The sequence below is a fragment of the Pseudomonas sp. JQ170C genome (assembly GCF_035581345.1).
Classification (GTDB): domain Bacteria; phylum Pseudomonadota; class Gammaproteobacteria; order Pseudomonadales; family Pseudomonadaceae; genus Aquipseudomonas.
Genome location: NZ_CP141608.1, coordinates 569793 through 624971 on the forward strand (window position 1 = coordinate 569793; position 55179 = coordinate 624971).

Annotated in this window: 54 protein-coding genes (2 of these 54 running past the window's edge); 17 read left to right on the forward strand and 37 right to left on the reverse strand. The window is 63.9% G+C overall.

The window, feature by feature from the left end; all coding sequences use genetic code 11:
* The 4 genes from livM to U9R80_RS02485 all read left to right on the forward strand — a co-directional run.
* Nucleotides 1–602 carry the final stretch of a high-affinity branched-chain amino acid ABC transporter permease LivM gene (livM, locus tag U9R80_RS02470; protein ID WP_028945701.1) on the forward strand. 682 nt of this gene lie to the left of the window's left edge, so only the last 602 of its 1284 coding nucleotides appear in the window; its start codon lies beyond the left edge, outside the window; it ends in the stop codon at nucleotides 600–602.
* Nucleotides 599–1474, forward strand: a complete 876-nt coding sequence (locus tag U9R80_RS02475; protein ID WP_301838241.1) for an ABC transporter ATP-binding protein — start codon at nucleotides 599–601, stop codon at nucleotides 1472–1474. Before livM ends, U9R80_RS02475 begins: the two co-directional genes overlap by 4 nt.
* Nucleotides 1471–2187 (forward strand): ABC transporter ATP-binding protein, encoded by a 717-nt coding sequence (locus tag U9R80_RS02480; RefSeq protein ID WP_028945703.1) that lies wholly within the window; start codon nucleotides 1471–1473, stop codon nucleotides 2185–2187. Before U9R80_RS02475 ends, U9R80_RS02480 begins: the two co-directional genes overlap by 4 nt.
* 673 nt (nucleotides 2188–2860) lie before the next feature.
* On the forward strand, nucleotides 2861–3628 hold the full coding sequence (locus U9R80_RS02485) for an SDR family oxidoreductase (RefSeq protein ID WP_301838238.1): 768 nt from the start codon (nucleotides 2861–2863) through the stop codon (nucleotides 3626–3628).
* 202 nt (nucleotides 3629–3830) lie between these two features.
* On the opposite strand, the gene U9R80_RS02490 is transcribed toward U9R80_RS02485, so the two are convergent.
* From U9R80_RS02490 to U9R80_RS02500, 3 genes are all read right to left on the reverse strand, one after another.
* Nucleotides 3831–4952: an AGE family epimerase/isomerase gene (locus tag U9R80_RS02490; protein WP_301838237.1), complete on the reverse strand. Its 1122-nt coding sequence runs from the start codon at nucleotides 4950–4952 to the stop codon at nucleotides 3831–3833.
* A gap of 120 nt (nucleotides 4953–5072) precedes the next feature.
* Nucleotides 5073–5702, reverse strand: coding sequence for a TetR family transcriptional regulator (locus U9R80_RS02495; RefSeq protein WP_301838236.1), 630 nt, complete (start codon nucleotides 5700–5702; stop codon nucleotides 5073–5075).
* Nucleotides 5703–5835: 133 nt separating this feature from the next.
* Nucleotides 5836–6234, reverse strand: coding sequence for a hypothetical protein (locus U9R80_RS02500; RefSeq protein WP_301838235.1), 399 nt, complete (start codon nucleotides 6232–6234; stop codon nucleotides 5836–5838).
* A gap of 295 nt (nucleotides 6235–6529) precedes the next feature.
* Between U9R80_RS02500 and U9R80_RS02505 the strand changes: the two genes are divergently transcribed.
* Nucleotides 6530–8590: an AsmA family protein gene (locus U9R80_RS02505; RefSeq protein ID WP_301838233.1), complete on the forward strand. Its 2061-nt coding sequence runs from the start codon at nucleotides 6530–6532 to the stop codon at nucleotides 8588–8590.
* Nucleotides 8591–8650: 60 nt separating this feature from the next.
* On the opposite strand, the gene U9R80_RS02510 is transcribed toward U9R80_RS02505, so the two are convergent.
* Both U9R80_RS02510 and osmE read right to left on the reverse strand, forming a co-directional pair.
* Nucleotides 8651–9181, reverse strand: coding sequence for a ferritin-like domain-containing protein (locus U9R80_RS02510; protein ID WP_301838231.1), 531 nt, complete (start codon nucleotides 9179–9181; stop codon nucleotides 8651–8653).
* A gap of 36 nt (nucleotides 9182–9217) precedes the next feature.
* Nucleotides 9218–9577, reverse strand: a complete 360-nt coding sequence (gene osmE, locus U9R80_RS02515) for an osmotically-inducible lipoprotein OsmE (protein ID WP_301838230.1) — start codon at nucleotides 9575–9577, stop codon at nucleotides 9218–9220.
* Nucleotides 9578–9701: 124 nt separating this feature from the next.
* Between osmE and U9R80_RS02520 the strand changes: the two genes are divergently transcribed.
* Nucleotides 9702–10592, forward strand: a complete 891-nt coding sequence (locus U9R80_RS02520) for a lipase family alpha/beta hydrolase (RefSeq protein ID WP_301838229.1) — start codon at nucleotides 9702–9704, stop codon at nucleotides 10590–10592.
* Here U9R80_RS02520 and U9R80_RS02525 read toward each other — a convergent pair.
* Complete coding sequence (locus U9R80_RS02525) at nucleotides 10573–11469, reverse strand: DMT family transporter (RefSeq protein WP_301838228.1); 897 nt, start codon at nucleotides 11467–11469, stop codon at nucleotides 10573–10575. The two genes, U9R80_RS02520 and U9R80_RS02525, sit on opposite strands and share 20 nt — an antisense overlap.
* A gap of 98 nt (nucleotides 11470–11567) precedes the next feature.
* On the opposite strand from U9R80_RS02525, the gene U9R80_RS02530 reads away from it, so the two are divergent.
* From U9R80_RS02530 to U9R80_RS02540, 3 genes are all read left to right on the forward strand, one after another.
* Entirely contained in the window at nucleotides 11568–12359 is a 792-nt protein-coding gene (locus tag U9R80_RS02530) for an AraC family transcriptional regulator (RefSeq protein WP_301838227.1), read from the forward strand.
* A 61-nt stretch (nucleotides 12360–12420) separates the two neighbouring features.
* Nucleotides 12421–12702: a PsiF family protein gene (locus U9R80_RS02535; protein ID WP_301838225.1), complete on the forward strand. Its 282-nt coding sequence runs from the start codon at nucleotides 12421–12423 to the stop codon at nucleotides 12700–12702.
* 114 nt (nucleotides 12703–12816) lie between these two features.
* Nucleotides 12817–13824 carry an AI-2E family transporter gene (locus U9R80_RS02540; RefSeq protein WP_301838224.1) on the forward strand — a complete coding sequence of 336 codons (1008 nt, stop codon included), beginning with the start codon at nucleotides 12817–12819 and terminating at the stop codon, nucleotides 13822–13824.
* Nucleotides 13825–13882: 58 nt separating this feature from the next.
* On the opposite strand, the gene U9R80_RS02545 is transcribed toward U9R80_RS02540, so the two are convergent.
* Nucleotides 13883–15148, reverse strand: coding sequence for an Hsp70 family protein (locus U9R80_RS02545; protein WP_301838222.1), 1266 nt, complete (start codon nucleotides 15146–15148; stop codon nucleotides 13883–13885).
* A gap of 162 nt (nucleotides 15149–15310) precedes the next feature.
* On the opposite strand from U9R80_RS02545, the gene cbpA reads away from it, so the two are divergent.
* A complete protein-coding gene (gene cbpA, locus U9R80_RS02550) occupies nucleotides 15311–16267 on the forward strand; it encodes a curved DNA-binding protein (protein WP_301838220.1) in 957 nt (318 codons plus the stop codon).
* A 2-nt stretch (nucleotides 16268–16269) separates the two neighbouring features.
* A complete protein-coding gene (locus U9R80_RS02555; protein ID WP_301838657.1) occupies nucleotides 16270–16575 on the forward strand; it encodes a chaperone modulator CbpM in 306 nt (101 codons plus the stop codon).
* A 54-nt stretch (nucleotides 16576–16629) separates the two neighbouring features.
* On the opposite strand, the gene U9R80_RS02560 is transcribed toward U9R80_RS02555, so the two are convergent.
* The 21 genes from U9R80_RS02560 to cbiE form a co-directional block, all read right to left on the reverse strand.
* The gene (locus U9R80_RS02560; protein WP_301838218.1) at nucleotides 16630–17151 is read right to left on the reverse strand and encodes a GNAT family N-acetyltransferase; all 522 of its coding nucleotides are present in this window, start codon (nucleotides 17149–17151) and stop codon (nucleotides 16630–16632) included.
* A gap of 6 nt (nucleotides 17152–17157) precedes the next feature.
* Nucleotides 17158–17685 carry a GNAT family N-acetyltransferase gene (locus U9R80_RS02565; RefSeq protein ID WP_301838217.1) on the reverse strand — a complete coding sequence of 176 codons (528 nt, stop codon included), beginning with the start codon at nucleotides 17683–17685 and terminating at the stop codon, nucleotides 17158–17160.
* Nucleotides 17686–17721: 36 nt separating this feature from the next.
* The gene (urtE, locus tag U9R80_RS02570; RefSeq protein WP_301838216.1) at nucleotides 17722–18420 is read right to left on the reverse strand and encodes an urea ABC transporter ATP-binding subunit UrtE; all 699 of its coding nucleotides are present in this window, start codon (nucleotides 18418–18420) and stop codon (nucleotides 17722–17724) included.
* A gap of 63 nt (nucleotides 18421–18483) precedes the next feature.
* Nucleotides 18484–19305, reverse strand: a complete 822-nt coding sequence (urtD, locus tag U9R80_RS02575; protein WP_301838655.1) for an urea ABC transporter ATP-binding protein UrtD — start codon at nucleotides 19303–19305, stop codon at nucleotides 18484–18486.
* A 35-nt stretch (nucleotides 19306–19340) separates the two neighbouring features.
* A complete protein-coding gene (gene urtC / locus U9R80_RS02580; protein WP_301838215.1) occupies nucleotides 19341–20420 on the reverse strand; it encodes an urea ABC transporter permease subunit UrtC in 1080 nt (359 codons plus the stop codon).
* On the reverse strand, nucleotides 20420–21919 hold the full coding sequence (gene urtB, locus U9R80_RS02585) for an urea ABC transporter permease subunit UrtB (protein WP_301838214.1): 1500 nt from the start codon (nucleotides 21917–21919) through the stop codon (nucleotides 20420–20422). Before urtB ends, urtC begins: the two co-directional genes overlap by 1 nt.
* 103 nt (nucleotides 21920–22022) lie before the next feature.
* Nucleotides 22023–23288, reverse strand: coding sequence for an urea ABC transporter substrate-binding protein (gene urtA / locus U9R80_RS02590; RefSeq protein WP_301838213.1), 1266 nt, complete (start codon nucleotides 23286–23288; stop codon nucleotides 22023–22025).
* A 204-nt stretch (nucleotides 23289–23492) separates the two neighbouring features.
* On the reverse strand, nucleotides 23493–24908 hold the full coding sequence (gene cycA, locus U9R80_RS02595; RefSeq protein WP_301838212.1) for a D-serine/D-alanine/glycine transporter: 1416 nt from the start codon (nucleotides 24906–24908) through the stop codon (nucleotides 23493–23495).
* 110 nt (nucleotides 24909–25018) lie between these two features.
* Nucleotides 25019–26029: a FecCD family ABC transporter permease gene (locus U9R80_RS02600; RefSeq protein WP_301838211.1), complete on the reverse strand. Its 1011-nt coding sequence runs from the start codon at nucleotides 26027–26029 to the stop codon at nucleotides 25019–25021.
* Nucleotides 26026–26973, reverse strand: a complete 948-nt coding sequence (locus tag U9R80_RS02605; RefSeq protein WP_301838210.1) for an ABC transporter substrate-binding protein — start codon at nucleotides 26971–26973, stop codon at nucleotides 26026–26028. Before U9R80_RS02605 ends, U9R80_RS02600 begins: the two co-directional genes overlap by 4 nt.
* Entirely contained in the window at nucleotides 26970–27758 is a 789-nt protein-coding gene (locus U9R80_RS02610; RefSeq protein ID WP_301838208.1) for an ABC transporter ATP-binding protein, read from the reverse strand. The genes U9R80_RS02605 and U9R80_RS02610 overlap by 4 nt, the downstream gene beginning before the upstream one ends.
* Before the next feature lie 131 nt (nucleotides 27759–27889).
* Nucleotides 27890–29263, reverse strand: coding sequence for a PepSY-associated TM helix domain-containing protein (locus U9R80_RS02615; RefSeq protein ID WP_301838207.1), 1374 nt, complete (start codon nucleotides 29261–29263; stop codon nucleotides 27890–27892).
* 61 nt (nucleotides 29264–29324) lie between these two features.
* Nucleotides 29325–31391: a TonB-dependent copper receptor gene (locus U9R80_RS02620; protein ID WP_301838206.1), complete on the reverse strand. Its 2067-nt coding sequence runs from the start codon at nucleotides 31389–31391 to the stop codon at nucleotides 29325–29327.
* Nucleotides 31392–31469: 78 nt separating this feature from the next.
* Entirely contained in the window at nucleotides 31470–31898 is a 429-nt protein-coding gene (locus tag U9R80_RS02625; protein WP_301838204.1) for a DUF2946 domain-containing protein, read from the reverse strand.
* Nucleotides 31899–31917: 19 nt separating this feature from the next.
* The gene (locus U9R80_RS02630; protein WP_301838203.1) at nucleotides 31918–32388 is read right to left on the reverse strand and encodes a copper chaperone PCu(A)C; all 471 of its coding nucleotides are present in this window, start codon (nucleotides 32386–32388) and stop codon (nucleotides 31918–31920) included.
* A 47-nt stretch (nucleotides 32389–32435) separates the two neighbouring features.
* On the reverse strand, nucleotides 32436–32828 hold the full coding sequence (locus U9R80_RS02635; protein WP_301838202.1) for a DUF2946 domain-containing protein: 393 nt from the start codon (nucleotides 32826–32828) through the stop codon (nucleotides 32436–32438).
* Between the two features lie 101 nt (nucleotides 32829–32929).
* Nucleotides 32930–33787, reverse strand: coding sequence for an SPFH domain-containing protein (locus U9R80_RS02640; RefSeq protein WP_301838201.1), 858 nt, complete (start codon nucleotides 33785–33787; stop codon nucleotides 32930–32932).
* Between the two features lie 20 nt (nucleotides 33788–33807).
* Nucleotides 33808–34242 (reverse strand): NfeD family protein, encoded by a 435-nt coding sequence (locus U9R80_RS02645; protein ID WP_301838200.1) that lies wholly within the window; start codon nucleotides 34240–34242, stop codon nucleotides 33808–33810.
* 147 nt (nucleotides 34243–34389) lie between these two features.
* On the reverse strand, nucleotides 34390–35106 hold the full coding sequence (locus tag U9R80_RS02650; RefSeq protein WP_301838199.1) for a cobalt-precorrin-6A reductase: 717 nt from the start codon (nucleotides 35104–35106) through the stop codon (nucleotides 34390–34392).
* Nucleotides 35103–36200, reverse strand: a complete 1098-nt coding sequence (locus tag U9R80_RS02655) for a cobalt-precorrin-5B (C(1))-methyltransferase (protein ID WP_301838198.1) — start codon at nucleotides 36198–36200, stop codon at nucleotides 35103–35105. The genes U9R80_RS02650 and U9R80_RS02655 overlap by 4 nt, the downstream gene beginning before the upstream one ends.
* A complete protein-coding gene (cbiE, locus tag U9R80_RS02660) occupies nucleotides 36193–37404 on the reverse strand; it encodes a precorrin-6y C5,15-methyltransferase (decarboxylating) subunit CbiE (RefSeq protein ID WP_301838197.1) in 1212 nt (403 codons plus the stop codon). The genes U9R80_RS02655 and cbiE overlap by 8 nt, the downstream gene beginning before the upstream one ends.
* A gap of 116 nt (nucleotides 37405–37520) precedes the next feature.
* On the opposite strand from cbiE, the gene cobG reads away from it, so the two are divergent.
* From cobG to U9R80_RS02690, 6 genes are all read left to right on the forward strand, one after another.
* Nucleotides 37521–38855 carry a precorrin-3B synthase gene (cobG, locus tag U9R80_RS02665; RefSeq protein ID WP_301838195.1) on the forward strand — a complete coding sequence of 445 codons (1335 nt, stop codon included), beginning with the start codon at nucleotides 37521–37523 and terminating at the stop codon, nucleotides 38853–38855.
* Complete coding sequence (locus tag U9R80_RS02670) at nucleotides 38848–39474, forward strand: precorrin-8X methylmutase (RefSeq protein ID WP_301838193.1); 627 nt, start codon at nucleotides 38848–38850, stop codon at nucleotides 39472–39474. Before cobG ends, U9R80_RS02670 begins: the two co-directional genes overlap by 8 nt.
* Nucleotides 39471–40205 carry a precorrin-2 C(20)-methyltransferase gene (locus U9R80_RS02675; protein WP_442964930.1) on the forward strand — a complete coding sequence of 245 codons (735 nt, stop codon included), beginning with the start codon at nucleotides 39471–39473 and terminating at the stop codon, nucleotides 40203–40205. The genes U9R80_RS02670 and U9R80_RS02675 overlap by 4 nt, the downstream gene beginning before the upstream one ends.
* Nucleotides 40205–41905, forward strand: a complete 1701-nt coding sequence (cobJ, locus tag U9R80_RS02680; RefSeq protein ID WP_301838191.1) for a precorrin-3B C(17)-methyltransferase — start codon at nucleotides 40205–40207, stop codon at nucleotides 41903–41905. Before U9R80_RS02675 ends, cobJ begins: the two co-directional genes overlap by 1 nt.
* Before the next feature lie 101 nt (nucleotides 41906–42006).
* Nucleotides 42007–42696, forward strand: a complete 690-nt coding sequence (locus tag U9R80_RS02685; RefSeq protein WP_301838189.1) for a hypothetical protein — start codon at nucleotides 42007–42009, stop codon at nucleotides 42694–42696.
* A gap of 85 nt (nucleotides 42697–42781) precedes the next feature.
* Complete coding sequence (locus U9R80_RS02690) at nucleotides 42782–43405, forward strand: hypothetical protein (RefSeq protein ID WP_301838188.1); 624 nt, start codon at nucleotides 42782–42784, stop codon at nucleotides 43403–43405.
* On the opposite strand, the gene U9R80_RS02695 is transcribed toward U9R80_RS02690, so the two are convergent.
* From U9R80_RS02695 to accC, 9 genes are all read right to left on the reverse strand, one after another.
* Entirely contained in the window at nucleotides 43402–43998 is a 597-nt protein-coding gene (locus tag U9R80_RS02695; protein WP_301838187.1) for a MarC family protein, read from the reverse strand. The genes U9R80_RS02690 and U9R80_RS02695 overlap by 4 nt on opposite strands.
* 57 nt (nucleotides 43999–44055) lie before the next feature.
* Nucleotides 44056–46827: a hybrid sensor histidine kinase/response regulator gene (locus U9R80_RS02700; protein WP_301838184.1), complete on the reverse strand. Its 2772-nt coding sequence runs from the start codon at nucleotides 46825–46827 to the stop codon at nucleotides 44056–44058.
* A gap of 135 nt (nucleotides 46828–46962) precedes the next feature.
* Complete coding sequence (gene purD, locus U9R80_RS02705) at nucleotides 46963–48258, reverse strand: phosphoribosylamine--glycine ligase (RefSeq protein ID WP_301838182.1); 1296 nt, start codon at nucleotides 48256–48258, stop codon at nucleotides 46963–46965.
* A gap of 125 nt (nucleotides 48259–48383) precedes the next feature.
* On the reverse strand, nucleotides 48384–49991 hold the full coding sequence (gene purH, locus U9R80_RS02710; RefSeq protein WP_301838180.1) for a bifunctional phosphoribosylaminoimidazolecarboxamide formyltransferase/IMP cyclohydrolase: 1608 nt from the start codon (nucleotides 49989–49991) through the stop codon (nucleotides 48384–48386).
* A gap of 82 nt (nucleotides 49992–50073) precedes the next feature.
* Nucleotides 50074–50394 (reverse strand): DNA-binding transcriptional regulator Fis, encoded by a 321-nt coding sequence (gene fis / locus U9R80_RS02715; RefSeq protein WP_003186237.1) that lies wholly within the window; start codon nucleotides 50392–50394, stop codon nucleotides 50074–50076.
* On the reverse strand, nucleotides 50391–51404 hold the full coding sequence (gene dusB, locus U9R80_RS02720; RefSeq protein WP_301838152.1) for a tRNA dihydrouridine synthase DusB: 1014 nt from the start codon (nucleotides 51402–51404) through the stop codon (nucleotides 50391–50393). Before dusB ends, fis begins: the two co-directional genes overlap by 4 nt.
* A 156-nt stretch (nucleotides 51405–51560) precedes the next feature.
* The gene (locus tag U9R80_RS02725) at nucleotides 51561–52826 is read right to left on the reverse strand and encodes a DUF3426 domain-containing protein (protein WP_301838150.1); all 1266 of its coding nucleotides are present in this window, start codon (nucleotides 52824–52826) and stop codon (nucleotides 51561–51563) included.
* 40 nt (nucleotides 52827–52866) lie between these two features.
* Nucleotides 52867–53745, reverse strand: coding sequence for a 50S ribosomal protein L11 methyltransferase (gene prmA / locus U9R80_RS02730; RefSeq protein ID WP_301838149.1), 879 nt, complete (start codon nucleotides 53743–53745; stop codon nucleotides 52867–52869).
* Nucleotides 53746–53927: 182 nt separating this feature from the next.
* Nucleotides 53928–55179: the 3' portion of an acetyl-CoA carboxylase biotin carboxylase subunit gene (gene accC, locus U9R80_RS02735; RefSeq protein WP_301838148.1), read on the reverse strand. It continues 104 nt past the right edge of the window; the window shows 1252 of its 1356 coding nt (coding positions 105–1356); its start codon lies beyond the right edge, outside the window; its stop codon occupies nucleotides 53928–53930.

Below are 55179 nucleotides of genomic sequence, written 5' to 3' on the forward strand. Positions count from 1 at the left end.
ACGGCATGCCAGTGCCGTCGCCGACCTTCATGGGCCTGGAGTTCGGGCGCCGGGCCAAGGACGGCGGGGTGCCGTTCCACGAGTTTTTCGGCATCGACTACAACCCCAACGTGAAATTCCTGTTCATCTACATCGTCCTGTTCCTGGTGGTGCTGGCGGTGCTGTACATCAAGCACCGGCTGACGCGCATGCCCGTGGGCCGCGCCTGGGAAGCACTGCGTGAAGACGAAATCGCCTGCCGCTCCATGGGCCTGAACCATGTGCTGGTCAAACTCTCGGCGTTCACCCTGGGTGCCTCCACGGCGGGCCTGGCGGGGGTGTTTTTCGCCAGTTACCAGGGCTTCGTCAACCCGTCCTCGTTCACCTTCTTCGAGTCGGCATTGATCCTGGCGATCGTGGTGCTCGGCGGCATGGGTTCGACGGTCGGCGTGGTGATCGCGGCCTTCGTGCTGACCGTGGCGCCGGAGCTGCTGCGCAGCTTCTCCGAGTACCGGGTGCTGCTGTTCGGTGTGCTCATGGTGTTGATGATGATCTGGAGACCGCGCGGCCTGATTCGCATCAGCCGTACCGGTGTAGTCCCGCGTAAAGGAGTGGCGCCATGAGCGATGACGTGATTCTCTCGGTCGAAAACCTGATGATGCATTTTGGTGGCATCAAGGCGCTCAGCGATGTCAGCCTCAAGGTCAAGCGCAACCAGATCTTCGCCCTGATCGGCCCCAACGGTGCCGGCAAGACCACCGTGTTCAACTGCCTGACCGGCTTCTACAAGGCCAGTGGCGGCAAGATCGAACTGAACCTGCGCGGTACCCGCACCAACGTGATCCAACTGCTCGGTGAGCGCTTCCAGCTCGGCGATTTCGTGTCACCCAAGCGCTTCATCAACCGCCTGCACTACAAGATGTTCGGCGGCACCCACCTGGTCAACCGCGCAGGCCTGGCGCGAACCTTCCAGAACATTCGCCTGTTCAAGGAAATGTCGGTGGTGGAGAACTTGCTGGTGGCCCAGCACATGTGGGTAAACCGTAACCTGCTGGCGGGGGTGCTCAATACCAAGGGCTACCGCAAGGCCGAAAGCGATGCCCTGGACCATGCCTTCTACTGGCTGGAGGTGGTCGACCTGGTCGACTGCGCCAATCGCCTGGCCGGTGAGCTGTCGTACGGTCAGCAGCGCCGCCTGGAGATTGCCCGGGCCATGTGTACGCGCCCGCAGATCATCTGCCTGGACGAACCGGCAGCGGGCCTCAACCCGCAGGAAACCGAAGCCCTGAGCAAAATGATTCGTGTACTGCGCGACGAGCACGACCTGACCGTGGTGCTGATCGAGCACGACATGGGCATGGTCATGAGCATCTCCGACCATATCGTCGTGCTCGACCATGGCAACGTCATCGCCGAGGGCGCGCCTCAGGACATCCGCAACAACCCGACCGTGATCGCTGCCTACCTGGGTGCCGACGAAGAGGAGCTGGTATGACTGCACCCATTCTCGAACTCAAGGAGCTGGACGTGTTCTACGGGCCGATCCAGGCCCTGAAGAAAGTCTCGATGCATATCGACGAAGGCGAGACGGTCAGCCTGATCGGCTCCAACGGGGCCGGCAAGTCGACCCTGCTGATGTCGATCTTCGGCCAGCCGCGTGCGGCAGGCGGGCAGATCATCTATCGCGGTACCGACATTACCCACAAGTCATCCCACTACATCGCCTCCAACGGCATTGCCCAGTCACCGGAGGGGCGCCGGGTGTTCCCCGACATGTCGGTGGAAGAGAACCTGATGATGGGCACCATTCCCATCGGCGACAAGTTTGCCAGCGAAGACATGCAGCGCATGTTCGAGCTGTTTCCGCGGCTCAAGGAGCGGCGCAACCAGCGGGCGATGACCATGTCCGGTGGCGAGCAGCAGATGCTCGCCATTGCCCGGGCGTTGATGAGCCGGCCCAAGCTGTTGCTGCTCGACGAGCCCTCGCTGGGGCTGGCGCCGATTGTGGTCAAGCAGATCTTCGCCACCCTGCGCGAGCTGGCCAAGACCGGCATGACCATCTTCCTGGTGGAGCAGAACGCCAACCATGCCCTCAAGCTCTCGGACCGCGCCTACGTGATGGTCAACGGCCAGATCCGCCTGACCGGCACCGGGCAAGAGCTGCTGGTCAACGAGGAGGTGCGTAACGCCTACCTGGGCGGGCATTGATTCTTGCGGTGTGAAAACGCCCTGCCATGCAGGGCGTTTTTTTGTCCAGCGTTTTGTGGACAACCTTACGGGCACTTTCTTTTGGCCGCGACACAAAGTCGCTGCAAGGGGCTGTTTTTGTGAGGGTTTGAGTTGTCCACCATTGGTGTGGAAGCGGCTGTGGGTAACTTGGTGGCACCTTGCTGAAAGCCTTGTAATACAAGGGCTTCAGGCATGCGGTTGTTTTTTGATCAATATTTTATGCAGCGATTCCTGACACAAATGTCAAGACTTTTATACCCGGTAAAACCTGTCCTGAAATCACTCTGCAGCCTGTGGATAAGTCTGTGGGCAAGCCTTGGAAAGAACGCTGGAAGTACCGCCTGCACGGGCCTTGGGCCATTACCGAAAATGCCCCGTGGGCAGGCGCGTGCGTGCTGAGGTCAATTCACCCCCGGGCGGTCAAGGAAAATACTTGTCGTTACAGGCGTTACGGCCGATTCTCGGGGTGTGGAGTTGCCCCCGGATTTTGTGCAAGAGCCTGTGGATAAGGTGAGCAAAGCTTGCTCGAGCCCTTATGGATAAAGGCTTTGGCGCTTGTGGTTGTTTTTTGTACAGTGTGGCTGTACTTGCTGGCGGCGTTGCCTGCGGGCATGCTGCTGACCCGTGTTTTGGACCTTGCAAGGAGTTGAGCATGACCTCTACCGTTTTCATCACTGGTGCAACCTCGGGTTTTGGCGAAGCCTGTGCCCGCCGATTCGCCGAGGCCGGTTGGTCGCTGGTGCTGACCGGTCGCCGTCAGGAGCGCCTGGATGCGCTGTGCAAAGAGCTGTCGGAAAAGACAGACGTTCACGGGCTGGTGCTGGATGTACGTGACCGCAAGGCCATGGAGGCGGCGATTGAAAGCCTGCCGCCGGCATTCGCCAAACTGCGTGGCCTGATCAACAACGCAGGCCTGGCGCTGGGCGCCGACCCTGCACCCAAGTGCGACCTCGATGACTGGGACACCATGGTCGACACCAACATCAAGGGCCTGATGTACAGCACTCGCCTGCTGCTGCCTCGGCTGATCGCCCACGGTCGTGGCGCGACCATCCTCAACGTCGGCTCAGTGGCCGGTAACTATCCGTACCCGGGTAGCCATGTGTATGGCGGCACCAAGGCCTTTGTCGGCCAGTTCTCCCTGAGCCTGCGTTGCGACCTGCAAGGCACCGGTGTACGGGTCAGCAACATCGAGCCCGGCTTGTGCGAAAGCGAGTTCTCCCTGGTGCGCTTCGGTGGCGATCAGGCGCGCTACGACGCCACCTACGCGGGTGCCGAGGCCATCCAGCCGGAGGATATTGCCGAAACCATTTTCTGGATTCTCAATCAGCCGGCGCACATCAACATCAACAGCCTTGAGCTGATGCCGGTGAGCCAGGCGTGGGCCGGGTTTTCGATTGATCGGTCTGGCAAGGCTTGAGGGTGATCGCGGGGCAAGCCCGCTTCTACCCGGCGTAATTCTGTGGGAGCGGGCTTGCCCCGCGAGAGGCCCTTTCAGCTAGCACCGATAGTGCTGCCTGAACCACGTCCGCTGCGCGGCCGATCGCAGGCTGTCGCCAGCGGCTACAAAAGCGGGCGCTTCCCGCATTCGGCATCCTGCACATCGCGGGGCAAGCCCGCTCCTACAGGGGCTTGTGTTGCGATTGCTGTAGGCCTTGCAGGCAGGTCGCCAGGTGATAAGGCGTGGTGGACGGCATATCGCTGCGGCTGACCGCGCGTTTGGCGTCAAGGCACTCGTACCAGCCATCGGCATGCAGGAAGTGTTGCTGCAGTGCCTTCAACTGCTTCGTCACCTTGGCAGCACTGCCGGGACGCAGTGCCAGTGCACGCAGGTATTCAGCCTGGGCCCAGATGCGCTGGGTGGCATCACGAACGCTACCGTCCACCTCAAGCATGGCCAGCACGGCGGTATCGTCAACACCCTGTTGCTCGGCATAGCCGAAGGCTTTGTCCAGCGAGGCATGCAGGGCACCGCCGCGTAGCAGCGCCGAGGTATCGAGCAGGAAGAACCACTCGAACTGGTGGCCCGGCTCAAACCAGTTATCCACAGCCCCGCGCGGCTTCTCCAGCATTACGCCCCGTTCGTCGTCGACGAAGTGCTGCTGCATGGCCTCGGTCAGCGCCAGCAGGGCCGCTTGCACCTGGGCGTCGTCGCGCACGGCCAGGGTTTGCAGGAAGGCTTCGGCCAGGTGCATCAGCGGGTTCTGCAACGGGCCGCTGCCCAGGTCCGACCAGTCTTCAGCAAGGCTGGCCTCATACAGGCCGTCATCGCTGGAAAAACGCTCGGCCACCACGCTAAGCGCAGCGTTGAGCGTGGACTCGACCAGCGGCTCGCGCACCTGATCCCAGTAGTGGGCGCAGGCAAAGAGGATGAAGGCGTGGGTGTAGAGATCCTTTCGGCGATCCAGCGGCTTGCCCTGGGCGTCGATGCTGTAGAACCAGCCGCCATGCTCGGCGTCATGGAAGTGCCGTTGCAGCGAGCGAAACAGCGCCGCCGCCCGTTCGCGGGCGCCCGGTTGCTCGATGCGGCTGCTGAACAGATACAGCTGGCGGGCGCAGGCCATGGCCCGGTAGCGCTGTACTGGCAACGGCTGGGCATGGGCGTCCAGGGCTTCATAGGGCAGGGCCATTTCTGCATTCCAGCCCGGCCCGAGCCAGAGCGGCACGATGCGCTGATGGAAGTGTGCCTGGACCTGGTCGAGCAGGGCAGGCAGTTCAGGCTGGGCGGTATGAAGGTCGGGCATGGAAAAGTTTCGTCATGATCGCTGCGTTTGCGCGCATGTTAGCAGGAAACCCTTGCAGGAGCGGGCTTGCCCCGCGATAGCAGTCCAGCAGTTACATCGCATCGCGGGGCAAGCCCGCTCCTACAGAGTGCTCAGGCCTTGCCAGTGCTTGGCACCGACGAAGATAAAGCGCAGCTGCTGGGTGATCTTGTCCTGGGCGCTGAGCGGCTGGGCGGCGCCGTCGATGGGTTCGTCGATCAGTTCCGGCAGGGTGGCGAACACGGTTTTCACCACAAGGTCGGCGATGACCGCCAGTGCGGCATTGTCCAGGTGCTGCCAGCGCGGCATGCAGGCAAGGTCGGTGGCAAGGTCGGAGCTGATGCCCTGGCGCAGGGTGGCGATCGCCTGGCGCACGGGCTGCGAGCCGCCATATTGCTCGCGGGCGAGGAACAGGAACTGCTGGCGATTGGCCGCGACGACATCGAGGAAGATCCGCACCGAAGCATCGGTGATGCCGCCCAGTTCAAATTCATTCAGCCGCACAAGGCGAATGGTATGGCGGAAGGTCTCACCCACTTCATTGACTAGGGCCAGACCCAGTTGGTCCATGTCGGAGAAGTGGCGATAGAAGCCTGTCGGTACGATGCCGGCACTTTTGCTCACTTCACGCAGGCTGATGCTGCCAAAGCCCCGGCCACTTTCCATCAGGTGGCGGGCGGCATCGAGCAGGGCTTGACGGGTCTGTTGCTTTTGTTCGGCGCGCGGCAGCATGGCGAATATCGGCTGGCAATGAAACAGCCCTGCACTCTAATAGCCTGCGCGAGGAAAACAAAGCCCGGTCAATGGACCGGGCTGGGAGGGGAGCTGCTACAGCGCTGGGTGTTCTTGTTGTCTGGCATCGGCATCAGCTCACCCGTTGGTTTTTTTCGATCAGACGATCAGAGCCACCTTCGGCAACGCGGTTGCGTTCCAGCAGGCGATCGGAGCCACCTTCGGCAACGCGGTTGCGTTCCAGCAGACGATCAGAGCCACCCTCGGCAACGCGGTTGCGTTCCAGCAGGTGATCGGAGCCACCTTCGGCGACACGGTTGCGTTCCAGCAGACGGTCGGAGCCACCCTCGGCGACGCGGCTGCGTTCCAGCAGGCGATCCGAGCCACCTTCGGCCAGTGGGTTCAGGGGCTGCGAAATCTCGGTGGAGCTGGAGCGCGATTCAGCGGTCAGGCTTTGTTCGCTGGCTGGAATGGCGAAGGCATTGGCGGCCAGGATGGACAGGGACAGGCTCAGCAGTAATTGGCGTTTCATGGTTCGGTGCTCCTTGGCGGGGCTGGAAAGTGGGTACAGGGCCAATGCTACGCTTGGGAGCTGGAGATAAAAGTTCATAAGGCTAATGGTGACAATCGATGGGATTGATGCTTTGCAGCGGAGGCTCTAGCGCAACGCTTTCAGCGGCCGCAAAGGACTATTGTCGGGAGGAATGGGCCTACAGGACCCCGTAAAATGCATCCTTCGGTTAAACCCCTGAGGCTTTCATCAGTCCGATGATTATGTGCCATCAATACGCCCACTCTTGCCGTGTGGTCGTCAGGAGAATCATGCAATGACGCGCCCCGCCAGAATCCTCACCTGGACCCTCGCCAGCCTGCTGCTGGTTCTGACGCTACTGATCATCCTCATCGCCACCTTCGACTGGAACCGGGTCAAGCCGACCCTTAATGCCAAAGTCTCCGAAGCCCTGCACCGGCCCTTCGCCATCAATGGCAACCTCGCTGTTCAATGGCGGCGCGAGCCGGAGGAGGGCGGCTGGCGTGCCTGGGTGCCGTGGCCGCATTTCATCGCCGAAGACCTCACGCTGGGCAACCCGGACTGGCTCAAGGCGCCGCAGATGGTCGGCCTCAAGCGCGTCGAGTTTCGCCTGGCGCCCCTGCCGTTGCTGTTCCAGCAAATCGTCATTCCCCGCATCGACCTCAACCAGCCCACCGCCAGCCTCAAGCGCCTGGCCGATGGCCGGGCCAACTGGACATTCGATTTCGGTCCCAAGGATGAGCAGAGCGAGCCGTCGAACTGGACGCTCGACATCGGCGCCATCGGTTTCGACAAGGGCCAGGTCAGCGTCGACGACCAGACCCTGAAAACCACGCTGGAGGTGCAGATCGACCCGCTGGGCAAGCCGATCCCTTTCAGCGACATCGTCGGCAAGGCATCGGCGCAAAAGGCCGGTGGGGCTCAGGACTATGCCTTTGGCCTCAAGGTGAAAGGCCGCTACAAGGGCCAGGCGCTGTCGGGCGACGGCAAGATCGGCGGCCTGCTGGCGCTGCAGGATGCCACCCGGCCATTCCCCTTGCAGGCCGATGTGAAGATTGCCGATACCCGGATAGCACTGGCCGGCACCCTGACCGACCCGCGCAACCTGGGCGCCCTGGACCTGCGGCTGCGCTTGTCGGGCGCGAGCCTGGGCAACCTGTATCCGTTGACCGGCGTGACCCTGCCGGACTCACCGCCTTACGCCACTGACGGCCACCTGGTGGCCAAGCTGCATGAGCCGGGCGGGGCGCTGTTTCGCTATGAACGCTTCAACGGCAAGATCGGCAACAGCGATATTCATGGCGACCTGACCTTCGTTTCCAGCCAGCCGCGGCCCAAGCTCAGCGGTAACCTGGTATCCAATCAGCTGCTGTTCAAGGACCTTGCGCCGCTGATCGGCGCCGACTCCAATGCCGAACAAAAGGCCCGGGGCGGCGCCAGCAAACAACCCGCTGGCAAGGTGTTGCCGGTGGAAGCCTTTCGCACCGAGCGCTGGCGCACCATGGACGCCGACGTGACCTTCAGCGGCAAGCGCATCGTGCACAGCGAAGAATTGCCGTTCAACGACCTCTCCGCCCACTTCGTCCTCGACGACGGCGTGCTGCGCCTGGAGCCGCTGCGCTTCGGTGTGGCGGGCGGCAAGCTCGATGCCCAGATCCGCCTGGACGGCCGCACCGTGCCGTTGCAAGGCCGTGCCCAGCTCAGCGCGCGCGGGTTCAAGCTCAAGCAGTTGTTCCCGACGTTCGAGCCGATGAAAACCAGTTTCGGCCAGCTCAATGGCGATGCAGACCTGAGCGGGCGGGGCAACTCGGTGGCCGCCTTGCTGGCAACGGCCAATGGCGACCTGAAGATGCTGATCAACGATGGCGCCATCAGCCGCGGGCTGATGGAAATCGCCGGGCTCAACGTGGGTAACTATGTGGTGGGCCAGCTCTTTGGCGACAAGGAAGTGAAGATCAACTGCGCCGCTGCCGACTTCGGCATCAAGGACGGGCTGGCAACCACCCGGTTGTTTGTGTTCGATACCGAGAACGCGATCATCTACATCAACGGCACCGCCAACTTTGCCACCGAGCAGCTGGATTTGAAGATCAACCCCGAGTCCAAGGGGCTGCGGCTGTTCTCGCTGCGTTCACCGCTGTATGTGCGCGGGCCGTTTGCCAAGCCCAATGCCGGCGTGCAGGCGGTGCCATTGGCGTTGCGTGGGGCCGGGATGGTGGCGCTAGGTGTGGTGATTGGCCCGGCGGCGGGCCTGCTGGCGCTGGTGGCGCCGGGTGGGGATGTGCCCAATCAATGCACGCCGTTGCTGGAACAGATGAAGGCGGGCAAGGCGCCGCGCACGGTGAAGGCGGGTTGAACGTAGCGCGGGGCCAGCCCGCTTCTACGGGCAGGAGCGGGCTGGCCCCGCGAATTGGCCCTAAAGCCCCTTCAACAGATCCGCCATATCATCGGCATGTTCTTCTTCCTGTGCCAGGATGTCCTCGAAGATGCGCCGGGTGGTCGGGTCGCTCTCACCAATGTACTGGATGATCTCCCGGTAGCTGTCGATGGCGATCCGCTCGGCCACCAGGTCTTCGAGCACCATTTCCTTGAGGTTCTTGCCGGCCACGTACTGGGCATGGGAGTTCTTGCTCAGGTTGTCCGGGTTCAGGTCCGGTTCGCCGCCCAACTGCACGATGCGCTCAGCCAGCTTGTCGGCATGCTCCAGCTCCTGGGTGGCATGTTCGAGAAACTCCTCGGCCGCCACGCTGGCCTTGATGCCGCTGGCCATGTAGTAGTGGCGCTTGTAGCGCAGGGCGCACACCCACTCGGTGGCCAGCGACTCGTTGAGCAGGCGCAGGATGTTCTCCCGGTCGGCGTTGTAGCCCTCGGTCACGGCGCCTTGTTCCACATGCTGGCGGGCACGGGCGCGCAGGGTTTTCACATCGGTCAGTTCAACGGTGCTCATTGTCGTCTCCAGGCTGATCACGGGATGTTTTCGGGGCTAGACGCCGGTCTTGGCCTTGGCGTTCTCGACAGCGGCGTCGTCTTCCTGGCGTTGCTCACAGGTCTTGAAGCCCTTGTCGTCGACATGGCCGGTGGCGTCGAAGCGCACGTAGTAGGGCTGCTGGTGACCGTCGCGGTTGAGGATGTAGTTGTTGCAGGTACCCCCATGGGGCAGGTCGATGGCCGAGGACGGGTTGCCGCCGATGGCAATGACCCGCTGCATGGTCATGCCGTTTTCCACCTCCTTGACCAGCGGTTCGTCGCGATAGGTGACATAGTCCACCGGATTCTCCGGCCGGCTGCCGCAGGCGGCCAGGGCGGTAGTGGCCAGGAGGATTGCCAGGGTCTGCTTGTACATGGTCCAGCTCCTTGCTGAGGGTCTACAGGGTTGGAACCGCAGCGCGCGCCGGGAGTTCGATTGCGATTGCAATCGAAGTGCCTGTAGGGTGGGTTCGACTGTCCACGGAACGGGGAATGCAGCCATGGCTCAAGCGCTCGCCACACGTTATCCACTGGTGCTGGTGCCGGGCATGCTCGGCTTTGTCCGCCTGCTGCTCTACCCCTATTGGTTCGGTATCGTTTCGGCCCTGCGCCGGGGCGGAGCCCGGGTGTTTGCCATTCAGGTCTCGCCGATCAACTCCACCGAGGTGCGTGGCGAGCAGTTGCTGCGGATTATCGAAGACCTGCGCACCCGCCACGGTGTCGACAAGGTCAACCTGCTCGGCCACAGCCAGGGCGCCCTGACGGCCCGCTATGCCGCCGCCCGGCGCCCGGAATGGGTGGCCTCGGTGACGTCCATTGCAGGCCCCAACCACGGCTCGGAACTGGCCGATTACCTGCATGAGAAATACCCCGCCGATTCTGTCCGCGGGCGTTTGCTCAAGGCTGTATTGCACGGTCTGGGGGTGTTGATGGGCTGGCTGGAAACCGGCTGGCGCGGGCCGAAGCTACCGATTGATGTACATGCCTCGCACCACTCGCTGACCCGTGCCGGTGTTGCCCTGTTCAACCAGGCTTATCCACAGGGCCTGCCCAGCACCTGGGGCGGGGAGGGGCCCGCCGAGGTCAACGGCGTGCGCTATTACTCCTGGTCGGGGACCTTGCAGCCGGGGCTGACCGACACCGGCCTGAACCGCCTGGACGGCAGTAACCGCTTCTGTCGCCTGTTTGCCCGTACCTTCGTCCTGGAGGCCGGGCAGTGCGACGGCATGGTCGGGCGCTACAGCTCGCACCTGGGGCAGGTGATCGGTGATAACTACCCGCTCGACCACCTGGACATCGTCAATCAGTCACTGGGTGCGGTCGGCAAGGGCGCTGATCCGGTGCGCCTGTTCACCGAGCATGCCGAGCGACTCAAGGCTGCGGGACTGTAGCGCCGGTACGCCGCACCGGGGCTTTCCAGCGTTCGGCAAGGACCACTCCGGCCAGGGTCAGCAGGCCGCCGAACAGGTGATACAGGGCCAGTTGTTCATCCAGTACCCCCGCAGCGATCACTGCGGTAACCGCCGGCAGCAAGTTGAAGAACAGCGTGGTGCGGCTGGGGCCCAGGCGGCTGACGCCCTGCATCCACACCAGCGGCGCGACCATCGAGGCCAGCACGCAGGCGTACAGCACCAGGCCGATGTTGCCCATGCCAATGCCGGTCTTGTCCGAGAACAGGAACAGCGGGAACAGCACGATGATCGCCACCAGCACCTGCAGGTACAGCAGCAGCAAGGGCGCCAGGCGTAGCTGCCATTTCTTCAGCAGCGTGCTGTACAGCGCATACGCGAGGGTTGCGATCAGCATCAGTGCATCGCCGCCGTTCAGGCCGTGTTGCACCAGCCTGCCCAGGTCACCCGCCGAAACGACTACCAGCACGCCGACCAACGAAACCAGTGCGCCGATCAGCGCACCGTAGGTCAGGCGCTGGCCCAGGCTGATGATGGCCATGGCCAGCGACATCAACGGCATCAGCGAGAGGATGATGCCCATGTTGGTGGCGCTGGTGATCGCCGCCGCGAAGTACGCCAGGCTCTGATACACCGCCATGCCCAGCACGCCGAGGATGAAGATCTTGCCAAGGTTCGGGCGGATCTGGGCCCAGTTGCGCAGCATCGGCCGCAACAGAAACGGGGTAAACAACAGCCCGGCGAGCAGCCAGCGGTAGAAGCCGATCTCGGCGGGGAAGATCGCGCCGGCCGACATCTTGGTGACCACGGTGTTGCCGGCCCAGATCAGAATGGCCAGCAGGGGAAACGCATAATTCATGAAGCAGGAACTCTTGAGGGTACAGGGGGCTATTATCCGCCTGTCTGTTCTGTTGCTTATACTTGCATCCAGACAACCGGCCCATCGATCCAGACACCATGTCACGTAAATACGTCAACATCCCGCAATTCGACGCCCTGCCGGCGCCGGTGTACTTCCGCTACGACGAGTTCGGCGCCGATACCCACAGCGCCGCCCATCGCCATGCCTGGGGCCAGCTCAACTATGCCGCCCACGGCATCATGCACCTGGAGATCGGCGGGCAGCGCTTCGTCTCGCCGCCGCATTACGCGGTGTGGGTGCCGCCCGACACCGAGCACAGTTGCTACAACCCCCAGGCCATCGTTTACCGCTCGGTGTATCTGGACCGCGCCTTGTGCCAGACGCTCCCGGCGCAGCCCTGCACCCTGGTGATCAGCGAAATCCTCAAGGCGATCCTGGGCGACTTTGCCCGGCGCGACGTGAAAATCCCCGTGGACGAGGCCGACCGGCGGCTGGCCCAGGTATTGGTGGACCAACTGCGCCTGGCCCCGACCCAGACGTGTTTCTTGCCCTATGCCCGCAGCGCCGGCCTGCACGGCGTACTGCAGGCCTTGCACGACGAGCCGGGTGACAATCGCCCGCTGGCTGACTGGGCGGCGGTGGTGCATGTCAGTGAACGGACCCTGGCCCGCCAGTTCGTGCGCGAACTGGGCATGAGCTTTGGCGAGTGGCGCCTGCGCCTGCGGTTTTTGCGTGCGATCGAGGCGCTGGAGCAGAACCTGCCGATCCAGCAGATCGCTTTCGACCTGGGCTACAGCAGCCCGTCGGCCTTTATCGCCATGTTCCAGCGTCACGCCCACTGCACGCCCGAGCAGTACCGGCGCCAGGCCCGGGCCGGGGGAATGTAAGAATTGTTGTCTACACTCACGGCGAGACGGCGCGACGGGCGCTGCGACCAGGAGAAACACTATGAAGTGGGTGCGTGTGCCGCTGCTGTTGTTGGGCGTGATGATGTGTTCACAGGGCTTCGCCGCCACGGCCCAGCAGGAAAAAATGAAAACCTGCAACGCCGACGCCACTGCCAAGGCCCTCAAGGGCGATGAGCGCAAAGCGTTCATGAGCGATTGCCTCAAGGCCAAGCCCGCCACCCAGCAGGAGAAGATGAAAACCTGCAATGCCGACGCCAGCACCAAGGCGCTCAAGGGCGATGAACGCAAGGCGTTCATGAGCGATTGCCTGAAGAAAAAATAAGCCACCGAACCTGACCCGGGCCCGCCGCTGCCCCGGCAGCGGCCGTGGCACTATGCCTGCCCGGCGAAGGCTGGCAGACTGCGCCTTTTCCTGCAGTCGCCCCCTTGAGGTTGTATGACCTTTACGCCACGCCAGATCAAACTGGCCAGTTGGATCATTGTGTTCGCCGGCCTGTTGCTGGCGCTGCCGCTCAAGCTGTTGCCGAGCCTGCTCGCAGGCTTGCTGGTGTTTGAACTGGTCAACATGCTCACGCCCAAGTTGCAGCATCTGATCGCCGGGGAGCGGGCGCGCTGGCTGGCGGTCGCCTTGCTCGGTACGCTGGTGGTCAGCACCCTGACCCTGGTGTTTGCCGGCGCCATCAGTTTCCTGTTGCACGAAGCCGAGAACCCCGGCGCCTCGCTGGACAAGTTCATGTTGCTGGTGGATCAGGCTCGCGGCCAGTTGCCACCGTTCGTCGACGCCTACCTGCCGGCCAGCGCCGCCGAGTTCAAGGTGGCCATCGGCGAGTGGCTCAAGACCCACCTGGGTGAGCTGCAATTGGTAGGCAAGGGCGCGGCGCACATGTTCGTCACCCTGCTGATCGGCATGATCCTCGGGGCCATCGTCGCCCTGCAGCGCATACCCGACATCTCCCGGCGCAAGCCCCTGGCCGCGGCGCTGTTCAACCGCCTGGCGCTACTGGTGCAGGCGTTTCGCAACATCGTCTTCGCCCAGATCAAGATTTCCCTGCTCAACACCTTCTTCACCGGGATCTTCCTGGCGGTGGTGCTGCCGTTGTTCGACGTGCACCTGCCGCTGACCAAGACCCTGATCGTGCTGACCTTCCTGCTCGGGCTGTTGCCGGTCATTGGCAATCTGATGTCCAATACCCTGATCACCATCGTCGGCTTGTCGCTGTCGATCTGGGTGGCCATGGCTGCATTGGGCTATCTGATTGTTATCCACAAGGTCGAGTACTTCCTCAACGCGCGGATTGTCGGCGGGCAGATCAGTGCGAAGTCGTGGGAACTGCTGCTGGCGATGCTGGTGTGCGAGGCGGCATTTGGCTTGCCGGGCGTGGTGGCGGGGCCGATCTACTATGCGTATCTGAAGAGTGAGCTGAGGCAGGCTGAGCTGGTTTGAACCCATCGCGGGGCTGCCTGCTCCTACCGTAGGAGCGGGCTAGCCCCGCGATCAGGTGCTAGCCGTAACGCTTGCGCGCCTCAATCGCCAAGCCGCTACCGATACTGCCAAAGATGTTGCCTTCCACATGCCGCGCCTTGGGCAGCATCGCCGCCACGCTCTGGCGCAACGCCGGAATGCCGCTCGAACCCCCGGTGAAGAACACCGTGTCCACCTGCTCCACACCCACCCCGGCCTTGACCAGCAGTTCGCTGACGCTGCCGCGCACGCGTTCGAGCAGGCTGTCGATGGACGCCTCGAACAACGCCCGGGTCAGTTCCACGCTCAGGCCCGGCTCGACGCGCTTGAGGTCCACCAGGCGGTGGTCGGCGTGGGTCAGCTCGATCTTGGTTTCTTCCACTTCCATCGCCAGCCAGTGCCCGGCGCGCTGTTCGATCAGCTTGAACAGGCGGTCGATGCCATTGGTGTCCTCGATGTCGTAGCGCATGCTGCCCAGCGCCAGCTGGGATTTTTGCGAGTACACCGAGTTGATGGTGTGCCAGGTCGCCAGGTTCATGTGGTGGCTGGTGGGCATGAAGGCGCCGCTTTTCATTCGGCTGCCATAGCCGAACAACGGCATCACGCCCTGCAGGCTCAGTTGTTTGTCGAAGTCGGTACCGCCGATGTGGACGCCGCCGGTGGCGAGGATGTCCTCATGGCGGTCGTCGAGCATGTGCCGCTCAGGTGCCAGGCGCACCAGGGAGAAGTCCGAGGTACCACCGCCGATGTCGACGATCAGCACCAATTCCTCACCCTGGATGTTCGACTCGTAGTCGAAGGCGGCGGCAATCGGTTCGTACTGGAAGGAGACTTCCTTGAAGCCGATCTTCTTCGCCACCTCTGCCAGGGTGTCTTCGGCTTCCTGGTCGGCGGCCTGGTCGTCATCGACGAAATGCACCGGACGGCCCAGTACCACTTCGTCGAACGCGCGGCCGGCGTTGGCTTCAGCGCGCTTTTTCAGCTCACCGATAAACATGCCCAGCAGGTCCTTGAACGGCAGGGCGGTGCCCAGCACGCTGGTGTCGTGCTTGATCAGCTTGGAGCCCAGCAGGCTCTTGAGCGAGCGCATCAGCCGGCCTTCATAGCCTTCGAGGTATTCGTGCAGGGCGAGGCGGCCATACACCGGGCGGCGCTCCTCGATGTTGAAGAACACCACCGACGGCAGGGTGATCTTGCCGTCTTCCAGGGCGATCAACGACTCAACGCCGGGGCGATGCCAGCCGACAGTGGAGTTGGAGGTGCCGAAGTCGATGCCGCAGGCACGGGCCGGGGATGCGTCACTCATGGGATGTACTGTCCGGGGGAAAAACGGCCGCGCAGTTTATGCCAGTTGTCAGCAGAATCAAGACCGAATATCTGCTTTGCATCAAACCCGCGGATGCCTTGTAAAGGCTATGCTTGACCCCCATCTACAGCAGCATCAAATTTACCGATGGTGGTTCCTTAGATGGACTTCAAAGACTACTACAAGATACTCGGCGTAGAGCCCACGGCGGACGACAAGGCGATCAAGACCGCCTACCGCAAGCTTGCACGCAAGTATCACCCCGACGTCAGCAAAGAGCGTGACGCCGAAGAAAAATTCAAGGAGGCCAACGAGGCCTACGAGGCCTTGAGCAGCCCGGAAAAACGCGCCGAATACGACGAACTGCGTAAATACGGCCAGCATGGCCGGCCGTTCCAGGGGCCGCCGGGCTGGGAAAGCCGCAGTGGCGGTGGCGGGTTCGAGGGCGGTGACTTTTCCGACTTCTTCAGCTCGATCTTTGGCGCGCGCAGTGGCAACGGCGGCGGCAACCCCTTTGGCCGCGGCCAGCAACGCAGCACCGGTCGGCGAGGGCAGGACGTGGAAATGGAACTGGCGATTTTCCTCGAGGAGACCCTGTCCACCGAGTCGAAACAGATCAGCTTCCAGGTGCCGCAGTACAACGGTAGCGGCCAGCGCACCGGCTTCACCACCAAGACCCTGAACGTGAAGATTCCGGCCGGTGTCAGCGATGGCGAGAAGATCCGCCTCAAGGGCCAGGGCGCACCGGGCATTGGCGGCGGCGCCAACGGCGACCTGTTCCTGACCATTCGCATGGCACCGCACCCGCTGTTCGATGTCGAAGGCCATGACCTGATCATCACTGTGCCCCTGGCACCGTGGGAAGCGGCCCTGGGGACCAAGGTGGCGATGCCGACCCTGACCGGCAAGATCAACCTGACCATTCGCCCAGACAGCCAGAGCGGTCAGCGCCTGCGCGTCAAGGGCATGGGCCTGGCCAACAAGCAGGGCCAGCGCGGTGACCTGTATGCACAGCTGAAAGTGGTGATGCCGAGCCAGAGCGACGACGCGACGCGCGAGTTGTGGAGCAAGCTGGCAGAAAAGGCAGCATTCAATCCGAGGACACAATGGAGTAACTGATGATGAGCAGTACCCTGGTCGTTCAACTGGACATGCAGACCCTTTGCCAGGAAGCCGATTTGCCGGCGGCCTACGTGATCGAAATCGTCGAACACGGCATTGTCGAACCTTCTGGGCGAACGCCGGAAGAGTGGCTGTTTGACGATCAGGCCGCCGTGCTGGCCAAGCGCGCCGCCAAGCTGCAGCGCGACCTTGCGCTGGAGTGGGAAGGGGTGGCGCTGGCGCTGGAGCTGCTGGAGGAAGTGCAGCTGCTGCGCAGCGAGAACAGCATGCTCAAGCAGCGGCTGGGCAGGTTTTTGCAGGGGTGAATGGATCGCGGGGCAAGCCCGCTCCTGGCAAAGGAGCGGGCTTGCCCCGCGATGCTATATCAACTTGAAATACAACGCCGTCGTCCGATAAACCCCGTCCGGCCCACAGGCATACTGCGGAATCTCCCCCGCCTTGCTATACCCCAGCGACCGATAGAACCCCTCGGCCCCTGACCCCGCCTCGGTATCCAGGTACAACAACCCCCGCTGTTGCTGACGCGCCGCAGACTCCAGCGCCTGCATCAACTGCTGCCCCAGCCCGTGCTGGCGAACTTCGCTGTGCACCAGCAGCTTTTGCACTTCCGCCCGGTTCAAGCCATTGGGCTTCTGGCACAACCCAAGTTGCACGCTGCCCAGCACTTGCTTGTCCTTGCTCACCACCCACAGCATCAGCTCACCGCTGGCCACACGCTGCCTGACCTCGTCGAAGTAGCTGTTGGCCTGCTGCGCATCGATATCGGCCATAAAGCCGACCGAAGCGCCGTGGCGTACAGCGTCGATCAACAACGCCACCAGGCCGTCACGGTAGTGGGCGAAGCTTTCGTGGGTCACGCGGTTGAGTTGCGCAGCATTCATCGGACATCACTCCGTCGAGCGTGGGGGCATACCGGGGTTGAGGATCAACTGCATGAACGTCAGGTCAAGCCAGCGGCCGAACTTCACGCCAACCTGGGGCATCTGTCCGTTGAGGCTGAAGCCCAGGCGTTCATGCAGGCGAATCGAGGCGATATTGCCGCTTTCGATGGCGGCGACCATCACATGCTTGCCGCAGGCTCGGGCACGCTCGATCAGGGCCTGCATCAGCATAGGCCCCAGGCCGTTGCCGCGCTGGTCGCTGCGGATGTACACCGAGTGCTCGATGGTGTGGCGAAAGCCTTCAAAAGGCCGCCAGTCGCCGAAAGAGGCATAGCCAAGGACCTCGCCGGTATCGCCCACCGCCACCAGGATCGGGTAGCGCTGGGCCTGGCGGGCATCGAACCAGGCCTGGCGGTTGGCCAGGTCCACGGGCTGTTCATTCCAGATCGCGGTGGTGTTGAGCACGGCGTCGTTGTAAATGTCGCGAATGCCCGGGAGGTCGGCAGGAACGGCATCACGCAGCAGGTAGGTCATGGCAGTTTCTCGAACAGGTACGCAGTGGCGTTCAGGTTAAATGGTTACCAGGCCGCGCACACCTTCGGCCTCCATATTTTCACCGCGTCCGGCCTGGACAATCTCGCCCCGGGACATCACCAGGTACTGATCGGCAAGCTCGGCGGCAAAGTCGTAGAACTGCTCCACCAGCAAGATGGCCATGTCGCCGCGGGCGGCCAGCTTGGCGATCACGGCGCCGATTTCCTTGATCACCGATGGCTGGATGCCCTCGGTCGGTTCATCGAGGATCAGCAGGCGTGGCTGGCTTGCCAGGGCCCGGCCAATGGCCAGTTGCTGTTGCTGGCCGCCGGAGAGGTCACCGCCGCGGCGGTGCTTCATTTGCAGCAGGACGGGGAAGAGTTCGTAGATGAACGGCGGCACGCTCCTGGCCTGGCTGGCGCTGAAGCGCGACAGGCCCATCAGCAGGTTTTCCTCGACGCTCAGGCGCGGGAAGATTTCCCGCCCCTGGGGCACGTAGGCAATGCCGGCCTGGACCCGTTGATGCGGCTTGAGGGCGGTGATCGGCTGGCCTTCCCAGTGCACGCTGCCTTCGCGGCTGGGCAGCAGGCCCATCAGGCAGCGCAGCAGGGTGGTCTTGCCCACGCCGTTGCGGCCCAGCAGGCAGGTGACTTCGCCCACCCGGGCCTCGAAGGAGAGGCCACGCAGGATATGGCTGCCGCCGTAGTATTGGTGCAGGGAGTCGATTTTCAGCATGTTGTTGTCCTTGTTAGGTCATCGCGCGGTAGGAGCGGGCTTGCCCCGCGATAGCGCCAAATCTCACCGCCCCAGATAAACCTCGATCACCCGGTCATCGGCCTGCACCTGCTCCAGCGAGCCTTCGGCCAGCACACTGCCCTGGTGCAACACGGTGACGTGGTCGGCGATGCTGCCGACAAAGCCCATGTCATGTTCCACCACCATCAGCGAGTGTTTGCCCGCCAGCCCCTTGAACAGCTCGGCGGTGAACGCGGTCTCGGCATCGGTCATGCCGGCCACCGGTTCATCCAGCAACAGCAGTTGTGGGTCCTGCATCAGCAACATGCCGATTTCCAGGAACTGCTTCTGACCGTGGGACAGCAACCCGGCCTGGCGCTGGGCGGAGGTTGTCAGGCGAATGGTGTGCAGGACTTCATCAATGCGGTCGCGCTGTTCGCCGTTCAGGCGTGCTACCAGGCTGGCCAGCACCGACTTGTCGGCCTTTTGCGCCAGCTCCAGGTTCTCGTAGACGCTCAGGGCCTCGAACACGGTGGGTTTCTGGAATTTTCGCCCGATGCCGGCCTGGGCGATCTGCACCTCGCTCATGCGGGTCAGGTCCAGGGTGTCGCCGAACCAGGCCTTGCCCGTGGTGGGGCGGGTCTTGCCGGTGATCACGTCCATCAGGGTGGTCTTGCCGGCGCCATTGGGGCCGATGATGCAGCGCAACTCGCCGACGCCGATGTACAGGTTCAGGGCATTCAGGGCCTTGAATCCGTCAAAGCTGACGCTGATGTCCTCAAGGGTCAGCACGGTACCGTGGCGCACATCCAGCCCCTGGCCGCGGGCCTGGCCCAGGCCGATGGCGTCGCGACCGCTGCCGCTGTCGAGGATGGGTTCGAGCATGAATTCCGGGTGGGCCGGTGGCAGTGGTATGGCTCTCATTGTTCGCCCCTTTTCTTCAGCAGGCCGACCACGCCCTTGGGCAGGTACAGGGTGACCAGAATGAACAGCGCCCCCAGGCAGAACAGCCAGTACTCGGGGAAGGCCACGGTGAACCAGCTCTTCATGCCGTTGACCAGGCCTGCACCGAGCAGCGGGCCGATCAGCGTGCCGCGTCCACCCAGGGCTACCCACACGGCGGCTTCGATGGAGTTGGTCGGCGACATTTCGCTGGGGTTGATGATGCCCACCTGCGGCACATACAGCGCACCGGCCAGGCCGCACAGCACGGCGCTGAGCACCCACACGAACAGCTTGAAGCCGCGTGGGTCGTAGCCGCAGAACATCAGGCGGTTCTCGGCATCGCGCAGGGCGGTCAGCACCCGGCCGAACTTGCTGCGGGCCAGGCGCCAGCCCAGGTACAGGCTGGCCACCAGCAAGGCCACGGTGAGCAGGAACAGCACCGCCCGGGTGCTTTGTGCGGTGATCTCGAAGCCCAGGATGCTGCGAAAATTGGTGAAGCCGTTGTTGCCACCAAAGCCGGTTTCGTTGCGAAAGAACAGCAACATGCCGGCGAAGGTCAGGGCCTGGGTCATGATCGAGAAGTACACCCCCTTGATGCGCGAGCGAAAGGCGAAAAAGCCGAACACCAGCGCCAGCAGTCCCGGCGCCAGCACCACCAGGCACAGGGCCCAGGCAAAGTGCTGGGTACCGGCCCAGTACCAGGGCAGCTCGCTCCACGACAGAAAGGTCATGAAGGCGGGCAGGCCGTCGCCGGCGGCTTCGCGCATCAGGTACATGCCCATGGCATAGCCGCCCAGCGCAAAGAACAGGCCATGCCCCAGCGACAGCAGCCCGGCATAGCCCCAGACCAGGTCCAGGGCCAGGGCGACAATGGCGTAGCAAAGGATCTTGCCGACCAGGGTCAGGGTGTAGGCCGAGACCTGCAGGCCGTGGCCGTCGGGCAACAGCGACAGCAGCGGCAGCGCCAGCAGCACCAACAGGGCCGCGGCGCCGACAGCCAGGGTCCAGCGCGGGCCGGCCTTTTGGGTGGCGGTTACAAGCAGAGGCTGGTTCATCAGTCGATTACCCGTCCCTTGAGCGCGAAGAGGCCTTGCGGGCGTTTCTGGATGAACAGAATGATCAGCGCAAGGATGAGGATCTTGCCGAGTACCGCACCGATCTGCGGCTCCAGCAGCTTGTTGGCGATGCCCAGGCCGAAGGCCGCCCAGAGGCTGCCGGCGAGCTGGCCGACACCGCCGAGCACCACCACCAGGAACGAGTCGATGATGTAGCTCTGGCCAAGGTCGGGGCCGACGTTGCCGATCTGGCTCAGGGCCACGCCGCCCAGGCCGGCGATGCCCGAACCGAGGCCAAAGGCGAGCATGTCCACGCGCCCGGTGGGCACGCCGCAGCAGGCGGCCATGTTGCGGTTCTGGGTGACGGCGCGCACGTTCAGGCCCAGGCGAGTGCGGTTGAGCAGCAGCCAGGTGAGCAGCACCACGAACAGGGCAAAGCCGATGATCACGATCCGGCTGTAGGGCAGCACCAGGTTGGGCAGCACCTGGATGCCGCCGGAGAGCCAGGCCGGGTTGGCCACCTCGACGTTCTGGGCGCCGAACAGCAGGCGGATGGCCTGGATCAGGATCAGGCTGATCCCCCAGGTGGCCAGCAGGGTTTCCAGCGGACGACCGTACAAGTGGCGGATCACCGTGCGCTCCAACAGCATGCCGACCCCGGCACTGACCGCGAACGCCACCGGCAGGGCAACCAGGGGGTAGAACGCGAGGGCGTCGGGTGCGTAACGCTGCATGAGGATCTGCACCACATAGGTGGCATAGGCACCGAGCATCAGCATCTCGCCATGGGCCATGTTGATGACCCCCAGCAGACCGAAGGTGATTGCCAGCCCCAGGGCGGCCAGCAGCAGGATCGAGCCCAGGGACAGGCCACTGAAGGCCTGGCCGAGCAGCTCGCCGATCAGCAGCTTGCGCTTGACCTGGGCCAGGCTGGTCTCGGCGGCGGTGCGCACGTTGGCGTCGGCTTCAACGCCGGGTTCGAGCAGCGCCTCAAGGCGCGTGCGGGCCATGGGGTCGCCGGTCTCACCCAGCAGCCGCACGGCTGCCAGGCGTACCGCAGGGTCCTCGGCAACCAGCTGCAGATTGGCCAGGGCCAAGCCCAGGGCTGCGTGCACGGCGGCATCGGCTTCGGCAGCGTAGCGTCGATCGAGAAAGGCGACCTGGGCCGGTTGCGCGCTTTTTTGCAGTTGCTGGGCAGCAGTCAGGCGCACCTGGGCGTCGGTGCTCAGCAGTTGATGGCTGGCCAGGGCGTTGTCCACCAGGCCACGCAGGCGGTTGTTCAGGCGCAGCTTACGGGTGTCGCCGGGGGCGATGCGGCCTTGCTGCAGGGAGGTCAGCAGCTCGAGCCGGGCCGGGTCGGGTTGCGCCGCCCAGCCTTGGAGCAGACGGGCCTGCTCGTTGGCCTTGGCGGCAATGAAGTAGTCGGCGTCGCTTGCCTGGGCAGCCAGGGGCAGCAGCAACAGCAGGCCGAGGAGGAGGCGGTGAAGGGCCTTGGGCATAAGCGCAGTTCCGTCGCGGTTCGGGAGGTGTATTGATAGGTCGGGCCTGTTTCGCGGGGCAAGCCCGCTCCTACCGTAGGAGCGGGCTTGCCCCGCGAAGGGCTCAGTTACCTTTCACCGCATAGTCCGGGCGCTTGTCATTGCCCGGAATGAACGGGCTCCAGGGTTGCGCGCGCAGCGGCTGCTCGGTCTCCCAGACCACGTTGAACTGCCCGTCATCCTGGATCTCGCCGATCATCACCGGCTTGTGCAGGTGGTGGTTGGTCGCGTCCATGGTCAGGGTGTAGCCGGACGGTGCCTTGAAGCTTTGCCCGGCCAGGGCTTCACGGACTTTGTCGACGTCGGTGGACTTGGCCTTTTCCACCGCCTGGGCCCACATGTGGATGCCCACGTAGGTGGCTTCCATCGGGTCGTTGGTCACGGCCTTGTCGGCGCCCGGCAGGTTCTTGGTCTTGGCGTAGGCTTTCCAGTCGGCCACGAACTGGCTGTTGACCGGGTTCTCCACCGACTCGAAGTAGTTCCACGCCGCCAGGTGCCCTACCAGCGGCTTGGTGTCGATGCCGCGCAGCTCCTCTTCACCCACCGAGAAGGCCACCACCGGTACGTCGGTGGCCTTCAGGCCCTGGTTGGCGAGTTCTTTGTAAAAGGGCACGTTGGAGTCGCCGTTGACCGTGGAGATCACCGCGGTCTTGCCGCCGGCGGAGAATTTTTTGATGTTGGCGACGATGGTCTGGTAATCGCTATGTCCGAAGGGGGTGTAGACCTCTTCGATGTCCTTGTCGGCCACGCCTTTGCTGTGCAGGAAAGCGCGCAGGATCTTGTTGGTGGTGCGCGGGTAGACGTAGTCGGTGCCGAGCAGGAAGTAGCGCTTGGCCGCACCGCCTTCTTCGCTCATCAGGTATTCCACTGCCGGAATGGCCTGCTGGTTCGGCGCGGCGCCGGTGTAGAAGACGTTGGGCGACATCTCTTCGCCTTCGTACTGCACCGGGTAGAACAACAAGCCGTTGAGCTCTTCAAACACCGGCAGCACCGACTTGCGCGACACCGAGGTCCAGCAGCCGAACACCACCGCCACCTTGTCCTGGGTCAGCAGCTGGCGGCCTTTTTCGGCGAACAGCGGCCAGTTGGAGGCCGGGTCGACCACCACCGGCTCGAGCATTTTGCCGTTGACCCCGCCCTTGGCGTTGATCTGTTCGATGGTCATCAAGGCCATGTCCTTGAGCGATGTCTCGGAGATCGCCATGGTCCCGGACAGCGAATGCAGGATACCGACCTTGATGGTCTCGGCGGCCTGGAGGGTCCAGCTCAGGCCCATCGCGGCGATGGACGCGCTGAGGGTAAAGGCCTTGATCAGACTGCGACGCTTCATGGTGCTCTCTCCGTTGAGTTCAAATGTGCGGGTAAGGCAGATGGCGACTTCGGGAGAGAGCTGTAGCAAGGGCTGTGCCGAGTCAGCGCAAGGCTCTGGCACGGGCTTTTAGGCGAAGAAAGGGAGAGGGTTGCACCGGCCTGGGGCCTGGCATGGCAGGCGGTGCAGCCGGTTGCGCGGTACTGGTGCGCAACCGGCCGGGGCTCAGTTGTGTTGCGAGGCGACCGGCTGGCGATTGCGCCGCACGAACTGATACGTCACCGCCAGCAGCACGAACCACAGCGGCGTCACGATCAGCGCCTGGCGGGTGTCGCTTTCAAGGCTGAGCAGCACCAGGATGAAGGCGAAGAACACCAGGCACACCACCGACATGAAACGCCCGCCGGGCATCTTGTACTTCGATGCCTGGTGCAGCGCGGCGCGGCGCTTGCGGTAGCTCAGGTACGACAGCAGGATCAGGGTCCAGACAAACATGAACAGGATCGCCGACACCGTGGTCACCAGGGTGAAGGCCTCGATCAGGTCAGGGACCACATACATCAGCGCAGCGCCCAGCAGCAGGCAGGTGCAGGAGAAGTACAAGCCATTGGCCGGCACCTTGCGGCTGGAGAGGTGTTCAAAGCTGCGTGGCGCATCACCCTGCTGGGCCAGGCCGAAGAGCATGCGGCTGGTGGAGAACACGCCGCTGTTGGCCGAGGAGGCGGCCGAGGTCAGCACCACGAAGTTGATGATGCTCGCCGCGGCAGGCAGGCCGGCCAGCACGAACAGTTCAACGAACGGGCTCTTGCCCGGCACCACGTCACGCCACGGCGTGACCACCATGATGGTGATCAGGGCCAGCACGTAGAAAATGATGATCCGCACCGGAATCGAGTTGATCGCCCGCGGCAGGGTGCGCTCGGGGTTCTTGGCCTCGGCGGCGGTGGTGCCCACCAGTTCGATCCCGACAAAGGCGAACACGGCAATCTGGAACCCGGCGAAGAAGCCCATCAGGCCATGGGGGAACATGCCGCCGTCGTTCCACAGGTTAGCCAGGTCTGCCGTACGCCCCGTTGGCGACTGGAAGCCGGCCAGTACCATGTACAGGCCGGTGCCGACCAGGGCGAGGATGGCGACGATCTTGATCATCGCGAACCAGAATTCGATCTCGCCGAACATCTTCACGGTGATCAGGTTCAGTGACAGCAGCAGGCCGACACAGGCCAGTGCCGGCGCCCACTGGGGCAGGTCGGGGAACCAGAACTGTGAATAGGCCGATATCGCGATCACATCGGCGATGCCGGTGATGATCCAGCAGAACCAGTAGGTCCAGCCGGTGAAGTAACCCGCCCAGGGGCCGAGCAGGTCGGCGGAAAAGTCGATGAACGACTTGTATTCGAGGTTCGACAGCAGCAACTCGCCCATGGCACGCATGACGAAGAACAGCATGAAGCCGATGATCATGTAGACGAAGATGATCGAGGGGCCGGCCAGGCTGATGGTCTTGCCGGAGCCCATGAACAGCCCGGTACCGATGGCGCCGCCGATGGCGATCAGTTGGATGTGGCGGTTGGACAGGCTGCGTTCCAGGTGTTCGTGTTCGTCGGGCGAGGGATGTTGCGGGGACAGGTTCGCGGTCATAGGCTGGGGCATTCCGTTCAGAGCAATTTCTTGTGCGCGCTAGGCTAACACGCGCATTCCGGGTGCAGCCGCGACAATACGTCTCAAGACCAATGGCGGCTTGACCGTGGTTATCGCTTGCGCATCAGGCCGATGAAAAACAGACCACCAATGGCAGCCGTGGCGATGCCGATGGGCAGGTCTTCGGGTGAAATCAGGGTGCGTGCGGCCACGTCGACCCAGATCAGGAACAGGCTGCCCAGCAGCAGACACACCGGCAACAGCCGGGTGTGTTCGGCACCGACCAGGCGCCGGGCGATGTGCGGGACCATCAGGCCAACGAAGCCGATCGAGCCGCTGATCGCCACCAGCACCCCGGTCAGCAGCGAGCAGATCAGGAACGCCGCCAGCCTGACCGAGCGGGCATTGAGGCCCAGGGTCACGGCGGTCTGCTCGCCGGCCATCAGTGCATTGAGCGCACGGGCCATGCCCAGCAACAGGGTCAGCCCCAGCAGCACGCTGATGGCCGGGATCGGCAGCAACTCCCAGCGCGCCAGGCCCAGGCCGCCGAGCATCCAGAACATCACTGCCGAGCTTGCCCGGTGGTCGCCCATGAACAGCAGCAGGTTCGCGGCCGCCATCATCACAAAGGCCACCGCCACGCCGCACAGCAACAAGCGGTCGCTGTCCAGGCGGCCATGGCGGCTGGCGATGGCCAGCACCAGCAGCATGCTGCACAGGGCACCGATGAACGCCGCCAGCGGCAGGGTCAGCACACCGAGCAGCTCACCGACATGCAGCACCACCAGTACCGCGCCCAGGGTGGCGCCAGAGGTGACGCCGAGCAGGTGCGGGTCGGCCAGCGGATTGCGGGTCACGGCTTGCAGCACCGCGCCGATCATCGCCAGGCCACCGCCCACCAGGGCGGCCAACAGCATGCGTGGCACCCGGATCAGCCAGACGATATGTTCCTGGCCGGTGGTCCAGGCCGGTGTTTCGGGGGCGATGCCGAACAGCTTGAACAACAACACCCGCCACACCACCTCGACCGGCACCGGGGCAGCACCAAAGCCCAGCGACACCACGCAAGAGACCAGCAGCAGGCCGATCAGGCCGAGCAACAGCAGGCGATAACGACTCATGCGCCGTGCAAGCCCGCGGCAATGGCTTCGATGGCTTCGACGTTTTCCAGGCTTGGCGTGGCGGCCACATAGGGGATCACCACAAAGCGCTTGTCACGGATTGCCGGCACCGACTGCAAGGCCGGATGCTGCTCGAGGAAGGCCTGTTTCTGCGCGGCACTGACTTCGCCGTAGTCGACGATGACGATTACCTCGGGGTTGCGCTCCACCACGCTTTCCCAGTTCACCCGGGTCCAGCTGGCCTCGATGTCGTCGAGCACGTTGCGCCCGCCGGCTGCCTCGATCAGCGCCTGGGGCATGCCCAGGCGGCCGGAGGTCATGGCGCGGTCTTCACCGCTGTCATAGAGGAACACCCGCGGGCGTTGCGCGGGCACGCGCTGCTGCACGGCGGTGACCCGTTGCTGCATCTGCGCGATCAGTTGTTTGGCGCGATCCTGCACATCGAAGATCCGGCCCAGGTTGCGCAGGTCGGTGTAGGTGTCGTCCAGGCTCGCGGCCGGGCGCTTCATCACGAAGGCGCAGGATTCGGTCAGTTCGTACACGGCAATGCCCAGCGGCGCCAGGCTCTGCGGTGTCAGGTCGCCGCCCACGCGCATGCCGTAGTCCCAGCCGGCGAAGAAGAAATCGACATTGGCGTTGAGCAGGGTTTCCACCGACGGGTACTTGCTGGCCAGTTCCGGCAGGCCGTCGAGTTCCTTTCGCAGTTCCGGGGTGACTGCCTTCCAGCCGCTCACGCCGCTGTAGCCGACCATGCGTGAACGCAGGCCCAGGGCGAGCATCATCTGGGTCATGTTGATGTCGTGGCTCAGGGCGTGCTCGGGCGCTTTGTTGAAGGTCACCTGGCGGTTGCAGCTCTGGATGCTCAAGGGGTACTGGGTGGCCTGGGCAAAGGCGCCGGCGCTGGCGAGCAGGCCCAGGACGAGTAACAGGGTGGTTCGTATCATCGCTGGGTTATCCAGGTTAGACGTGGGTGGTCGGCCAGGGGATGGCGGTCGATGAGGGCGTGTACGCCGAAAACCTCGTGCAGCAGCGTGGTGGTCAGCACCTCGTCGGGCGTGCCGCTGGCGACAATGCGCCCGTGGTCGAGTACATACAGGCGATCACAGAAGGCGGCGGCCAGGTTCAGGTCATGGATGCTCGCCAGGGTACCGATGCCCAGGCGGCGCACTTGCGCCAGCAACTCCAGTTGGTAGCGCGGGTCGAGGTGGTTGGTCGGTTCATCGAGGATCAGCACCTGGGGCTGTTGGACCAGAGCCCGGGCGAGGATCACCCGCTGCTTTTCGCCACCCGAGAGGCTGGCGAATTCATGATCGTCGAAGCCCACCAGGCCCACGGCCTGCAAGGCGTCCAGGACCTGCTGGCGGTCAGCCTGCGTGTCGCCATCGAACAGGCCCTTGTGCGGGGTGCGGCCCATGGCGACCACTTCCTCGACATTCAGGCCGAAGGCATCGGGAAACTCCTGCAGCACCACGGCGATGCGCTGGGCACACCAGCGTGGCGACTGGCGCCACAGGTCATGCTCGTCCAGCTTCACATGGCCGCGTTCGGGCTTGTTGAAGCGGTAGGCGCAGCGCAGCAGGCTGGTCTTGCCGCTGCCGTTGGGGCCGATCAGGCCGACGAATTCGCCGGGCTTGACCTGCAGGTCGACCGCGCGCAGCTGGAACTGATGATGACAATGGCCGTGGCCCAGGGGCGACCAGTGCAGGTCGCTGATAGTCAGGGTGCTCATGTCAGTCCTGCTGAAAACGGGTCGCCATGTTAGCGGATTTGCATGCCTGTAGGAGCGGGCTTGCCCCGCGAAGCGATGTAACAGTGAGATCGCTATCGCGGGGCGAGCCCGCTCCTACAGAGGGTGGTCAGTCATACCGCATCGCGGGGCACGCTCGCGGCTGCGCGCAGCCCTATGCGGTCCGCCAGCCACACCAGCAGCAGCGAGACCCCCACCAGCGGGAAGGCGACGCCCAGGACCAGCATGATCACCGTCGCGGTCTTCCAGCGCGGCAGGTCATGACGCAACGGCGGTACGCCCAGGCCACCTTCAGGCCGACGCTTCCACCACATGACCAGGCCACTGACCGAGCCCAGCAGGATCATCAGGCACACCAGCAGAATGACCAGCTGGTTCAGCGGGCCGAACATCTTGCCCTCGTGCAGCATCACGCCCAGCTCGGTGGCACGGGCGACGCCGTTGTAGTCCTGCCAGCGCACATCCACCAGGACCTTGCCGGTGTACTGGTCGATATGCAGGGTGGCATCGTTGCGCGGGTCGTCGGCGAACACGGCGATGGTGTACACCCCTTCGGCGCTGGTGGGCAGGGTAATGCTGTAGCCAGGGACGACCTCGCGGCTGCTGGCCAGTTCCTGGACCTGTTGCAGGCTGATCTGGGGCGCGGCCGGTGCGCTCGAACCCATGGTGTGCCCGGCATGTTCGGCGTGGGCACCGGACTGCGGCATGGGCGTGTTTTCCATGGCCCAGGGCACGGTCTGGCGGGAGGCGGTGTTGAGCGTGCGGGCCTGTTGATCGGATTTGGGCACGTCGTTCCACATGGCCGCCGGAAAGCGGTTCCACACATCGGCGTACTGCTTGCCCCAGAACCCGGTCCAGGTCATGCCGCTGAGCAGCATCAACAGCAGCAGGGCCGAGCCCCAGAAGCCCGTGACTGCATGCAGGTCGCGCCACAGCAGACGCCCGCGCGCATTCAGGCGCGGCCAGAGGACGCCGCCCGTGCGCTGGCCGCGAGGCCACCAGAGGTACAGGCCCGACACCACCAGCACCACGCCCCAGCCGGCCGCCAGCTCAACCAGGCGGTCACCGACGGTGCCGACCATCAGCTCGCCATGCAGGGCCCGGGCGACGGCTTGCAGGTTGTTTTTCGCATCCTGCTCGCCCAGCACGCGGCCGTCGTAGGGGTTGATGAACACATTGAGCTCGCGGCCGGCATCCTGCACCACGAACTGGGCGCTGCGATCGCTGGCAACGGCGGGCAGGTATTGGGTCACCTGGCCCTTGGGGTACGCCTGATGAACCTGCTGCAGCAGGCTGTCGGCGGTTTGGCTGTGGTGTCCGGCCTCGACCACCATCAGGTCGCGATAGAGCAAGGGGTCAAGCTGGGGCTTGAACAGGTAGATGATCCCGGTGATTGCCAGCAGGATCATGAACGGCGCAACGAACAGCCCGGCATAGAAGTGCCAGCGCCAGGCCAGGTTGTAGAAAGAGGGGGTCGGTTTGCTCATGGAGCGCTCCCGTGTAGTGCCTGGGGTGAGGCGCGATCGAGGATCGCGCCCGGGTCGGGGATCAGAAACTCAGGTCGACCTTGGTCCAGAGCGTACGCCCCGGCTCGTTGATCGCCTGTGGGTCACTGGCGGGGTAGCCGAAGCCTGCGTTACCCGCCAGGTTCAGGTGTTCGGCGTAGGCCTTGTCGAACAGGTTGTCGACCCCCGCGCTGAGCTTCAGGTGCTTGCTGAGCTTGTAGCTGCCGTTAAGCGAGAACACCCCGAAGCCCGCACTCTTTTCATAGTCCTTGCCCACCACATTGCCGTAGTCCTCGGCAATGCGGTTCTGTGCCGCCACCACCCGCCACAGGGCACCGGCACTCCAGTCGTCGCGGCTGTAGGTAAGGCCCAGACGACTCTCCAGGGGAGGCATCTGCGGTAGCGCCTTGCCATCACTGCTGTTCTTGCCCCAAGCGTAGGCCAGGGTAGCGTCGGCTTTCCAGTTGGAGGTCAACTTATAGGCCGCACCCAGTTCGCCGCCCATGATCCGCGCGTCGATGTTGTCGGCGCGGGAGCTGGGCATGCCCATCATCCCTGAGCGGTAGTCGAACAGGATGTAGTCGCGGATCTGCCCGAGGTAGCCCGAGGCCCAGGCTTGCAGGTCTTCGGTCTGGTACTGGATGCCGACGTCGAGCTGGGTGGTTTTCTCCGGCTTGATGCTGTCGAAGGCATTGACCGAACCTGCCGGGCCCGACTTGGGCGAAAACAGCTCCCAGTAGTCGGGGAAGCGCTGGGCATGGCCCAGGCCGACATAGGTGGTGGCGGGCAGGTCGAGCAGGTCGTGCTCGTAGCGCACAAAGCCGCTGGGCAGGGTGTCGGCACGGGTATCGCCGCGGGTGGCGCTGGTGGCGCGGTAGTCCTTGGCCGAGGCCCGGTCCAGGCGGGCGCCGGTGATCAGGCGGTCCTGGTCGGCGGCGTACCAGGTCAGCTCGCTGAAGGCGCCGTAGTTGTGGAAGTCGGCGTCCTTGGTCCAGGGCATGCCCTTGTGCACATCGACGCCCATGCCGCCACGCTGGCGGTGCTCGTTGGTCTGCGCATCGATGCCTGCGATCAGTTGCAGGTCGCTCCAGCGCCAGGTGCCCTTGAGCCGGCCACCCAGGGTGCGCCGGTCGACGTTGCTGACCATCGGCATGCCCATCATGCCGGTGCCCGAAGGCGTGCGCAGGCTGTAGTTGTCCATCACGTGGTCGGCATAGTTGTAGTAGACCTGGGCTTCGAGCTTGTCGAACACGTCGCCGATGTTGGACTTCTCGAACCGCAGGCCCAGGCTTTCGCGCTTGAACTGCGAACCGTCCATGCCGCGCCCGGCATAGCGGGCTTCGCCATCGCCCTTGCCGGCGGTGAGCTCCACCAGGGTGTCGGCATCAGGCGTCCAGCCCAGGGCCACATCACCGTTCCATTTGTCCCAGCGTGACGGCACGGTATCGCCGTTGCCGTCTTCGTAATCGTCCGAGTGCGATTGGTTGCCGACAAAACGCACATAGCCCAGGCGGTTGCCGGCGGCGGTGTCCAGGACCTTGTCGAAGCGCCCGTTGGAGCCGCCCAGCAAGCTGGCATTGACGCGGCTGCCGAGTTCGCCGAACTGCTCCGGCTCGCGGTCGAAGAGGATGGTGCCCGCCGAGGCGCCTGGCCCCCAGATCACGCTTTGCGGGCCCTTGATCACCGTCAGGCGGTCATAGGTTTCCGGCGAGATGTACGACGTGGGGGCGTCCATGCGGTTGGGGCAGGCACCGAGCATCACGCCGCCATTGGTGAGGATGTTCAGGCGCGAGCCGAACATGCCGCGCAGCACCGGGTCGCCGTTGGTGCCGCCGGCGCGGATGGCCGAGAAGCCGGGGATGGTCTTGAGGTAGTCGGCACCGTCGCTGGCCGGCACCGGCTGGCGCGGGTCCTTGGGGTTGGTGACGATGGTCAGCGGCGAGCTTGGGGCAACGGCGGTGATCACCGTCGGGCTCAGTTCGTTGTGTGCATGGGCATGCTCATCGCCCTGGGGATTCGCGGCCAGGGCCAACGGGGTGAGCAGGGTGCCGCAAATCGCGGCGACGGTGCCTTGCAGGGACAGATTAAAAACAGCAGTGCAGCTGGACATAGTGATTCCAACATCGATCAGTCATGGGGGCGCGCACGGTCATCGGCATGTGCCGGACCGGTAAGCGCAACAGTGGCTTCAGACGACGATGAGGGACGGTGGCGCGCGGCTGCGGGCGCCGGGGAACACGGTCTGCCGGGCGTGGCCCTGGCGCGGCTGGACGACCAGCGTGCTGCTGGCGGGTGTGGCTTCGGTGTTGAGCAGGCTCAGGGCCTGGGGCAGGGCCGGGCAGTGGAAGAACAGGCTGCAGTAGCCGCACTTCTCCCAGATCACGTGCAGTGATGCGTCGCTGCCGTGGTGGCTGTCCGCATGACAGTCGGCCGGGCTGTCCATGGCCATGCTCATGGCCATGTCCTGCGCCATGGCACGGTGATCCATCGGCATCGACTGGGAAACCAGTGGGCCGATAAAGATCATCAACATGGCGAACAGGCTCAGCCAGCTGCCACGCGCCCTCTGGGTGTCAGGGCGGGCGGTGCGGGCGAGCTTGCTGCGGGCGATGCTCATGGCGAGCAGCGTTCAGCGATCAATGCGTGTGGGCAGTGCCTTCTGGTGGCTGCTTCTGCACCGCGACTTCGACTGTGACATCGCCGGCGTTCTTGAAGTGCAGGGTCAGCGGGAAGCGCTTGCCGTCACTCAGCAGGCTACGGTCCTTGGGTTGCATCAGCATCACGTGATAGGCACCGGGGGCAAAGACCAGGTCCTTGCCGGCGGGTACTTCGACGTTCTGCACCTGCTGCATTTTCATCAGCCCATCCTTGTGCACATGTTCGTGCAACTGCGCGTCATCGCTGATCGGGCTGTCGACGCCCAGCAGCGTGTCGGCGGTTGCGCCGTTGTTGTGGACAACGAAATAGGCGGCAACGTTGGGGGCGTTGGGCGGCAGTTCCTGCGACCACGGATGGGCGATTTGCAGGTCGCCCTTGGTGTATTCGTGGGCGTTGGCAAAGGTTGCCGGCAGCATCAGTGCAGCCAGCAGCAGGGCGTTCTTGAACATGGTGATTCTCCAGTCGATTCAGGTTCGCAGCAGGTAGCGCGGTGAATTCAGACCAGAGGGGAGGCGCGGGGATTGAGCGATGGCCAGAGCTGGCGCGGGGTGGGCTGGAAGGTTGCGAGCAGCGGTTCGCGTGCGGCGGGCAACGCCAGTGGAGGGGCCAGTTGCGCTGTGTGCCCCGCAAGCGCGAGCAGGGGCGCGGCGCCGGAACAGCACCAGCAATGCTGCATGCTGGCCTTGGCATCGCCTTGATCGCCCAGGTCGAGTTTGCCCAGCGCCATGATTTCAGGCGTGAGCGTGCTGCCGACACTCGAGCAGAAGGCCCCCCACAGCAGTTGTTCGGCCGGGCCCCTGGGGGCGGCGGACGCCAACGGCATGGCCAGCAGATTGAACAGCACTGCAAAGCAGGCAATCCAGGCAATGGCGGGCCGATGTGAGGGCATGGAGGGATCCGGTCAGGAATCAAGTGGGGGCTATTGTAACGCCCAGTATAGGAAAAATTGCCGGGGGTGCGGTGAAGTGCCGCACACCCGGCAGGCAGTGCTCAGACTGGCTTGTTGCGGCCCATCAGGCCGCGCACGGTTTCTTGCAGGTCGGCGGGCAGGACAACGACTTTGGCGTTGTTGCTGCGGGCAAGGTTTTCCATGGCGCCGATATAGCGCTCACCCAGCAGGTACATGGCAGGGGTGATCTCGGTGCCCACTGCGTCCTTGACCAGGGTGATCGAACGGGCCGAGGCCTCGGCGAGGTTGATCTGCGCTTCGGCGTCGAGCTTGGCCGCCTGCTGGCGGGCTTCGGCCTCGAGAATTGCGGCCTGCTTGGCGCCTTCGGCGCGGGTGACGTCGGCTTTACGCTCACGCTCGGCGGCGGCCTGGCGTTCCATGGCCGCCTGCATGTTTTCCGAGGGCTTGATGTCCTGGATTTCAACCGAGCGTACGGTCACGCCCCAGTCTTCGGTCTGCTCGGACATGGCCTCGCGCAGGTGGGCCTTGATCTGTTCGCGGCTGGACAGTGCTTCGTCCAGGTCCATTGCGCCGACGATGGCGCGCAGGGACGTCATGGTCAGGCTGGTCACGGCGAAGGAGAAGTCCTGCACACCGTAAGCGGCTTTTTGCGGGTCGACGACCTTGGCGAAGCACAGGGCGTTGGCGACGATCACCGCGTTGTCACGGGTGATGATTTCCTGCTGCTGCACGTCGAGGATGATGTCCTTGGTCGGCAGGCGGTAGGCAACCACGTCGACGTAGGGGATGACGATATTCAGGCCGGGCTTGAGGGTGCTGTGGTAGCGGCCCAGGCGCTCGACAATCCACTCCTCGCCCTGGGGCACGATGCGTACCCCCTTGAACAGGGTGACGAAGACGAATGCGGCAAGCGTGGCGACGACGATGAGGCTGGTCATGGTTCAAGGTTTCCTTTTGATCAGGCCCGGGTAATGCGGGCGGTGTTGCCTTCGATGGCGGTGATACGTACGCGCTCGCCGGGGAGGATTTCGGTATCGGCGACGCAGATCCACTCTTCATTGCCCAGGATCGGCTTCTGGAAGCGCACGCGGCCCTTCTGGAACTCGGAGACTTTGGCGGTGAGCAGGCCGACTTCGCCGATCACGCTGTCGGCGGTCCAGCGGTTGTCCGGCTTTTTGCGAAAGACCTTGAACCAGAGGACGGTAGTAATGGATGAGAAGATCACCCAGAGCAGCACCTGCATGTCGAGTTGCAGGCTGGGAGCGAGGTAAGCGATGAGCGACACCAGCACAGCGCCGATGCCAAACCAGAGGATGAAGAACGTCGGCAACATGAGTTCGAGCAAGACCAATGCGAAGCCGAACACCAGCCAGATCCACCATTGCATTTCCATATGGGCGAATTCTTTTGCGGGAGAAAGGGTGCAGTGTAGGGCAGGGGAATGCTTCCGGGCTATGCGGGATGATCAGTGACGGTTGTAGGGCATATCGCGGGGCAAGCCCGCTCCTACAGATCCGGTAGGAGCGGGCTTGCCCCGCGATCAGGCCCGCAACGCCGCCAGCAGTTGCTCGGGGCCGAAGAACTGCCGGTCAGCCTCAGGCAGTAGCGGTCGCTTCAGTATCAGCACCGGTACCCCCCGCTCACGCGCGACTTCCAGCTTGGGCTCCGTGGCGCCGCTGCCGCTGTTCTTGCTGATCAGCACATCGACTTGCCGACGCTCGAACAGCTCGCGCTCATCTTCCAGGTAGAAAGGTCCGCGCGCGCCGATGACTTCGCAGCGCTCGTTGCCAGGGCAGGCGTCCAGTGCGCGCAAGGTCCAGAACTGTTCGGGCGGGATTTCATCCAGGTGCTGCAACGGTTCCCGTCCCAAGGTAAACAGCGGTCGCTTGAACGGCTTCAAGGCCTGGATCAGTTCGGCCCAATCCGCCACTTCGCGCCAGTCATCACCCGCCTGGGGCTCCCAGGCCGGGCGACGCAGGGCCCAGCAGGGAATCGCGGCGAGCTGGGCGGCCTGGGCGGCGTTACGGCTGATCTGCGCCGCATAGGGGTGGGTGGCGTCGATCAGCAGGTCAATGGACGCGCTGCGCAGATAAGCCGCCAGGCCCTCGGCACCGCCGAAGCCGCCGACCCGCACCTGGCAGTTCAGGTCGCTCGGCACCCGACCGATGCCGGCCAGGCTGTAGACGTGCGCAGGGCCCAGGGTGCGGGCAATGGCCAGGGCCTCAGTGACGCCGCCGAGCAGCAGGATACGTTTCATGCAAAGGCTCCTGCGTGACCGACGATGCCACCTTGTCGGTCGATGGCAAAGACTTCCACCTGCACCTGCGCCGGCACCACGCTACGGGCAAAGGCCAGGGCGTGGGCGCAGACCGCATCACCCAGGGCAATGCCGGCGGCACTGGCCATGGCCAGGGCTTGCTGGCTGGTGTTGGCCTGGCGGATGGCGGTTTGCAGGTCGCTGTCGGCACCGATGGCCGCTGCCCACTCGGCCAGCTGCGGCAAGTCGATGCTGGAGTGGCGACTGTGCAGGTCCATGTGGCCGGCGGCCAGTTTGCTGATTTTGCCAAAGCCGCCACACAGGCTGAGTTTATCCACAGGCACCTTGCGCAGGTGCTTGAGCACGGCGCCGACAAAGTCGCCCATTTCGATCAGGGCGATTTCCGGCAGGTTGTACACCCGGCGCATGGTGTCTTCGCTGGCGTTGCCGGTGCAGGCGGCGATGTGCAGGTAGCCGTTGGTCTTGGCGACGTCTATGCCCTGGTGGATCGAGGCGATGTAAGCCGAGCAGGAGAACGGCCGGACGATGCCGCTGGTGCCCAGGATCGACAAACCACCGAGGATACCCAGGCGCGGGTTCATGGTTTTCAACGCCAGGTGCTCGCCGTCCTGCACGTTCACCGTGACTTCAAAGCCGCCGCCGTAGCCACACTCACCGGCCAGGCGTTGCAGGTGTTCGGTCATCATCCGTCGCGGCACCGGATTGATCGCCGGCTCGCCCACCGCCAGTACCAGGCCGGGACGGGTCACGGTACCGACACCCTTGCCCGCCACAAAGCGCACGCCGGGCTCGGCTTGCAGGCGTACGCGGCTATAGAGCAGGGCGCCGTGGGTGACGTCCGGATCGTCGCCGGCATCCTTGAGGGTGCCGGCCTCGGCGCCCTCTTCGAGCAAGCGGCAGAACTCCAGGCGCATCTGCACCTGCTTGCCTTTAGGCAGGGTGATGTGGACCGCGTCGTCCTGCTGGCCCGTCAGCAGCAGCCGCGCCGCCGCAAGGCTGGTGGCGGTGGCACAGCTGCCGGTGGTCAGGCCGCTGCGCAGTGGGGCGGGTTGTTCCTGGGTTTCGTCACGCATCGAGGGGCTTGACCGCGGCTAGCAAGGTGATCGGCAGGGCCTGACGCCAGGTGTCGAATTCACCCAGGGGCTGGGCCTGGGCGATGTGGATGCGGGTCAGCTCGCCGCCATGCTGTTCGCGCCAGTTGACCAGGGCCAGCTCGCTTTGCAGGGTCACGGCATTGGCCACCAGCCGCCCGCCGGGGCGTAATTGCGCCCAGCAGTGCTGCAGCACGCCTTCACGGGTGACGCCGCCGCCGATGAAAATTGCGTCCGGCCGCTCCAGGCCTTCGAGCGCTTGCGGGGCGCGCCCGCGGACCAGTTGCAGGCCGGGAACGCCAAGGGCGTCGCGGTTGTGTTCGATCAGTTGCTGGCGACCGTCATCGGACTCGATGGCCAGCGTCCGGCAGCTGGGGTGCGCGCGCATCCACTCGATGCCGATCGAGCCGCTGCCGGCGCCGACATCCCACAGCAGTTCGCCCGGCTGGGGGGCCAGGCGGGCGAGGGTAATGGCGCGCACGTCGCGCTTGGTGATCTGGCCATCGTGCTGGAAGGCGTTGTCCGGCAGCCCGGCCAAGGGCGACAGGCGCAGCGCATCGGGAGCGGCACGGCACTCGATGGCGACCAGGTTCAAGGTGGCCACCTGCGCGTGTTGCCACTGCTCGGCAGTGCCCTGAAGGCAACGCTCGGCGCTGCCACCCAGGTGCTCGAAGACGTGCATGTGGCTCGGTCCGAACCCACGTTCGCACAGCAGGGCGGCGATGGCGGCAGGGCTACTGCCGTCGTTGCTCAGCACCAGCAGGCGCACGCCGCTGTACAGGTGGGCATTGAGGGCGCCCAACGGGCGGGCTACCACCGACAGCGTTGTCACCTCCTGCAGGGGCCAGCCCAGGCGAGCGGCGGCAAGGGCGCAGGAGGACGGCATCGGCAGTACGCTCATCTCATCGGCATCGAGTTGGCGGGCAAGGCTGGCACCGACGCCGAAGAACATCGGGTCACCGCTGGCCAGCACACACACCGGCTCGCCGCGCAGGGCCAGCAGCGGCGCCAATGTAAAAGGGCTGGGCCACAGCAGGCGTTCGCCGCGGATGCAGCGCGGCAGCAAATCCAGCTGGCGCTGGCCGCCAAACACCTTCACGGCACCCAGCAGCGCGCGCCGGGCATTCTTGCCCAGGCCACTGAAACCGTCTTCACCGATGCCTACTACTGTGAGCCAGGGCGACATGCATTTTCCTCAATACCAGCAATCCGACCGGCAGGCTTTTCATGCCTTCGGACAAAGCAGGCATAATACCGCGCCTTCTACACTGAAGTGCCTTTTCACGATTGTCGGGTGACCCCTTGAACGAGCCATTTCCGGCCCGCCAGCCCCATGTTGCGCTCCGCCCCTCGGCTTGTCCGGGGTTGCTGCGCATCGTCCAGGCATTGGACGGCGGCATTTGCCGGATCAAGCTGGCCGGCGGCGCGCTGAGTGCCGATCAGGCCGACGCGGTGGCCACGGCAGCCGAGCGCTACGCCAGTGGCGTCATCGAGGCGACCAACCGCGGCAATCTGCAGATTCGTGGCATCAAGGCTGAACGGGCCGGGATGATCGAACTGCTGCTGGCCGCGGGGCTGGGCCCGCGCGATGCCGCCGGTGACGACGTCCGCAACTTGATGCTCAGCCCTGGCGCCGGGCTGGACCGGCATATGCTGTTCGATGCCCGGCCGTTGGCGGAGCGGGTGTTGCAGGCGCTGGAAACAACACCGCGCTTTCATCAGCTGTCGGCCAAGTTCGCCCTGCAAGTGGACGCCGGGGAAGCCCTGGCGATGCTTGAACATCCCCATGACCTGTGGCTGTCGGCCCTGACGCTGGATGCCGAACCCTGGTTCGCGTTCGGCCTGGCCGGGAGCCCGGGCCTGGATTCGCCGCTCGGCGCCGTGCCGGTGGCGCAAGGGTTCGCTTTGGTGATCGCGGTCCTCAATCGCTTTCTTGACCTGGCCGGACCTGAACAGTCCCGCATGCGCCACTTGCTTGGCGACGTCGATCCGCAGGTGTTCATTGACGGCCTGGGCCTGCCGGTGCGCCGCGATGCCGCGGTGCTGCAATGGCGTCGCCCGATGACGCCGTGCAGCCACCTGGGCGACTCACCACAGCATCAGGCCGGGCTCAGTGCATTCGGTGCAGCGCCGCCGCTGGGGCGGTTGACCTCGACGATGCTGCGCGGCGTGGCGCAACTGGCCAGGGAGCGGGGCGATGGCAGCCTGCGCATGACCCCCTGGCAAAGCCTGTTGTTGCCCAACATTGCGCAGCCACAGCTGGCCAGCGTGGCGGCCGGCTGTGCCCGGTTGGGCTTGCTGTGCTCAACGGCCGAGCCGTTGGCGCGCATGGCCGCCTGTACCGGTTCGGCGGGGTGCGCCAAGGGCCTGGCCGACACCAAGGGCGATGCCGTGCACCTGGCTACCTTGTTGGCCTCGGGCGCCCCGGCCAGTGTTCACCTGAGCGGTTGTTCCCGTTCCTGCGCCGTGGCCCATGTTGCCCCGGCGACGCTGCTGGCCCGGGCCCCGGGCCGTTATGACCTTTATTTGCGCGACGCGCGCCAGGCGGGCTTCGGTACCCTGCGCGCGCGCGACCTCACACTAGAAGAAGCGGGCGCCCTGCTCGATGCCCGCTCACGGAGCACCCTTGATGATTGATTACATCCGCGATGGTCAGGAGATCTATCGCAATTCCTTCGCGATCATTCGTGAGGAAGCGCGGCTTGATCGTATTCCTGCCGACCTTGAGAAACTCGCGGTGCGGGTGATTCATGCCTGCGGCATGGTCGATGCCATCGACGGCCTGCAGTATTCCGAAGGCGCAGGCACGGCCGGTCGCCAGGCCCTGGCCAGGGGCGCGCCGATCCTCTGCGATGCACGCATGGTGTCCGAAGGCATCACCCGTGCCCGCCTGCCGGCCAACAATCAGGTGATCTGCACCCTGCGCGACGAGCAGGTACCGGAGCTGGCCCGTGAGCTGGGCAACACCCGTTCGGCCGTCGCGCTGGAGCTGTGGCGGCCGTACCTGGAAGGCAGCGTGGTGGTCATCGGCAATGCGCCGACGGCGTTGTTCTACCTGCTTGAGATGATCGATGCGGGCGCACCCAAGCCTGCGTTGATCCTCGGTTTTCCGGTGGGCTTTGTCGGCGCGGCCGAATCCAAGGCGATGCTCGCGGCCGATAGCCGTGGCGTGCCATTCGTGATCATGCAGGGCCGCCTGGGCGGCAGCGCCATGGCGGCCGCTGCGGTCAATGCCCTGGCCACGGAGGTCGAATGATGCAGGCTCGTGGACGTTTGCTTGGCCTGGGTGTCGGCCCTGGCGATCCGGAACTGATCACGGTCAAGGCGCTGCGCCTGCTGCGTGAGTCGCCGGTGGTTGCCTACTTCGTGGCCAAGGGAAAACGCGGCAACGCGTTCGGCATCATCGAAGGCCATCTTCAGGAAGCGCAGACCTTGCTGCCGCTGGTGTATCCGGTGACCACCGAAGCGTTGCCGGCACCGCTCTCCTATGAGCAAGTGATCAGCGACTTCTACGATGAGGCCAGCCTGGAAGTCGCCGCACACCTGGATGCCGGGCGCGACGTGGCAGTGATCTGCGAAGGCGATCCGTTCTTCTACGGCTCCTACATGTACCTGCACGATCGCCTGGCCGAGCGCTACGAAGCCCAGGTGATCCCGGGTGTCTGCTCGATGCTTGGCGGCGCTTCGGTACTGGGCGCGCCATTGGTCTATCGCAACCAGAGCCTGTCGGTACTCTCGGGCGTGTTGCCCGCTGATGAACTCAAGCGTCGCCTGGCCGATGCCGACGCGGCGGTGATCATGAAGCTGGGTCGCAACTTCCCCAAGGTGCGCCAGGTACTGGGCGAGCTGGGGCTTGCCGGGCGTGCGCTGTATGTTGAGCGCGCGACCATGGCCAACCAGAAGATCGTCGCCCTGGATGATGTCGATCCGCAGTCCTCGCCGTACTTCTCGTTGATCATTGTTCCGGGTGAAAGGTGGCAAGGCTGATGACCCGTAAAGCACCGGCCATTGTCATTCTTGGCAAAGGCAGCCTGGCCACTGCCCGCAAGATCCAGCAGCTGTACCCCGACGCGTTGATCCATGGCCTGGCGGGCCGGGTCGATGAGGTCGACTGCAGTTACCAGGAGTTTGGCGCGACCTTGCGCCAGCTCTACCAGCAAGACACACCGATCATTGCCCTGTGTGCGGCCGGCATCGTCATCCGCACACTCGCCAGCGAGTTGCTGGAGAAGGGCGTCGAACCGCCGGTACTGGCGGTGGCCGAAGATGGCAGCGCCGTAGTGCCACTGCTGGGTGGCCTGGGCGGGGTCAATGTCATGGCTCGGGAAATTGCCGCCGGCCTGGGCGTGGCGGCGGCGATCACCACCAGCGGGGAGCTGCGTTTCGGTACCTGCCTGCTCAACCCGCCCAGCGGCTATGCCCTTGCGGACCTGGAGCTGGGCAAGCGTTTTGTCAGTGACCTGCTGGCCGGTGAAACGGTACGCATCGACGGCGAGGCGCCCTGGCTGGCCCAGGCCCAGTTGCCGCAGAGCGAGCAGGCGCAGTTGGCCATCCATGTGGGCTGTGACGCACGCGCGGTTTCTGACAACGAGCTGGTGATCTATCCGCGCTGTGTCATGGTGGCGGTCACTGCGGTTTCGGCGCAGTTGGCGACGACGGTGCGTGAGGCGTTGGCCAGCGCGCAGATCGCCGAGCCGGCCCTGGCGTGTCTGCTGGCGAGCGAATCGCTGATGGCGGACCCGGCGTTGCACGCTGCGGCGGCTGAACTGGGCGTTGCGTTGCGGTTTGCCGCGGGTGCCAGGAACGCCAGCGCACTGGCGGCGCAGGTAATGCCGCAGTTGTTGCCACCGCACGCACTCACCGAAAACCTGGCCATCGTGGTTTCCAGCCAACCGATCGACCCCCTGCAAATTGGCCGTGCCCGCGGTCGGCTTGCGGTGATCGGCCTGGGGCCGGGTGCGGCCGAGTTCATGGTGCCCGCCGTCAAGGCCGAGCTTGCCCGGGCCAACGATATCCTTGGCTACGAAACCTACGTGCGCATGGCCGGGCCGTTCCGTGCCGACCAGGTCATGCACTGCACCGACAACCGCGAAGAAATGCAGCGGGCCCGCCATGCCTTCGAGCTGGCTGCCCAGGGGCGTTCAGTGGTCGTGGTGTCGTCTGGCGATCCTGGCGTGTTCGCCATGGCCGCTGCAGTGCTGGAGGCCTTGCACGAGTCGACGGACTCGCGCTGGCATGCCGTTGACCTGCAGATGCTGCCCGGTGTTTCTGCATCGCTGGCCACCGCTGCCCAGGCCGGTGCGCCACTGGGGCATGACTTCTGTGTGTTGTCGCTGTCGGACAACCTCAAGCCCTGGTCGATCATCGAGAAGCGCCTGGACCTGGCTTGCCAGGCGGATCTGGCGCTGGCCTTCTACAACCCGATCTCGCGTTCGCGGCCCTGGCAGTTGGGACGGGCCCTGGAAATCGTTCGCCAGCACCGTACCGCTCAAACGCCTGTAGTACTTGGCCGTGATATTGGTAGGCCAGGGCAGACGCTCAGGGTGGTGACCCTCGGCGACCTGCAACCTGAAATGGTCGATATGCGCACGATGGTGCTGGTGGGATCGTCCACCACCTGCCAGTTTGCGCGGGCAAATGCCGAGCCTTGGGTCTACACCCCGCGTTGGTATCCGGCACAGGACTGAACCTGTCGGGGAAAGCCTTCGATCCTGATTCAGGCACGCCTCTCGAATAGCGTGAAGCCCCCGTCGATGACGAGCGGGCTTTCACGAAAAGGATATTCGAGATGACAGGCACCACTGAAATGCTCAGCAACAACACAGCGGCTATCGTCGATCAATCGCTGATGGCGTTTGGCGCAGGGATGTCGCTGCAAAGCCGAACCGACGTAAAGAACGCCTATCACTTTGCTTCGCTGGTAGCGAGCAAACGCTTTGACCAGGAAGGGCAGGGTGAGGAGTGGTTCAAGGCGTTCCTCAAGGTCATGCACGATTGCGGCTGGGTGACTGCGCGCCGTTGCTATGAGCAGGTGAATCAAGGTTCGCAGTCCCTCAAGGTCGGTGCCATTGCTGCCAAGGCGGTGAGCAGCATCGGCACCGCATTTCTGGGCGGCCCGGTGGGCGCGGCCCTGAACAAACTGGCTGAAAGTGCACTTGAAAAGCTCGGCATGGTCGATGAGGCCCAGCAGCTGCTCAAGCGCAACATCAAAAACAAGGCCAACGCCTCCGTCGGCCTGGCCTCTTGCATCGAAACCAACACTGGCGAAGTGGTCCTAGTCATGAGTGCGGTGCAGGTCGCCGCCGCGTCGCACGACCTGGACCTGGCCGTATTTGAATGGGCCAGCAGTTCCTTGACGTCCTACACAGGCTCTGCGGCGTTGTCGTTCAACAAAACCTTGTACGACCATCTGCGTCCCACCATCGAGCTCAAGTTGGGCGAGCGCGCCATCAACAACGTACTGGACTACGACATCTGAAATCACGGGATGGCTCGTTCTTCGAGCCATCCCGTGGTTCTTGCACGCGTCATGTTGGCAGTGGACGCGGCGTCAGGAGGCTCCCATGAGTACGCCACAAGCAGCAGTAATCGGCGCAGGACTGATGTCTTTTTCGTCGGGACTGACACCGCAGCAGCAAGCATCAGTGAAGCTGGCGGCGTTGATCACTGAGCGCGACACGCGTGATGCCCTGGATAAGGACTTGATCCAGGACTGGTACAGCTACTACAAGCGCAAGCTGATGTTCTACGGCTGGGATGCATTGCCCGCCAGTGAAGTGCACTGGCCTGGCCAGGAGCGGCCGGACATCGTCGATGGCGCCCTGCGCACGATAGCGGCAACCGCTGGCAGCGAATACGCGACGTCCATGGGGCTGGCAATGGATCGGCTGCGGTTCGCACGTGCAGCGTTGGCGCATTTCGAGCAGCGCACGAAAGACACCGGGGTTTTCCAGTTGCTCCCCTGTTTGCCGGCTCGCAACGGCTGCATCGACATGGTGCTTTACCAGGAGTCGTTGGCGCGTGTGGAGGTCACTGCCGGCTTTTTGTATCGCCAGCGGCAACGGCTGACCGTCAAGGCTGAACTGGTACGCTTCAACACGCGCCTGTTCGATCAGGAGTTTCGTCAGCGGGTCGAGGCCAATCTGCAGACGGTAGCCCTGCGCGAAATTCACGACCTGGTGCTTTAGGGCATCAGGTAACCCTTGATCCCGGTAAGGATGATCTGCGCGGCCAGTGCGCAGACGAACAACCCCATCAGTCGGCTGACGATCTGCAATCCCTGGTCGCCAAGAATCCGCTCGATTCGATGGGAGAGGTACAGCACCAGGCCGACGGTGAAACTGGCCAGGGTGATACTGACGATGGCCAGCAACTTGTCGTCCCAATGCGGCTGGCCGACCCCCATCACCAGCAGGGCACCGATGGTGCCGGGGCCGACGGTCAGGGGGATGGTCAGGGGGACGATGGTCACGTCCTGCTGGATGTTGTCGGTCTGCACGGCCGACTTGCCCTGGGCCATGCCCAGTGCCGAGATGAACAGCACGCTGCCGGCACCCACGCGAAAGGCGTCGGAGGTGATGCCGAACACGCCGAAGATCACCCGACCAAACAGGTACAGCAGCACGCTGGAGATCAGCACGGCGATGGCCACTTTCCACGCCAGGTGCTTGCGCTCCTTGCTGGAGTAGCCGCGGGTCAGGCTGATGAAGCAGGAAAGCACGAAGAACGGGCTGTAGAGCACGAGCATTTTCAGGTAGACGCTGAATAACTCATGGAGCATGGTCGTGGCTCGCGACGGCAGGGGAACGTGAAGGAAGTGTATCAGGCGTGCGCGAACTTACTGGGTCGACACCTGGGTGGACTCGGTCTCGCGACGGGCGACCCAGTGCTCGATCAACTCACGCAGTTGTGACAGCTCGACGGGCTTGGCCATGTGGCCGTCCATGCCGGCCAGGCGCGCCCGCTCCTTGTGCTCGGCCAGGATATGCGCGGTCAGGGCGACGACCGGGGTGCGCTTGCGCTGATTGGCCACTTCCCAGATGCGCAGCTGTTGAGTGGCCGAGAAACCATCGAGCACCGGCATTTCACAGTCCATCAGCACCAGGTCGTAGTGGTGGGTCTTCATCGCTTGCAAGGCTTCTTCACCGTTGCTGGCGGTATCCGGTTCCAGGCTGAGCTTGCCGAGCATGCCGCGAATGACCTTGGTCGAGATGCTGTTGTCTTCAGCGACCAGGATGCGGAAGTCGCTCGGCATGTTCAGCGGCGTGGCCAGGCTTACCGGTGCCGGCATGACGGGCTGGCCCTTGCTGCGCTGGGCCAGCTCTTCGGCCAGGGTGGTCTTGAGGGTATAGCCGGCCACGGGCTTGGCCAGGATGCGCTTGACCCCGGCATTGCGCGCGATGACTTTGCTCGGTGCGTTGCTGATGCCCGTGAGCATGATCAGCAGAATGTCATGATTGAGGCTTGGGTCTTCCTTGATCTTGGCCGCCAGTTGCATGCCGGTCATGCCTGGCATGTTCTGGTCGAGCAGGACCGCATCGAAGTAGTCGCGCAGGTGTGCCTTGGTCCGTAGCAGGGCCAGCGCCTCCTTGCCCGAAGGCACGGCACTGACGTTCATGCCCCAGGCACTGCACTGCTGCACCAGCACCTTGCGGCACGTGTCGTTGTCATCCACCACCAGCACGCGGGCGCCACGCAGCGGGCCATCGAGGTCGGTGGGGGGTTGTTCCAGGCGCTGCGGGTCCAGGGGCAGGGTCAGCCACAAGGTGTTGCCCATGCCGTGGCTGGTCTTGATACCGAACTCACCCTGCATCAGGCTGATCAGTTGCTTGGCGATGACCAGGCCCAGGTGACCGCCCAGTTTGTTGCTGGAGAGGAAGTGCTTGCTGTGCAGCTCGGCCTGCAGCAGCGCTTCGCGCTCACCCGGGGAAATGGCTTCGCCACTGTCCTGCACGGCGATGCGCAGGCGCGGAGCACTGCCACGCTGATCGACCGCCACCACCAACAGTATTTCCCCCTGTTCGGTGTTTTTCAGAGCGTTTTCCAGCAGGCTCAGCAGTGCCTGGCGCAGGCGTGTCGGGTCGCCACTGATCACTCGTGGCACCTGGGGCTGGGTGAAGCTGATCAGCTCGATGTTCTGTTGCTCGGCCTTGGCGCGGAAAATACTCAGGCAGTCTTCGATCAGGGCATTGAGGTCGAACTGCACATCGTCCAGTTCAATTTGCCCGGATTCGAGCTTGGAGATGTCGAGAATCTCGTTGATCAGGGTCAGCAGTTCGTTGCCGGCGCTGTGGATGGTCTGGACATAGTCGCGTTGCTTGACTGACAGCGGTGTGCCGAGCAGCAATTCGGTCATGCCCAGCACGCCGTTCATCGGGGTGCGGATCTCGTGGCTGATCTTGGCCAGGAACTCGGCCTTGGCGTTGATCTCGGCATTGCTGGCGGCCAGTTCGCGGCTGGCGCTGAAGCGTTCTTCACTGATGCGGCGCAGGCGTTCGCTGACGGCCAGGTTGAGCAGCAGGCCGCTGAAGCTGGCCATGCCCAACAGAATGAACAGCAGCCATTGGGTGGGCGTGCGGGTCAGCCCGAGCAGCGCCGGCAGTACCACCAGGCAGCCGATATTGAACGCCAGCATCGACAGGGCGAACAGCCGCGCCGGCTCATAGCCCTTGTACCAGTGGTAGCCGGAGGTCAGCAGCATGGTGAGGCTGCCGATGGCGAACAGGGCGTAGGTCATCAGGTTGAGCGGCAAGGTGTCGACGAACAGCAGCAACAGGCCGCTGAGCCCGACCACGATCATTTCTATCTGCAGCACACGAGCGAGGCGTGGCTGGCCGCAGGGGCGGAAAAACCGCAGGGTGAAGGTCAGGCCGGCAAGGCTGGCGAGCAAGGCGGTCAGGTAGGCGGCAGGCGTCTGTGCCGAATGCCACATGCTCCACCACGGGCCACTGAGATTGAGCAGGATCAGCGCACTGAGCAGCATCAGCCCGTGATAGGCCGCCAGGCTCAGGCTGGTGGAGGAGCGCGAATAGGCGAAGCGGATCAGGTTGTGCAGCATCAGCATCAGCAGGCAACCGAACAGCAGGCCGAACAATATTGCCTGGCGCTGGTCGGCGGCGACGGTGACGGCCGGCTCAAGGCTGATGGCCGGGCGCAATTGATGCTCGGAGACCAGCCGCAGGTAAATATCCAGGGTGTGGGCGCTGTTGGGCAGGGCCAGGATGTGGTCGCTGCTGCGCACGCTGGGATGGCCGTTTTCAGAAGGGCGGCCGTTGTGCATCTGCTTGATCAGTTGGTCGCCATCGAGGGCGTACAGGTCAAGACGGGAGAGGTCGGGCGCGAAGATCCGTAGCAGTTGTTCGTGCTGGCCGGGTTCGAGGCGGTAATGCAGCCACAGCGCCTGGTCTGGCGTTGCAGCATTGAGCTGGTCCAGTTCGAGGGGGCTGAACTGGTTGCGGTAGCGTTCGGAACGTACGTCGCTAAGCTGCAGGTTGGCCTGTTCGTCGAGCAAAACTGCCCATCCACTGCCGTGTTCGGCCGAAACCGGGAACAGACAGAGCAGGGTTAGCAGGCTGACGATGAGGCCTATGGCGATCCTGAGCCAACGCACGACGAGATCCCTTCTTAGCAAAAGTGCCGAATGTTAACTATGCGCGGCGCGCCAAGGCGAAGGCAAGGCCCAGACGGGCCCTGTCGACGAGCCGGAGGCAGCGCGCCAATGGCGTCGCTGCTTCCGGGCGCTTCTTTACTCTTGATGCTCACCACGTTCACGGGCAATGGCGCGGTAGCCGATGTCCGTGCGGTAGAAGCTGCCTTCCCAGTTGATTTCGGCAGCCAGGCGATACGCCTGCTGTTGGGCGGCTTCGACGGTTTCACCCAGGGCGGTAGCGCAGAGCACTCGACCACCGGTGGCAACCACCTGGCCGTCCTTGAGGGCGGTACCGGCATGGAACACCTTGCCGGTCAGCTTGGCTGCAGCGTCCAGGCCGTTGATGGCCGCGCCCTTGCTGTAGTCGCCCGGGTAGCCGCCTGCTGCCAGGACCACGCCCAGGCTTGGTTGCGGGTTCCACTGGGCTTCGACTTTATCCAGGGCCTTGGCGAAGGCGGCTTCGATCAGCAGGACCAGGCTCGACTCCAGGCGCAGCATGACGGGCTGGGTTTCCGGGTCGCCGAAGCGGCAGTTGAACTCGATCACTTTCGGGTTGCCGGCCTTGTCGATCATCAGGCCCGCGTACAGGAAGCCGGTGTAGACGTTGCCTTCTTCGGCCATGCCGCGCACGGTCGGCCAGATCACCTGGTCCATGACGCGCTGGTGGACTTCGGCAGTGACCACTGGTGCCGGGGAGTAGGCGCCCATGCCGCCAGTGTTCGGGCCGGTGTCGCCGTCGCCGACGCGCTTGTGGTCCTGGCTGGTGGCCATTGGCAGCACGTTCTGGCCGTCGACCATGACGATGAAGCTGGCTTCTTCGCCGTCGAGGAACTCTTCGATGACTACACGCGAACCGGCTTCGCCAAAGGCATTGCCGGCGAGCATGTCGCGGACGGCCTCTTCGGCTTCACCCAGGGTCATGGCAACAATCACGCCCTTGCCCGCGGCCAGGCCGTCGGCCTTGATCACGATGGGGGCGCCTTTTTCGCGCAGGTAAGCCAGGGCTGGCTCGATCTCGGTGAAATTCTGGTAGTCGGCCGTCGGGATCTTGTGGCGAGCCAGGAAGTCCTTGGTGAAGGCCTTGGAGCCTTCCAGCTGGGCTGCGCCCTTGGTTGGACCGAAGCAGTCCAGGCCGCGGCTGCGGAACAGGTCGACAACACCGGCAACCAGCGGGCCTTCAGGGCCGACGATGGTCAGGGCAACGTTTTTCTCGGCGAAGTCAGCCAGTTGCTCCAGGGCAGTGACGTCGATGTCGACGTTCTCGCACTTGGCTTCGGTGGCAGTACCGGCGTTGCCCGGGGCAACGAAGACTTTCTCGACCCGCGGGTCCTGAGCGACTTTCCAGGCCAGGGCGTGTTCACGACCGCCACTACCGATAATCAAAACTTTCATGTCAAAACCTCGATGACGCTAATTCGGATGGAGCGGCTCTTTGTAGGCGCGGGCTTGGCCCGCGATGCGATGTGCCTGACAGATCGCTATCACGGGGCAAGCCCGCTCCTACAAGCCCGCACGTATCAGTGGCGGAAGTGGCGCATGCCGGTGAAGACCATGGCGATGCCAGCTTCGTCGGCCGCGGCGATCACTTCGGCGTCGCGCATCGAGCCGCCTGGCTGGATGACAGCAGTGATACCCACTTTAGCGGCGTTGTCGATGCCGTCACGGAACGGGAAGAATGCGTCCGATGCCATGACCGCACCCTGCACCTGCAGGCCAGCATGCTCGGCCTTGATTGCAGCAATGCGAGCGGAGTTCACGCGGCTCATCTGGCCGGCGCCGACACCGATGGTCTGGCGGTTCTTGGCGTAGACGATGGCGTTGGACTTGACGTACTTGGCCACTTTCCAGGCGAAGATCAGGTCGTGGATCTCTTGCTCGGTCGGCGCACGCTTGGTGACCACTTTCAGGTCGCCCTCGGTGATCATGCCGATGTCGCGGCTCTGTACCAGCAGGCCGCCGGTGACGCGCTTGTAGTCCCAGGCAGCGGCACGCTCGGCCGACCACTGGCCGCAGGCCAGCAGGCGCACGTTGGCCTTGGCGGCAACCACGGCGCGGGCTTCTTCGCTGACGCTCGGGGCGATGATCACTTCGACGAACTGGCGCTCGACGATGGCCTTGGCGGTTTCGGCATCCAGCTCGCGGTTGAAGGCGATGATGCCGCCGAAGGCCGACTCGGTGTCGGTGGCGTAGGCCAGCTCGTAGGCCTGGCGGATACCGCCTTCGGCATCCGGGCTTACCGCCACGCCGCACGGGTTGGCGTGCTTGACGATGACGCAGGCCGGCTTGACGAAGCTCTTGACGCATTCCAGCGCCGCGTCGGTGTCGGCCACGTTGTTGTACGACAGTTCCTTGCCCTGCAGCTGGACCGCAGTGGCGATACCGGCTTCGGCAGGCTTGGACTCGACATAGAACGCCGCGCTCTGGTGCGGGTTCTCGCCGTAGCGCATTTCCTGGGTCTTGACGAACTGGCTGTTGAAGGTGCGCGGGAACTCGCTGCGGCCTTCGGTGCTCAGGGTGTCGGCGGCCTGGTTCACGGTGCCCATGTAGTTGGCGATCATGCCGTCATAGGCAGCGGTGTGCTCGAACGCCTTGAGCATCAGGTCGAAGCGCTGGGCGTAGGTCAGGCCACCGGCCTTGAGGCTTTCCAGCACCTGGCCGTAGTCGCTGGCGTTGACCACGATAGCGACGTCTTTGTGGTTCTTGGCCGCCGAGCGGACCATGGTCGGGCCGCCGATGTCGATGTTCTCGATGGCGGTCGGCAGGTCGCAGCCCGGCTTGGAGATGGTCGCTTCAAAGGGGTAGAGGTTGACGGCAACCAGGTCGATCGGCTTGATGCCGTGCTCGGCCATGATGGCGTCGTCAGTGCCACGGCGGCCGAGGATGCCACCGTGGATCTTCGGGTGCAGGGTCTTGACCCGGCCATCCATCATTTCGGCGAAGCCGGTGTAATCGGCAACTTCCACCGCGGCAACGCCATTGTCCTGGAGCAACTTGAAGGTGCCGCCGGTGGACAGGATCTCGACGCCGAGCTGTTGCAGCTCACGGGCGAATTCAAGGATCCCGGTCTTGTCGGAGACGCTGATCAAGGCGCGGCGGATCGGCAGGCGGGTAGTCTGGTCGGTCATTTCAGATTCCATAACGCGGTGGAGTCAGCAAAAAAGGCGACCTCATCGAATGGGAGCCGCCTTTTCTGGTTTGGATGCTTGCTTACAACAAATCGTACTGCTTGAGTTTCTTGCGCAAGGTGCCGCGGTTGAGCCCGAGCAGCTCGCTGGCCTTGGTCTGGTTGCCCTTGACGTAGTTCATCACGCTTTCGAGCAACGGCGCTTCGACTTCCGAGAGCACCAGGTTGTACACGTCCGTGACGGCCGCGCCCTCCAGATGGGCGAAATAGTTGTGCAGCGCCTTTTCCACACTGCCGCGAAGGGTCTGACCTTCTTCGCTCGGTGTATTCAGGTGCTGTTTCAAGTTGACGTTGTCGCTCACGGGCGTTGTTCCACTCACTAAAGTCTCGGTCATCATCGTCATGCGGCCACCCCTTGTCCGTCCTCTGTCTCAAGGCTCTGTTCACGTTCGCGGAAAAAACCACGAACGTTGGCGCACTGCGCTTGCGTATCTTCCAAACGATTGAACTGGGCGCGAAACTCCCTGGCGCCCGGAAGCGTTGCCAAGTACCAGCCAACATGCTTGCGGGCAATGCGTACACCCATCACATCGCCATAGAAGGCGTGCAGGGCGGCCAGGTGCTCAAGCAGAATGCGTTCCACTTCGTCCAGCTGTGGCACCGGCAATTGTTCGCCGGTGCGCAGGTAATGCTCGATCTCGCGAAAGATCCACGGCCGCCCCTGGGCAGCCCGGCCGATCAACAAGCCGTCGGCTCCGGTCGCATCCAGCACGGCGCGGGCCTTTTCTGGCGAGGTGATGTCGCCGTTGGCAAATACCGGGATCGACACCGCCTGCTTGATCGCAGCGATGGTGTCGTACTCGGCGTCACCGGTGTACAGGTCGGCACGGGTTCGTCCATGGACCGCCAGCGCCTGGATGCCAGCCTGTTCGGCAATCTTTGCTACCGTCAGGCCATTCTTGTTCGCCCTGTCCCAACCCGTGCGGATCTTCAGCGTGACCGGTACGTCCACGGCGGCAACCACCGCGTGGAGGATCTCGCTGACCAAGGCTTCATCTTTCAATAAAGCAGAGCCTGCAGCCTTGTTGCAGACTTTTTTTGCCGGGCAGCCCATGTTGATGTCGATGATCTGCGCGCCGGCCTCGACGTTGGCCCGTGCCGCCGCTGCGAGCATCTGCGCGTCCCCACCGGCGATCTGTACCGAGCGTGGCTCGGGATCACCTTCGTGAATCATGCGCAGGCGCGACTTGCGGCTGTTCCACAGGCTCATGTCGCTGCTGACCATCTCCGACACCACCAGGCCTGCACCCATCCGTCGGCAGAGCTGACGGAATGGCTGGTCCGTGACCCCGGCCATTGGCGCGAGGATCAGGTTGTTCTGCAGTGTGTATGGGCCGATGCGTACCGCCGACATAGGAGTTCCCTGTTGTGGGGCCGGATCATTAGAGTTTGAAAAAGGGTGGGCATGATACCCGCTCTCGGTGACCGGATAAAGATGGATTTGGATAAAATCTGAACAGCTGCGGCGTTATGCCCGCCAGTTTGGTGGGGCGGGCAGGGGCGTGCGGGACTATTCGGGGGAGCGGAAGCTGAGGCTGTAGTTAACGGCCTTGGGCCCCGGGTCGAGGATGTCCAGGGCGATGTGAATCGGCACCTGGCTGGGCATTTCACCCTTGCCGGCCAGTTCACCGCTCAGGTATTCGGCGGGTTTGAAGCGACGGCTGGCGATCAGTTGGCCGTTGAGGTCGGCAAAGCGCAATTCCAGCAGCGGGAACGGCTGGGTGAACGGTGCCCGGTTGTAGATGATTGCATCGACAATCAGGGCGCCGTTGAAATCCGGATGGCTGCGTACCACCAGGTTGCTGCTTTTGATCCGGTCGATGTCGACCCGGGACGGCACCTTGCAGCCCACGTGCGGGCACAGCTGCTGGAACCACGGGCGGTACTGGTCCTGGCGGGCGAGCTCGTCGAAGTGGAACCAGATGTACTGGCCGGCCAGAGCGGCAGCGGCCAGCAGCACCAGGAAGATCCACAGCAGGCGCTTGCCCCAGTGGGCCTTGGGTTTCTGCCAGTCCAGCTGCAGCGGGTCGTCGACCAGATCCAGCAGCGGTTCCTTGCGCGCAGGGCGGCTGGAGGTCGGGCCCAGGCCGGGCTCGCGGCGCTCGTCGTCAACTTCCGGGGTGTCAAAGTCGTCTTCCGGCGCTTTGGCCGACAAGTGCTCGACCGGCGGTTCATCGAGCTCGGCGGCGAGCGGACGAATGGGTTGAGCGGGCTCATCCAGGTCGTCATCCAGCGCCTCCAGTGACAGCGAAGGCTCGGTTCGTTCGCCGGGGGCAGGGGCAAGGTCCAGCGGCTCCTGCTCGATCAGCGGCGGCAGGGGCTCATCGAGGACTTCGCTGGAGGCTTCGCGCTCGTTTGCCGGGGTGCTGAACAGGCTGTCGGGCCAATGCTGGTCGTCGGTTTCCGGTTCGTCGCGGTGAGCGCTGAGGCTGTCCTCGCGGGCGGTACCGGCCTTGAACTCGGTGGTTGGCTGGATTTCGCGCTGCTCGAGCCGCGCCAACTCCTGATCCAGGTCGAGCTGGTCGAGATCAAGCTCGGCCGCGCTCCACTCGCGCTGGCTGACAGGTGCCGGTTGTACCGGAGCCGGGGGTTCCACGACCGCAGGCTCGCTCACCGGCTTTTGCGCCGCACTCTGCTCCAGCAGCTGCTTGGCGGCGTTGAATACCTGCAGGCAAGCGCCGCATCGCACCACGCCGCGGGCCACGCTCAACTGATTGTGGTTGACGCGAAAGCTGGTCTGGCAATGCGGGCACTGGGTGACGAAACTGTCGGTCATGCGGCGGTCCGGGTTGTGCAGAAGGTTATTCTAGGCCCACTTAACGGCGGCGACCACTGATGCGTACCCAGCCGTCACGGACGGTGATCGGGTCCAGATCGAAGTCCTTGGCATAGGCTGCGGCCACTTCTTCGCCCTGTTCGGCGAGGATGCCCGACAGTGCCAGCAAGCCGCCCGGGCGAACCAGGGTGGACAGTTGCGGGGCGAGGGCCACCAGCGGGCCGGCCAGAATGTTGGCCACCAGCACATCGGCCTGCATCGCCGGCATGTGCTCGGGCAGGTACAGGGCAAAGCGCTCGTCGGCGATGCCGTTGCGTCCGGCGTTGTCGCGGGAGGCTTCCAGGGCTTGCACGTCGATGTCGGTGCCGACTGCTTCGCGGGCGCCGAGCAGCAGGGCAGCGATTGCCAGGATGCCCGAGCCGCAACCGAAATCGAGCACCTGGGCGCCGTTCAGGTCCTGGCCGTCCAGCCATTCCAGGCACAGGGCGGTGGTGGGGTGGGTGCCGGTGCCGAAGGCCAGGCCCGGGTCGAGCAGCAGGTTGACCGCCTCAGGCTCGGGCGCTGCGTGCCAGCTCGGCACGATCCACAGGCGCTGGCCGAAACGCATTGGCTGGAAATTGTCCATCCAGCTGCGTTCCCAGTCCTGGTCTTCGATGACCTCGGCCTGGTGCTCCGGCAGCTCGGCGCCGGTCAGCAGTTGCAGGTGGGCGAACACGGCCGCGGCATCGGTATCGGCCTCGAACAACGCCAGCAGGTGCGTGTGCGACCACAGCGGGGTGGTGTTGAGGTCCGGCTCGAAAATCGGTTGGTCTTCGGCGTCCATGAAGGTGACCGAAACCGCGCCTACTTCGAGCAGGGCATCTTCATAGGTTTCGGCTTGATCCGGGCTGATGGCCAGACGTACTTGCAGCCAAGGCATGGCGGGCACCTTTGGGAAAATCTACAGGGGCAGCCCAGGGCTGCGAGAAGCCCGCCAGTTTACTTGAGTGCGAGGGGTTTGTGGGAATGCTTCGTGAGCAGGTTTTACGGGGCAGGCCCGCTGCTACAGGCATAAAAAAAGACCCCGGCCATTGGCCGGGGTCTTTTCACATCACTGTGGAATCACTCCTGGTTGGCCAGTTTGTGTTCCAGATAGTGAATGTTGACGCCACCTTTGCAGAAACCTTCATCACGCACCAGGTCGCGGTGCAGCGGGATGTTGGTCTTGATGCCGTCGACGACGATTTCGTCCAGGGCATTGCGCATGCGCGCCATGGCTTCGTCACGGTCTTTGCCGTAGGTGATCAGCTTGCCGATCAGCGAGTCGTAGTTCGGTGGAACCGCGTAACCGCTGTACAGGTGCGAGTCGACGCGAACGCCGTTGCCGCCCGGGGCGTGGAAGTGCTTGACCGTGCCTGGGCTCGGAATGAACTTCTTCGGGTCTTCGGCGTTGATCCGGCACTCCAGCGAGTGACCGCGGATCACGACGTCATCCTGGGTGAACGACAGCTTGTTGCCAGCGGCGATGCTGAGCATCTCCTTGACGATGTCGATACCGGTGACCATCTCCGAAACCGGGTGCTCCACCTGAACACGGGTGTTCATTTCGATGAAGTAGAAGCGACCGTTTTCGTAGAGGAACTCGAAGGTGCCAGCGCCACGGTAGTTGATCTCGATGCAGGCATCGACGCAACGCTTGAAGACTTCCTGGCGGGCTTTTTCATCGATGCCAGGGGCCGGCGCTTCTTCCAGTACCTTCTGGTGGCGGCGCTGCAGCGAGCAGTCGCGGTCACCCAGGTGCACGGCGTTGCCCTGACCGTCGGACAGTACCTGGACTTCCACGTGACGTGGGTTGGTCAGGAACTTCTCGAGGTAGACCATCGGGTTGCCGAACGCAGCACCGGCTTCGGTACGGGTCAGCTTGGCCGAAGCGATCAGGTCTTCTTCCTTGTGCACCACGCGCATGCCGCGACCACCACCGCCACCGGCGGCCTTGATGATCACCGGGTAGCCGACTTCGCGAGCGATCGCCAGTGCGGTTTCTTCGTCTTCCGGCAGTGGGCCGTCAGAACCCGGTACGGTCGGTACGCCGGTCTTGATCATCGCGTCCTTGGCCGAAACCTTGTCGCCCATCAGGCGAATGGTGTCGGCTTTCGGGCCGATGAAGGCAAAACCGGAGTTCTCCACCTGTTCGGCGAAGTCGGCGTTTTCAGCGAGGAAGCCGTAGCCTGGGTGAATGGCGGTAGCGCCGGTCACCTCGGCAGCGGCGATGATCGCCGGGATGTGCAGGTAGGAATCCTTGGACGAAGCAGGACCAATGCAGACCGACTCGTCTGCCAGGCCCAGGTGCATCAGTTCGCGGTCTGCCGTGGAG

What these genes read in the sequence shown, in the direction of transcription:
- U9R80_RS02480 (WP_028945703.1), top strand. Translation starts at nt 1,471, where the DNA reads ATGACTGCACCCATTCTCGAACTCAAGGAGCTGGACGTGTTCTACGGG.
- U9R80_RS02640 (WP_301838201.1), bottom strand. Translation starts at nt 33,787, where the DNA reads ATGACCAGCCTCATCGTCGTCGCCACGCTTGCCGCATTCGTCTTCGTC.
- U9R80_RS02600 (WP_301838211.1), bottom strand. Translation starts at nt 26,029, where the DNA reads ATGAGTCGTTATCGCCTGCTGTTGCTCGGCCTGATCGGCCTGCTGCTG.
- U9R80_RS02670 (WP_301838193.1), top strand. Translation starts at nt 38,848, where the DNA reads ATGATTGATTACATCCGCGATGGTCAGGAGATCTATCGCAATTCCTTC.
- urtB (WP_301838214.1), bottom strand. Translation starts at nt 21,919, where the DNA reads ATGCCCAAGGCCCTTCACCGCCTCCTCCTCGGCCTGCTGTTGCTGCTG.
- U9R80_RS02655 (WP_301838198.1), bottom strand. Translation starts at nt 36,200, where the DNA reads ATGCGTGACGAAACCCAGGAACAACCCGCCCCACTGCGCAGCGGCCTG.
- U9R80_RS02635 (WP_301838202.1), bottom strand. Translation starts at nt 32,828, where the DNA reads ATGCCCTCACATCGGCCCGCCATTGCCTGGATTGCCTGCTTTGCAGTG.
- U9R80_RS02630 (WP_301838203.1), bottom strand. Translation starts at nt 32,388, where the DNA reads ATGTTCAAGAACGCCCTGCTGCTGGCTGCACTGATGCTGCCGGCAACC.
- U9R80_RS02625 (WP_301838204.1), bottom strand. Translation starts at nt 31,898, where the DNA reads ATGAGCATCGCCCGCAGCAAGCTCGCCCGCACCGCCCGCCCTGACACC.
- urtC (WP_301838215.1), bottom strand. Translation starts at nt 20,420, where the DNA reads ATGAACCAGCCTCTGCTTGTAACCGCCACCCAAAAGGCCGGCCCGCGC.
- U9R80_RS02535 (WP_301838225.1), top strand. Translation starts at nt 12,421, where the DNA reads ATGAAGTGGGTGCGTGTGCCGCTGCTGTTGTTGGGCGTGATGATGTGT.
- purD (WP_301838182.1), bottom strand. Translation starts at nt 48,258, where the DNA reads ATGAAAGTTTTGATTATCGGTAGTGGCGGTCGTGAACACGCCCTGGCC.
- U9R80_RS02530 (WP_301838227.1), top strand. Translation starts at nt 11,568, where the DNA reads ATGTCACGTAAATACGTCAACATCCCGCAATTCGACGCCCTGCCGGCG.
- U9R80_RS02500 (WP_301838235.1), bottom strand. Translation starts at nt 6,234, where the DNA reads ATGAAACGCCAATTACTGCTGAGCCTGTCCCTGTCCATCCTGGCCGCC.
- U9R80_RS02555 (WP_301838657.1), top strand. Translation starts at nt 16,270, where the DNA reads ATGAGCAGTACCCTGGTCGTTCAACTGGACATGCAGACCCTTTGCCAG.
- U9R80_RS02620 (WP_301838206.1), bottom strand. Translation starts at nt 31,391, where the DNA reads ATGTCCAGCTGCACTGCTGTTTTTAATCTGTCCCTGCAAGGCACCGTC.
- cbiE (WP_301838197.1), bottom strand. Translation starts at nt 37,404, where the DNA reads ATGTCGCCCTGGCTCACAGTAGTAGGCATCGGTGAAGACGGTTTCAGT.
- U9R80_RS02685 (WP_301838189.1), top strand. Translation starts at nt 42,007, where the DNA reads ATGACAGGCACCACTGAAATGCTCAGCAACAACACAGCGGCTATCGTC.
- U9R80_RS02610 (WP_301838208.1), bottom strand. Translation starts at nt 27,758, where the DNA reads ATGAGCACCCTGACTATCAGCGACCTGCACTGGTCGCCCCTGGGCCAC.
- U9R80_RS02510 (WP_301838231.1), bottom strand. Translation starts at nt 9,181, where the DNA reads ATGAGCACCGTTGAACTGACCGATGTGAAAACCCTGCGCGCCCGTGCC.
- U9R80_RS02690 (WP_301838188.1), top strand. Translation starts at nt 42,782, where the DNA reads ATGAGTACGCCACAAGCAGCAGTAATCGGCGCAGGACTGATGTCTTTT.
- U9R80_RS02560 (WP_301838218.1), bottom strand. Translation starts at nt 17,151, where the DNA reads ATGAATGCTGCGCAACTCAACCGCGTGACCCACGAAAGCTTCGCCCAC.
- U9R80_RS02475 (WP_301838241.1), top strand. Translation starts at nt 599, where the DNA reads ATGAGCGATGACGTGATTCTCTCGGTCGAAAACCTGATGATGCATTTT.
- cobJ (WP_301838191.1), top strand. Translation starts at nt 40,205, where the DNA reads ATGACCCGTAAAGCACCGGCCATTGTCATTCTTGGCAAAGGCAGCCTG.
- cbpA (WP_301838220.1), top strand. Translation starts at nt 15,311, where the DNA reads ATGGACTTCAAAGACTACTACAAGATACTCGGCGTAGAGCCCACGGCG.
- urtA (WP_301838213.1), bottom strand. Translation starts at nt 23,288, where the DNA reads ATGAAGCGTCGCAGTCTGATCAAGGCCTTTACCCTCAGCGCGTCCATC.
- U9R80_RS02545 (WP_301838222.1), bottom strand. Translation starts at nt 15,148, where the DNA reads ATGAGTGACGCATCCCCGGCCCGTGCCTGCGGCATCGACTTCGGCACC.
- U9R80_RS02675 (WP_442964930.1), top strand. Translation starts at nt 39,471, where the DNA reads ATGATGCAGGCTCGTGGACGTTTGCTTGGCCTGGGTGTCGGCCCTGGC.
- U9R80_RS02490 (WP_301838237.1), bottom strand. Translation starts at nt 4,952, where the DNA reads ATGCCCGACCTTCATACCGCCCAGCCTGAACTGCCTGCCCTGCTCGAC.
- U9R80_RS02485 (WP_301838238.1), top strand. Translation starts at nt 2,861, where the DNA reads ATGACCTCTACCGTTTTCATCACTGGTGCAACCTCGGGTTTTGGCGAA.
- urtD (WP_301838655.1), bottom strand. Translation starts at nt 19,305, where the DNA reads ATGCTCGAACCCATCCTCGACAGCGGCAGCGGTCGCGACGCCATCGGC.
- osmE (WP_301838230.1), bottom strand. Translation starts at nt 9,577, where the DNA reads ATGTACAAGCAGACCCTGGCAATCCTCCTGGCCACTACCGCCCTGGCC.
- U9R80_RS02520 (WP_301838229.1), top strand. Translation starts at nt 9,702, where the DNA reads ATGGCTCAAGCGCTCGCCACACGTTATCCACTGGTGCTGGTGCCGGGC.
- U9R80_RS02540 (WP_301838224.1), top strand. Translation starts at nt 12,817, where the DNA reads ATGACCTTTACGCCACGCCAGATCAAACTGGCCAGTTGGATCATTGTG.
- U9R80_RS02695 (WP_301838187.1), bottom strand. Translation starts at nt 43,998, where the DNA reads ATGCTCCATGAGTTATTCAGCGTCTACCTGAAAATGCTCGTGCTCTAC.
- cycA (WP_301838212.1), bottom strand. Translation starts at nt 24,908, where the DNA reads ATGACCGCGAACCTGTCCCCGCAACATCCCTCGCCCGACGAACACGAA.
- U9R80_RS02525 (WP_301838228.1), bottom strand. Translation starts at nt 11,469, where the DNA reads ATGAATTATGCGTTTCCCCTGCTGGCCATTCTGATCTGGGCCGGCAAC.
- prmA (WP_301838149.1), bottom strand. Translation starts at nt 53,745, where the DNA reads ATGCCTTGGCTGCAAGTACGTCTGGCCATCAGCCCGGATCAAGCCGAA.
- U9R80_RS02615 (WP_301838207.1), bottom strand. Translation starts at nt 29,263, where the DNA reads ATGAGCAAACCGACCCCCTCTTTCTACAACCTGGCCTGGCGCTGGCAC.
- U9R80_RS02645 (WP_301838200.1), bottom strand. Translation starts at nt 34,242, where the DNA reads ATGGAAATGCAATGGTGGATCTGGCTGGTGTTCGGCTTCGCATTGGTC.
- U9R80_RS02725 (WP_301838150.1), bottom strand. Translation starts at nt 52,826, where the DNA reads ATGACCGACAGTTTCGTCACCCAGTGCCCGCATTGCCAGACCAGCTTT.
- fis (WP_003186237.1), bottom strand. Translation starts at nt 50,394, where the DNA reads ATGACGATGATGACCGAGACTTTAGTGAGTGGAACAACGCCCGTGAGC.
- urtE (WP_301838216.1), bottom strand. Translation starts at nt 18,420, where the DNA reads ATGCTGAAAATCGACTCCCTGCACCAATACTACGGCGGCAGCCATATC.
- U9R80_RS02505 (WP_301838233.1), top strand. Translation starts at nt 6,530, where the DNA reads ATGACGCGCCCCGCCAGAATCCTCACCTGGACCCTCGCCAGCCTGCTG.
- U9R80_RS02565 (WP_301838217.1), bottom strand. Translation starts at nt 17,685, where the DNA reads ATGACCTACCTGCTGCGTGATGCCGTTCCTGCCGACCTCCCGGGCATT.
- purH (WP_301838180.1), bottom strand. Translation starts at nt 49,991, where the DNA reads ATGACCGACCAGACTACCCGCCTGCCGATCCGCCGCGCCTTGATCAGC.
- dusB (WP_301838152.1), bottom strand. Translation starts at nt 51,404, where the DNA reads ATGTCGGCGGTACGCATCGGCCCATACACACTGCAGAACAACCTGATC.
- U9R80_RS02495 (WP_301838236.1), bottom strand. Translation starts at nt 5,702, where the DNA reads ATGCTGCCGCGCGCCGAACAAAAGCAACAGACCCGTCAAGCCCTGCTC.
- U9R80_RS02605 (WP_301838210.1), bottom strand. Translation starts at nt 26,973, where the DNA reads ATGATACGAACCACCCTGTTACTCGTCCTGGGCCTGCTCGCCAGCGCC.
- U9R80_RS02650 (WP_301838199.1), bottom strand. Translation starts at nt 35,106, where the DNA reads ATGAAACGTATCCTGCTGCTCGGCGGCGTCACTGAGGCCCTGGCCATT.